This is a genomic window from Streptomyces sp. NPDC059373, from assembly GCF_042751495.1.
Lineage (GTDB): Bacteria > Actinomycetota > Actinomycetes > Streptomycetales > Streptomycetaceae > Actinacidiphila.
Window position 1 is genome coordinate 32,167 of record NZ_JBHYXC010000012.1, and the last position, 54,418, is coordinate 86,584.

Sequence of the window (54,418 nt, forward strand, 5' to 3'; positions counted from 1 at the left end):
GCGCCAACATCCTTGAGCAGGCGGAAGACAGCAAGATCATAAGGCCCTCCGCCCGTTATGTCGGCCCGCCCGCGCCGCAGCCGGTGCCGTAGCCGGTGCCGGCGGACTGAGGTGGTGTGCGGCGAAGTGCCGCTGGGCGTCGGGCGGTCCGGTTGGGGTGTCGTGGGGGTACGGGGGGTCGCCCCCCGGGGGAATGCAGTACTCCGACCTTCGCCTGTGCCCGCGTCGTGGGCTGGAGCGCCAACATCCTTGAGCAGGCGGAAGACAGCAAGATCATAAGGCCCTCCGCCCGTTATGTCGGCCCGCCCGCGCCGCAGCCGGTGCCGTAGCCGGGGATCTGACCGGGCGTTCACGCAGTCTTCTCCGGGTGTTGCCGGGCGCTGCGCCGTGCGCTTGGGGCGGCCGACCGTAGCGTTCCGTTCCGGTTCGCAGTGACGATCACGGAACACGGAACACGGAGAAGGCCATGTGCAGTCCGCATCACCAGCCCGAAGGGCCCCAACTCGGCGCGAGCCGCCGTTCCCTGCTCATGGGTGCCGGGTTGGTGGGGGCCGGCGCCGCGATGGCGGGACTGGCCGTCGCGCCTCGGGCGGCCGCCGCCGGGCGCGGCGACTGGCGGCCCGACACCGAGGACCAGAGGTTCACCTTTGTCGTCATGCCGGACACGCAGTACCTCTTCGACGGGGCGAGCATCCACCCGGCGCCGGTCGAGGCGTCCTTCCGGTACCTGCTGGACAACGGCCGCGACGAGAACATCGTCTTCATGTCGCACCTCGGCGACCTCACCCAGAACGGCCAGGCCGCCGAATTCGCGGCCATAGGCAAGGCGTTCCGGACCCTCGACCGCAGCGGTGTCCCGTACAGCGTGGTGGCCGGCAACCACGACCTCGACTCCTCGACCGACGACCAGCGCGGCGCCACCCCGTACCTGGAGACCTTCGGCCCGCAGCGCTTCCGTTCCACGCCCGGCTTCGGCGGCGCGTCGCCCGACGGCTACAACACCTTCCACCTCTTCCGCGCCGCCGGCCGCGAATGGCTCGTACTGGCGCTGGACTGGCGGCCCTCGGCCGCCGGCATCGCCTGGGCGCGCAAGGTCATCGCCGACCACCCGCGCACCCCGGTGATCCTGACGACTCACGAGATCGTCTACGCGGACCAGTACGGGGACGAGGCGCGGCTCTCCGACCACGGGCAGCAGCTGTGGGACGAACTGATCGCCGACCACGACCAGATCTTCCTCACCCTCAACGGCCACTACTGGCCGCCCGCCCGTACCACCCGCAAGAACCGCGCAGGCAACGACGTCCACCTGCACATCACCAACTACCAGAACCGCTACTACGGCGGCGCCGGGATGATCCGCCTCTACCGCTTCGACCTGGCCCGGGGCACGCTCGACGTCGAGACGATCTCGCCGTGGATCCTCGGCCGCACGGGCAGCCGCGACGGCCTCAACGAACTGGAGGCCCAGGAGATCGAACTCACCGGCCCCCAGGACCGGTTCTCCCTGGACATCGACTTCGGGCAGCGGTTCTCCGGCTTCGCCCCCGTCCCGGCCCGCCCGGCCCGCCCGGCGGCGAGGCTCCTGATCCCCGGCACCGTCGCGTACTGGCGCTTCGACGGCGCGGCCCACCAGGACGGCTCGGCGGCCGCCGACGACCTGCGCGTCCCCGACCTCACCGGCCGCGGCAACGACCTCACCCGGGTCACCGTCCCGGGAACCCCGGCCGGGGCGCTCACCTGGTCCGCTGAGCACCACCCCGACCAGCCCGGCCACGGCAGCATCGTCTTCGCGGGGGACAAGAGCCCGCTGCACGGCGCCTATCTGCGCACCGCCGCCGACGCCCCGCTGAACGCCGCCACCTTCCCCTCCGGCTACACCGTCGAGGCGTTCTTCAAGCTCCCCGCCGACTGGGACGGCGACCGCAACGGCTGGGCCGCGCTGCTGAGTCGCTGGGGCCTCAGCGGCGACGCGGGCAAGACCAACGGCGACGCGCAGGAGCCGGTGGCCACCCTCAGCCTCTCCGGCGGCCGCGAACTCCAGTGGGCGGTCTACCCCCTGAACCAGGACGGCCCGGTCACCAACTGGGGCCACGAACTGCCGCTCGACACCTGGTGGCACGTCGCCGTCGTCAACGACAGGCGCCACACCACCATGTACGTCGACAGCTGCCCCGTGGCGCGCAATCCGGCCACGCCCGCGCAGGGCCTCACCACCCTCGGCCTGCCCTGGCTGCTCGGCGGTTACGAGTACGGCGGAAAGATCGACCAGATCCTGCACGGCACCGTCGGGGACGTCCGGGTGACCGAACGGGCGCTGCGCACCTCCGAGTTCATGACGGGGCGGTAGGCCGCCGGTCCACCGGCGTCGTGGGCACCACAACGGACTCGGCCGTCCGGCGGGGCCCGGACCAGGGGGCGGGGACAGCGTCGATGTCATGGGCCAAGCGGTGCGCGAGGCCTTCGTAGTTGACCCGCCAGCCACGGAACTGCGGCCAGGCCTCCTCGGGCGTGCGCTCCATCGGATAGCCGTACTCCGCCATGCGGCCGACCCCCGTCAGGAACTCCTCGTACGTCAGCTCGATGGGACTGTCGGGGGTGGGGTCGTGGTCGTACGGGAAGCCCCGGACGTCGGCGAGGTCGCGCAGGCACATGAACCCGGCGCGCAGCCCCATGCGGACCTCGGCCTGCGGGCTGCTGGGGTTGAAGGCCAGCCGCAGCGCCGCGGCGTCGAGGACGGACAGCAGGGCGATGAGCCAGTTGCGGTCGGCCCTGGGGGAGCGGAAGTGGATGAGGATCGGGTACGAGGTGTGGCTCTCGCTGACCTCGGCGCTCCACCGCTCCCAGTTGTGGAACAGCTCCGTGAGCTTGTCCAGCAGCTGGACCTGGGCGTACCGGGCGAGGATCTCGGGCCCCCAGGGCGGGGTGCCGGTCCGGGCGAAGAGCAGGGTCACCTCGGTTTCGCGGCGCGCGTAGGCGCTGTAGATGGTCGGCAGATAGCCGACCTGGAGCCCGATGACGATCGGCCCGGTCGCCGCGGCGCAGAAGTCGATCGCGGTGAGGTCGACGTGGTGGCTGCTGGCGAAGCCGAGGGTGAACAGCGAAGACCCCGCCTCGCGGATGGCCTCGAGGGGCCCCAGCTCGCTGACCGAGCCCTGGAGCATGGCGTAGCCGACCAGAAAGGCCAGCAGCCAGCACACCAGCGTCACCAGGATCGACAGGGGGGCCACCGGTCCGAGCACCCGGTCCTTCGCCTCGGGATCGTCCAGTCGGTCGGCCACCGTCTGGAAGATCCGGCGGACCAGCGCCTGGATGGTGCGGGTGAAGCTGGACCGGGTCGGGCGGGGGATCACCAGGGTGCGCAGGACCGAGGAGAAGGTCCCGGCGACCACCAGGGCGCCGAGCACGCCGAAGAGAACCCGCACGTCAGAGCACCCGCCGGCGTACCAGGGCTGCCAGCACCAGCACCCCCGGCACCAGCGGCAGCCATACGGTGACGAGGCGATAGGCCAGCACCGCGGAGGTGGCCACGACCGCCGTCGTCCCCGCCGTCACCAGGGCCAGCCCCAGCGCGACGTCCAGCGAGCCCAGGCCGCCCGGCGTCGGCAGCAGCGCGGCCGCCGCGCTCCCCGCCAGATACGCCACCGCCACATGCGCGGCCGGCACCGGCGCGTGCAGCGCCCGTACGGCCGCGACCAGCACCGCCGCGTGCGCCACCGGAAAGACCACCGAGCCGGCCCACAGCGCCGCCACCCGGGCGGAGCGCCCATGTACCGCCCGCACGTCGGTCGCCAGGGTGCCGAGGAACGAACGCAGCATCGTACGCACCCGCCGGACCCCGGCCAGCCCCGCCACCACCGCGCACAGCAGCACGGCCACCCCGATGACCAGCGAGTTGTCCGGCCGGCCGTGCACGCCCACCCGGTGCACGGCGAGCGCGTGCGGGAAGGCGAGCAGCAGCCCCAGCAGCAGCGCCACCCGCACGATCCCGCCCGCCACCGCCCGCACCGTCAGCGCGGCGGCCGAGCGGCTCGGCGACAGCCCGCAGCGGACCAGGAAGCGCAGACTGACCGCGTTGCCGCCCACGCCGGCCGGAAGGATGTGATTGGCCGCCGAGGCCGCGAACGACGTCGCCAGCAACCGCCAGGGCGGCAACTGCTCCAGCACCGCCCCCTGCTGCGCGGCAGCCGAGCACACCCAGGTCAGCAGCGCCGCACCGGCCGCCAGGAGCAGCCACTCCCGGTCCGCCGAGCCCAGCTGGTCGGTGCCGGAATCCACCATCGGCCACCGCCAGAACGCCAGCGCGGCGACCAGCAGGAGGGGGGCCACGCAGCATATTTGACGGACAGGGAGCCGACGCCACATACGTTTCTCGCCCTTCCGGTCCACGCGGTCGCCCGCGCCGCCGCGAGTCGCTCCCCACCGCAAGTCCCGGCTCCAGCACTACGCACGACCATACGGGCCGGGGGCCACGGACGCTCAATCAGCGACCGGCGGTCGGGTTAACCGTCAGCGCCGATCTCCGCGGCGAGCGCCGGACGACGCCCCCGTCGGGCGGGCTCCACCCGGCGTACGACCGTGCACACCACCCCGCGTACGGGTCAGAGCTCCAGCAGGCTGCCCTGACCGTCCACGCCGTCGGCGCTGTCGTCGTCGAACCACACCGAACCGGTGGCCAGATAGCGGAAGCGGTGCACCCCCGAAGGAAGGATCACCGAGATCGTACGGGTGCCGTTGCGGCGCGGCACGAGGGCGTGGCGGCCGGGCTCCCAGCCGTTGAAATCGCCGACGACGCTCACCGTGCCGGGCGGCTGGTCGGCCGGGAGGGCGAAGGTGACGCGGGTTTTCCTGCCGAAGAGCTTGGTGCGCCTGAGCATGGGCAACTCCCTGCGAGCGTCGGCGAATAGAGCGCGGACTCCCACATTCCTCCGGTGTCGCGGCGGATGTCACATACCGACTGGTCGGTGTTGACGGTAGCGTGGTCCCGTACCCAGCAAGACGATGGAAGGAGTCGCGGTGCGCGCGATCCAGATCACCGAGTTCGGCGGGCCGGAAGTGCTGCGGCAGGCGGAGCTGCCCGACCCCGTGCCCGGGCCCGGCCAGGTGCTGGTGGAGGTCTCGTCGGCGGGCGTGAACTACGCCGACACCCACATGGTCGAGAACTCCTACCTGTCCAAGGCGGCCCTTCCCCTGGTGCCCGGCGGCGAGGTCGTCGGCCGCACCCCCGACGGCCGCCGCGTGGTCGCCCTCACCGACAACGGGGGCTACGCCGAGAAGGCCGTCGTCCAGGAGTACCTGGCTCACGAGGTCCCGGACGGCGTCACCGACGGTCAGGCCCTCGCCCTGGTCGTGCAGGGCCTGACCGCCTGGCACCTGCTGCGCACCTCGGCCCGCATCGCCGAGGGCGAGTCCGTGGTCGTCCACGCGGCCGCGGGCGGCACCGGCTCACTCGCCGTACAGCTCGCCAAGGCCTTCGGCGCCGGCCGGATCATCGCCACCGCCTCCTCCAAGGAGAAGCGCGACCTCGCCCTGGAACTGGGCGCCGACGTGGCAATCGATCCGAGCACCGACGACGCCGAGAGCCTGAAGGAGCGTCTGACCGAGGCGAACGACGGCAAGAAGGTCGACATCGTCCTCGAGATGACAGGTGGCCCGGTCTTCGACGCCTCCCTCGCCGCACTCGCGCCCTTCGGCCGCCTGGTCACGTACGGGCTCGCCTCCCGCGTACCGCCGACCCCCATCCAGGCCGCCCAGCTCATGGCCCGCTCCCGGGCCGTCGTCGGCTTCTGGCTGATGCACTGCCTCGGCCGCCCCGGCATGTACCGCGAGCCGATGGCCGAGCTGCTCGCCATGGCCGCCGACGGCCGGCTCCGGCCGCAGCTCGGCGGGGTCTACCCGCTCTCGGAGGCGGCCAAGGCCCACGAGGACCTGCGGGCCCGCCGCACTTACGGCAAGTTGATCCTCGACGTGTCACGCTGATCGCCGCAGGCGGCTCGTCGCACACGTTGTAGTAGGAGCACAATCGACATCGACAGCGGAGCACGACGAGCCGCACCCACCGCACCACCGCTACCCCGCGGCCCGCAGGAAATCGGGAGGGGCCATGGCCAAGGACAGGTCTCACTTCGCACCTGACCGGGGACTGACGACCAGAATGACGGTCACGATGTTCCTGATCGGACTTCTGTACGTGGTCTTCGTAGGGGCGCTACTCGCCCTGCTGCGCGGATCCTGGCCGTTCATCCTGATCATCGCCGGCGGACTGTTCATCGCCCAGTTCTGGTTCAGCGACCGCATCGCGGCCTTCAGCATGGGAGCCCGCGAGGTCACCCCGGAGGAGGCCCCTGAGCTGCACGGCGTCGTCGACCGGATCTGCGCGCTCGCCGACATGCCCAAGCCCAAGGTCGCCGTCGCCGACAGCGACGTGCCCAACGCCTTCGCCACCGGGCGCAACCAGAAGGCGGCCATCGTCTGCGCCACCACCGGGCTGCTGCGCCGCCTGGAGCCGGACGAGCTGGAGGGCGTCATCGCCCACGAGCTCTCCCATGTGGCGCACAAGGACGTCGCGGTGATGACCATCGCCTCGTTCCTCGGTGTCCTGGCCGGACTCATCACCCGGATCGGCCTGTGGAGCGGCCTCGGCCGCAGCAGCCGCGACCCGGGCACGCAGATGGCGGTCATCCTGATCCCGTTGGTCAGCGCGGTCGTCTACGCGATCAGCTTCCTGCTCACCCGGATGCTGTCCCGCTACCGTGAGCTCTCCGCCGACCGCTCGGCCGCGCTGCTCACCGGCCGCCCCTCCTCGCTGGCCTCGGCGCTCACCAAGGTCACCGGGCAGATGGCGACGATCCCGACCAGGGACCTGCGCAAGGCCGAGCCGTTCAACGCCTTCTACTTCGCCCCCGCCTTCTCCTCCGGCGAGTCCCTGTCCAAGCTGCTGTCCACTCACCCCTCGCTCGAGCAGCGCCTGGAGCAGCTCGGACGGATCTCGGTCGAGCTGGGCCGCCGCTGATGGGTTTCCTGGATGTGCTGCTCGGCCGCACCAAGCCCGTCAAGCCGGACCTCGACCAGCTCTTCGGGCTGCCGTCGGCCGCGATCACCCTCGAAGCCGCGGCCGGGTTCAAGCCGACCGGCCTGGGCTCGGTGTGCTTCGCGGCCGTCGAGGGCGGCGCCTTCGCGGAAGTCCAGCAGGACGTACGGAAGCTGCTGGACATGGACACCGGCGAGGGCAGTGCGCCGGTGGAGTCCAGCCAGGACTCGTACGGCTACACGTGGCTGCTCGTACGCCACGCCCCCGACGACATGGCGTCCCTGGTCACCGACCTGCACGCGGTGAACTCGGCGCTGGAGAGCCATGGCTTCGGGCCGCAGCTGCTCTGCTCGCTGGCCGGGTTCCGGGACGCGGAGGGCCGCTCACTCGCGCTGGTCTACCTCTACAAGCGAGGTGCCTTCTTCCCCTTCGCGCCCCGGGAGGGGGAGAAGCGGGACAGTGCCCTGGAGCTGCAGATCAGGGCCCTGATCGGCAATGACCTGCGGGTCGAGGAGGATCTGTCCCGCTGGTTCCCCGTCTGGGGCGCCCCGGGGCTGTGATCAGCGGCGGGAGAACACCCCGATGGCGTTGGGCACCGCGCGCTCGGCGCCGCCCGAGGGATGGTTGCGTACCGTCACACGGGACGCGCCCGGATCCCGGGAGACCAGGGTCGAGGAGCCGCCGCCGTCGAGATTGACGGCGCTGCTCGCCCCGATGTCGCTCATGAGGGAGGCGAGTTCACGGATGGTCAGCCCGGCCCCGGTCTCGGCGTTGCCGTCCAGGGCCAGCAGATACAGCACCCGGCCGGCATTGCCGAAGCCCGCCGCGGTACGGGTGGCGGCCGTGCCGTTGTCCAGGCCGGTCAGCGGACTTCCGCCGCGCAGCACCGGAAAGCCGCCGACCGCGAAGCGGTAACCGCTGTGCCGGGCGGCGACGAGGCGGCGGCTGACCGACACCTTGTCCCCGACCGCCAGGTTTCGCAGGGCGTCCGCGCCGGCCTCCCGCCCGACCAGGACGACCGATCCGGCGGCGATCGCCCCGCGCCCCGGCGAGCCGGCCACCCGGGTCACCCGGTCGTGGCGCACCGTCACCTCGTACGTGTCGTCGCTGCACGGCGCCGCCCGTACGGTGTCGGTGCCGCAGGTTGCCCGGACGCGCGAGGCGGTGCCCCAGGCGGGGGTGTACGCGCCGACGCCGTCCACGGGGATGGCGTACTGGTTGAAGCCGCGCAGCTTCAGGTCGCCGAGGGTCGAGTGAACGGTGCCGCTGAGGGTGAGCCGGTCGAGCCGTGCGGTGCGGTCGGTGCCCACGCCGAGCACGTCCTCGGTGGAGGTGCCGGGGGGCAGCGGCGGGCCGAAGCGCTGGCCGTCCGGCACGGCGGCCTTCAGCTGCTTCCCGGAGGAGATCTCCGGGCCGACGGCGGCGCCGGTCGCGTCGACGCCGGGGTGCTGGGTCTCGCTTATGTTGAAGAAGTCCGCGTTCACCCCGCCGACCGCACCGCGCGCGTCGGCGAGCTGCGACACCGGAGCCCGGGCGGCGACCGCCCCCGGGGTGAGCAGGTCCACGCTCACCTTCGGGTCGCGAAGATCGACCGTCAGCAGGTGTCCGTGCGCCTGCCCGTGCGACGCGTCGTAGGAGAACTCCCGGTACTGCACCCCCTGCGCGAGCCGCTTGGCCGCTCCGTCGTACCGGACGGCGGGCGCCTTCGCGGCGCCCGCCGTGCCGGTCCCGGCGATCAGAGTGCCCAGCGTCGCCAGCGCCGTGAGCGCCACACGCACCCGGGCCGCCTGTCGTGTCACAGTCCCCCCAGAAGTCGGACAGAGTTGACGGAGCATCAATAGTCAACGGCGCCCCACGCGACGACGGGCACGCCACGCCGCTTTCTGCCCACCCGAGTCGTACGGTGGACGTATGACTGATTACGATCCGGACAATGTGAAGCAGAGCCCTTCCGGCTGGGTGGCCGAACAGGCCCGCCGGTACGAGGAGTCGGGCGGCACCGAGGCCACCGACATGAAGGGCTCGCCCTGCCTGCTGCTGGACTACCGGGGACGCCGCAGCGGCGACTGGCACCGCACCGTGCTCATCTACGGCCAGGACGGGGACGGCTACCTCATCGTGGCCTCACAGGGCGGAGCGGACGAGCACCCGCAGTGGTACCGGAACCTCGAAATCAACCCCCAGGTGTGGCTGCGGGTCGGCACGGAGCGCTTCGAGGCCCTGGCCGAGACCCTTCCGCCCGAGGACAAGGCGCGCGTCTGGCCGCACCTGATCGATGTCTACGGTCCGTACGCGGAGTACCAGAAGAAGACCTCCCGGGATATCCCGGTGGTGCGACTGACCAGGAAGTAAGGCATGTCGGGGCTCTCGCCAAGAGGCCGGCGAAGGTGCGACGCTGACGCAACGGGCTCGGGAGCGGTAGCGGTACGGACGGGGTCGGGAGGTCGGAGATGCTCGCGGTGCGCGGCAACACGGTCGACGGGGTCCTGCGGCGCAGCGCGCGGCGGGTGCCACGGCGTACGGCGGTGCGCTACCGGGACCGCACCTGGACGTACGCCCAGCTGGACGAGGCCGTGTCGGGAGCAGCAGCCGTGCTGCTGGCCGAGGGGATGCGGCCCGGAGACCGGGTGGCGGCCTACGGGCACAACTCCGACGCCTATCTGATCGGCTTCCTCGGCTGCGCGCGGGCGGGGCTGGTCCACGTACCGGTCAACCACAACCTCGAGGGTGACGACCTGCGTTATCTCGTCGAGCAGTCGGGCAGCTCGCTGGTTCTCGCCGACCCCAAGCTCGCCGACCGGCTGCCGCTCGGCGTACGGGTCCTGCCGCTGCGCGACAGCGCGGACTCGCTGCTCGACCGGCTGTGCACCGCGGTGCCGCCACGGTCCTGGCCGGCGGTGGTGGACGAGGACCTGGCGCAGCTGCTCTACACCTCAGGGACCACCGCCCTGCCGAAGGGCGCGATGATGACGCACGGCGCGCTGGTGGCCGAGTACGCGAGCGCCATCACCGCCCTGGACCTGGGGGAACGGGACCGGCCGCTGCACTCGCTGCCGCTCTACCACTCGGCACAGATGCACGTCTTCCTGCTGCCCTACCTCGCGGTCGGCGCCGAGAACACGATCATTCCCGCACCTGAGCCTGGGGCCGTCTTCGACCTGGTGGAGGCGGGCCGTGCGGACAGCCTCTTCGCGCCGCCGACGGTGTGGATCGGCCTGGCCAACCACCCGGACTTCGCGAACCGCGACCTGTCGGGGCTCCGCAAGGCGTACTACGGCGCCTCGATCATGCCTGTGCCCGTCCTGGAGCGACTGCGCGAGCGGCTGCCGGAGCTGGCCTTCTACAACTGTTTCGGTCAGAGCGAGATCGGTCCGCTGGCGACCGTTCTGCGACCGGACGAACACGAGGGCCGGATGGACTCCTGCGGCCGGCCGGTGCTCTTCGTCGAGGCCAAGGTGGTCGACGAGGCCGGCAAGGACGTGCCCGACGGCACGCCCGGGGAGGTCGTCTACCGCTCGCCGCAGCTGTGCGAGGGCTACTGGGACAAGCCCGAGGAGACCGCCGAGGCCTTCCGCGACGGCTGGTTCCGCTCGGGCGACCTGGCGGTGCGCGACTGCGAGGGGTACTTCACCGTCGTCGACCGGGTGAAGGACGTCATCAACTCCGGTGGCGTACTGGTCGCTTCGCGCGAGGTCGAGGACGCGCTGTACGGCCATCCGGGGGTCGCGGAGGTCGCCGTGGTCGGCCTGCCGGACGAACGCTGGATCGAGGTGGTCACGGCGATCGTCGTGCCGCGCGGCGCGATCACCGCGGAGGAGCTGGTGGCCTACGGCCGCGAGCAGCTGGCGCACTTCAAGGCACCCAAGCGGGTGCTGCTGGTGGAGGGCCTGCCGCGCAACGCCAGCGGCAAGATCCTCAAGCGGGAGCTGCGCGACCGGTACGCGGCAAAAGGCGCGTAAAGCGACGGGTCCGCCCACCGAAGGGCCTCCTGGCGACGTACGCTCGCGATTATGGCGGAACCGGCGGTGGCGGTGAGCGGGCTGCGGAAGACCTACGCCGAGGTCGAGGCGGTCCGGGGAATCGACTTCGAGGTGGCGGCAGGGGAGACCTTCGGGTTCCTCGGGCCCAACGGCGCGGGCAAGTCCACGACGATCGGCATGCTGTGCACACTGGTGACCCCGACCGGCGGCTCGGCGACGGTGGCCGGACACGATGTCGTACGCGACCGGGGGACCGTACGCCGCAACATCGGACTGGTCTTCCAGGACACCACCCTCGACGGCTATCTCAGCGCCGAGCAGAATCTGCGTTTCCACGCCGAGCTGTACGGCGTCCCGCGCGCGGCGCTGGGCCCGCGCATGGACCGGGTGCTGGAGATGGTCAACCTCGCCGACCGGCGCAAGGGCAAGGTGATGACGTTCTCCGGCGGCATGAAGCGCCGGCTGGAGATCGCCCGGGGGCTTCTGCACTCGCCGCGCGTGCTGTTCCTGGACGAGCCGACGGTGGGTCTCGACCCGCAGACCCGCAGCTCGATCTGGGAGTACATCGACGAGCTGAAGCGCACCGAGGACATCACCATCTTCATGACGACCCACTACATGGACGAGGCCGAGTACTGCGACCGGATCGCGATCATCGACCACGGGACCATCGTGGCGATCGACACTCCCGAAGCGCTCAAGGCCAGCGTGGGGGAGGACCGGGTGCGGGTGTCGACGGCCGACGACACGGCCGCGGCGACCCAGCTGCTAGAGCGCTTCGGGATCGAGGGGCGGATCAGCGAGGGCCAGCTGACCTTCCACGTCGCGTCGGGGGAGGAGTTCGTACCGAAGCTGTTCGGCGGCCTCGACGTGCCGATCCGGTCGGTCAGCGTCTCGCGGCCGTCGCTGGACGACGTATTCATGACGTACACCGGCAAGACCATCCGCGACGCCGAGTCCTCCAACGGGGCGAACGACTTCATGCGGGCCATGATGGCCCGAGGGAGGCGATGATCATGGTAGCGGCAAGCACGGCCGTGGCGGCGGTCGCCGTTCCGCGCGGCGGCTTCAACAGCGGCGTTCGCGCCGTGAAGATCGTGTGGCTCCGCGAGCTGCTGCGCTTTTCGAGCGACCGGCTGCGTATCGTCACCGCGCTGATCCAGCCGCTGCTCTTCGTCTTCGTGCTCGGTACCGGGCTGGGTTCGCTCACCAAGGGTGTGCCGGGGGTCGACTTCAAGACCTTCGTCTACCCGGGCGCGCTCGCCATGTCGGTGCTGTTCACGGCGGTCTTCTCGGCCGGGTCCATCGTCTGGGACCGGGAGTTCGGCTTTCTGCGGGAGATGCTGGTGGCCCCGGTGAGCCGGACCGCCCTGGTGATCGGCAAGTGCCTGGGCGGGGCGACGACGGCGACCGCGCAGGGCGTGGTGGTGCTGGCGATGGCCGGGCTGGTCGGGGTGCCGTACAGCGCGACGCTGATGCTGAAGCTGCTCGGCATGATGGCGCTGCTGGCCTTCACCCTCACGGCCTTCGGCGTGATGATGGCCGCCCGGATCCCCACCTTCCAGGGCTTCATGGGCCTGACCCAGATGCTGCTGATGCCGCTGTTCTTCACCTCCGGTGCCATGTTCCCGCTGTCCGGCCTGCCCGCCTGGCTGACCTGGGTGACGAGGCTCAACCCGCTGACGTACGCCGTCGACCCGATCCGCCGGGCGGTCTTCGACCACCTGGACATCAGCGCCGCGGCGCGCGCCGCCTACGCGCCGGGCGTCAGCTGGGGGAGCTATCACGTGCCGGTCTGGCTGGAGCTGCTGATCGTGGCGGCGGCCGGGCTGCTCATGCTGACCGTGGCGAGCCTGGAGTTCAGGCAGGCCGAGTGACGACGTAGCGGCGCGGCAGCTCGAAGCCGCGCTCGGCGAGGATCGTGCGCAGCCGGTCGGGGTAGTCGGTGATGAGGCCGTCCACTCCGTCGTCGATGAGCTTGTTGACGGTCGGCGCGTCGTCGACGGTCCAGGGGATCACCTTCAGGCCCAGCCGGTGCGCCTCGTCGACCATCTGCCGGGTCACATACGGTACGTAGCCGGGGTCGGTGACCTTGCCGTTCTGCGGGGAGCCGTGGACCGGCGAGTAGGCGCTCGCGCCGAAGGACTTGGCGGCCCTGAGCGGGTCGCCGCCGAAGTCGTCGATGTCGATGCCGCCCAGCCAGGGGGACGCGCCCGGCTGCCCGACCTGGAGGAAGTCGTGGTTGTCGAGGGCGACCAGCGGCAGTCTCGGCTCGACCTCCCGCATCCGCATCAGCGAGCCCCAGTCGAAGCTCTCGATGGTGACCTGGCTGATCATGTGCGCCCGCCGGATCTCGTGGGCGGTCACCTGGACGAACTGCTCGCGCGGCGCGGTCTCGGTGGGCGCGCCGGCCTCGACCTTGGTCTCGACATTGAGCCTGACGTCGTGTGCGCGGTAGCGCTTGACGAGGTCGAACACCTCACTGAGCAGCGGCATCCGCGCGCCGGGCGCGGGCACCTGCTCGGGGAACTCCGCCAGGGTCAGCGAGCCGCAGTCGAGGGTGCGGACCTGGGCGAGGGTGAGGGTGTTCACGTACTTGCCGACGTAGGGGTACTGCGGGTCGCCGGGGAAGGCGGGGCCGGTGTCGAGGCACTTGCGGCCGTCGACCTTGCGGTCGTGGGTGACGACGGCCTGGCCGTCCTTGGTGATCTGCACGTCGAGTTCGAGGCTGCTGACCCCGGTCTCCAGGCCGTTGGCGAAGGAGGCGAGGGTGCTCTCGGGCCGCAGGCCGAGGCCGCCCCGGTGGGCTTGCAGGTCGAACGTCCGGTGCTTCACGGGCTGACGGCTCGCTTCCGCGGGAGTGGCCGCCGCGAAGGGGAGCGCTGAGCAGACGAGCGCCGCCGCGGCGGCTGCGATACGTGATCTGATCATACGTCAGAGCATCGGCTCCCGAGATGAGCGCCGGGCGAAGACCCGGTGTCAGCCCGCTGACATCCCTGGTCCTTGGTCCCTGGTTACGCCTCCAGCCGTCGCAGCCGTTCCGCGTCGTCCGTGCGCGGGCAGGTGAGGCAGGCCTCGTCGGGGCGGATGACGTAGAACAGGCAGCAGCCCGCCCTGGTCCGGGTCGCGTACGAGCGGCCGGAGGCGCCCCGCAGGTCGCGGAAGCCCGCGGCGGAGGGGAAGGGCGGGGTGTCGCCGGGCAGCAGGGCGGCCGCTTCGCGTACGGCGACCTGCTCCTGGCCGAGGACGCGGCCGAGGTACCAGACGGCGGAGACCAGATCGTCGCCCGCCATGCCCCACAGCGCCCGGGGTCCGCGCCTGATCACGGGCCGGAAGGCAGCCAGCAGTGGCGTCACGAACTCCGTGAAGGCCGCCCGCAGCGCGGCGTGCGGCGCGTCCTGGCCGGTCGGCGAGGCGAACGCGCCGGGCGCGATGGCGAAGGTGCCGGTCCGGGGCTCGATCCACAGCTGCTGCGGGCGGATCAGGGGGATCCGCCGCTGCAGGTACCAGGGGCCGCCGAGCAGGAGCCCGGTGGACCACAGGTAGTGGTGCAGGACGCGCGACGCGGCGACGTCGGGGCGTGCGGTGTGTCCGTAGGCCTCCAGGATGCGGGTCGACTCTCCGTCGAGGACGGCGCGCAGGGCCTCCGGGCGGGCGGTCAACTGCGCCGTGTCCCACCAGGTGCCGCCGTACGTGTCCGTGGGGTGGCCGCCGTCCGTCACCTCCAGGGGCAGCGCCTCGCACATTCCGGCCAGCAGCCGGAAGGCGTAGGCCGCCGGTGCGGGCGTGGCGGCCCGGGCCGGGGGAGGCAGGGTGAGCATGGCACTCCGTTCAACACGCAGGGGTCGACACGCAGGGTCAACACGCAGGCGGAAAAGCCGATTAAGGTAAGGCTAACCTTAATGCTCTGGTCGCGGGACGCAACTTGACACACTGAGGTATGGCAACCCTAAGTTGATCTCGTGTTCATGCCCCGACGGCGGCTCTACGCCCTCGCCCAGAATCCGACCGACTCGGTCACCGAAGGCTTCCTCCCGGCCGCGGACCGCCTAGGCCTCGAGGTCACCGTCCTCACCGAACCCGGCCACGCCGCCGCCCACCGGCGCGCGTACGCCGGTCTGCCCGGCGTGGAAGTCATCGCGTGCGAGGTCCGGGACTTCCGCGAGGTGATCGGCCGGATCTCCCGGCACCACGCCCCGGACGCGGTCTTCTCCAACAGCGACCACCTCCAGACGCAGACCGCGCTGGCCGCTGAGTACTTCGGGCTGCCTGCCAAGGACTGGAAGGCGGCCCTGCGCACCAAGAACAAGGCGCAGATGCGCCGCCACCTCGCCGCCACCGGCGCGGACACCGTCCGCTCGGCCGAACTCGGCCCGGACCAGGACCCCGCCACCCTGCTCGGCCAGGACCTGGCATGGCCGGTGGTCGTCAAACCGCGGGAAGGCGTGGCCAGCGAGGACGTCCTCCTCGCGACCGGGCCGGAGGAACTGCTGCGGTACTGCGCGGGGATACGCGCTCGCAGGCCCGAAGCGGCCCTGGTCGCCGAGGAGTTCCTGGCCGGCGAGCTCTACACCCTGGAAACCCTCGGCGACGGCAGCACCCTGCACATCCTCGGCGGCTTCCACACCCGGCTGTCCGCCCCGCCGCACTTCATCGAGGAGCGGCTCGACTTCGTCCCCGCCCACGACCCGGCCGTCGTGGACGCGCTGCTCACCCAGCTCAAGGCCCTGGGCGTGGGATTCGGCGCCTGCCACACCGAATTCGTCCTCCAGGCCGACGGCCGCCCCCGCCTCGTCGAGGTGAACTACCGGGCCATCGGCGACCAGTGCGACCTGCTGCTCGCCGGACTCCTCGGCATCCCGTACTTCGAGACCGTCCTGCGCACCCACCTCGGTGAACCGCTGCCCGTCGACCTCGGCGCCCGCACCGACGGAAGGGCCCGGCTCGACTACCCCTGCGCCGACCGCCCCGGCACCCTGACCGCCGCACCTGTCGCCCAGGAACTCACCCTGGACGGCGTTCGACTGACGTACCGTCCGCTGCGGAGCATCGGTGAGCGGCACGAGGTGTACCGGACCAACCGCGACTTCCTCGGCGTGGTCCGGGCCACCGGCACCGACCAGGAATCCGTCAACCGGGCCGTGGCGGACTTCATCGCGGCACAGCACTGGGAGATCACACCGTGACGACCACGGCCGGGTACCGGGCGGCGGAATCGGCCGAGGACGGGCTGCTGTTGCGGGTGCTGAGCGCGCTGCTGCGCGAGGACACGGTCGGCCTGCGCACCCGCAGCACGCCGCTTCGGCGCGCCGACGGGCTGTGGCTACGGCTGCCCGTGACGCCCCCGCCGACGGGCGGCGCACTGCTGCTGCCGGTCGCCGACGACGGCTTCCAATGTGAGTACGCGGCCCGGCTCCCGTTCCTGGAGAGCGAACCGGACGGCGCCTTACTCACCGGCCTCGACCACGTCATCGGCGCCCTCGGTGACCTGGCCGACCCTCGGGACCGGGGCGGATTCGTGGCCTTCGCCGCCGAATGCCGGCAGACGCTGGCCACGATGCGGCTGCAGGCCGGCTCTGCCGGGCCCGTACGGGAACGGCTGGCCGCCACCCACGGCGCCGACCCGGCGGAGTGGACCGGCTGGGCCGCCTCGCTCGCCTTCGACACCCTCGCGGCCTACCGCGACCACCCGGTCTACCCGACGGCACGGGGCCGGGTCGCCCTGGGGGAGGACCAACTGCGCGGGTACGCGCCCGAGTTCCACCCGTCCTTCGCGCTTCGCTGGGCGGCGGTGCCCCGGGCCGACGTGACCCCGCCGGCCCCCGGGGTCTCCGACGGGTGGCCGGCCCTCGGCGACCTCGGTCTGCCGCACCTGGACGACAGCCACCTCACCATGCCCGTCCACCCCCTGACCTTCCGGTACCTGCCCGAGCAGGCCGTCCGGGCCGAGGCGTCCCGGCTCACCGTCGTGCCCACCCTGTCCATGCGCACCGTCGCCCTCTCCGACGATCCGTCCGTGCACCTCAAGCTGCCGCTGCCCACCGCCACCCTCGGCCTGCGCAACCGGCGCACCGTCAAGGCCGGCACCTTCGAGGACGGCGCCACCACGGAACGGCTCCTGCGGACCGTCCTGGACCGCGAACCACGCTTCCGGGGCAGGATCCTCCTCGCCGACGAGCAGCAGCACCTCCACGCCGGGCACGAACTCCTCGCCGTGCTGCGCCGCCGCTACCCGCCGGGCCTCGACGGCGCCGTGATCGTCCCGCTGGCGGCGCTGCTCGCCGACGGACCCGGCGGGCGACAGGTCGTCGACCGGCTGGCCGACCGCTTCCACGGCGGCGATGTGCCGGCCCTGTTCGACGCCTTCCTCACGCTGCTCATCGACTGGCAGACCACCCTCTTCACGTACGGCATCGCCCTGGAATCGCACCAGCAGAACGTCTCCCTGGTCCTCGACCACGTCTGCGGCCGGCTCCGTGCCCGGCTGCTCCTCAAGGACAACGACGGACCCCGCATCAACCCGCACCGCCTGAAGGACGCCATCGGGGCCGTCCCCGGCTTCACCGACCCTCGCACCTTCACCGACGGGGACAAGCCGCTTGCCGACCTCTTCACCACGATCACCGTCCACCTGTGCGCGGCGGCGTTCGCCTTCGGCCTGCCGGAGCACCGCGACCGGATCCTCGACCTCGTACGCGACCGGCTCGACGCCATGGCCGGCCCCAGGCTGCGCGCCCATGTCCTGGACGCCGCCCGCCTCCCGGTCAAGGCGATGGTCACCGCCGGCACGCTGCTCAGCAAGGAGCGGTCCGGGGCGGCCGACATCAACAAGCACTACACCACCGGCCCGAACTACCTGCGACGCCCGGACGGAGGACGGCCATGAACACCACCGTGCCCACCGGGCTGCCCACCGCCGACCACGCGGTCGCCCACACCCTCCTCAACTGCCTGCTGCGCGAGGTGTGCGGGCCCGAGCACCGCACCGCCGTCACCGACGGCCACCTGCTGCTGCGACTGCCCGCCCACGGGACAGTGCTGCGGGTCGCCCTGCGCCGTATGTCGCTCACCGGCGCCCACCGCTTCGCCGGACCCGTACGGCGGCAACAGGGCGGCGGCTGGACCGAACTGGGCTGGCGGCAGCTCGCCGAGCAGGTGCACGCCGAGCTGACCGCGCGTACCGGCGTGAACAATGACGAGTTCCTGGCCCAGCTCGCCTCCAGCCACGAGGGGGTCGCCGCCGCCCTCGGCGCGCAGCGGCCCGCGCCGGACTCCCGCTATCTCGAATCCGAACAGGCCCTGGTCTTCGGGCACCGCTTCCATCCCACCCCCAAGGCCCGCACCGGCGGCCCGGACGCCTGGTCCGCGTACGCGCCCGAGGCCCGCGCCGCCTTCCCGCTGCGCCATCTCGCCGTACGGTCCCGGCTGGTGGCCGAGGAGAGCGCGGAGCCATGGGCGGGCGCCGCGCTCGACCGGCTTCGCCCGGTGCCCGGCGGATACCGGCTGCTGCCCGCCCACCCCTGGCAGTACGAGCTGCTGAGCGGGCATCCGCTGCTGCGGGCCGCCCTCGCCGCCGGTGACATCCTCGACCTGGGGACCGCCGGAGCGCCCTTCACGCCCACCGCGTCGGTGCGCACACTGCACGGCGAGGGGATGTTCCTGAAGTTCAGCCTCAACGTCCGCATCACCAACTGCCTGCGCAAGAACGCCTCGTACGAACTGACCGGCGCCGTCGCCCTCACCCGGGCCCTGGCCCCCGTGCTCGACCGGCTGGCCGCCCGCTTCCCCGGCCACGGCGTGCTGCGCGAGCCCGCCTACCGCAGCCTCACCCTCGGGCTGCCCGGCGACCCGGCGCTGCTCGAAGGCCTCGGCGTGATCGTCAGGGAAGCGCCCGAACACCGCCTGCCGCCCGGGGTGACCCCGCTACTGGCCGCCGCCGTGGCCGACGAGTACCCCACCAGCTCGGGGCACATCACGCGGCTGCTGGAAGGCGCCGGGCCCGACGCCGCCCTGGAGTGGTGGTCGGCATACCTGCGGCTGCTGGTGCCGCCGGTGCTGGCGGCGTACTTCGAGCACGGCGTCGTCCTCGAACCCCACCTGCAGAACGTGCTGATCGGCGTGGACGGCGACGGCCGGCCGGCGCACGTGCTCTTCCGCGACATGGAGGGCACCAAGCTGCTGCCCGGGCACCATGCCGGCCTGCTCGCCGCGCTGCCTGCCGAGGTGGCCGGCCCCATGATCTACGACGAGCGACGCGGCTGGGACCGCGTCGTGTACTGCCTGTTCGTCAACCACCTCGCCGAGCTGGCGGCGGCCCTCGCCGACCTGCATCCGGACCTGGAGCCCGCCCTGTGGGCCCGGGTCCACGCCACGCTGCGCACGTACGGAGCCGAACACGGCTGCCCGCCCAGACTGCGCGCCCTGCTCGACGGGGCCCCACTGCCCGCCAAGGCCAACCTCCTCACCCGCTGGCGGCGCCAGGCCGACCGCAGCAGCGGATACGTCGGCGTCCCGTCGCCCCTCGCGCCCCGGAGCGACGAATGATCACCGACCCGGTCCGCTCCCGCCTCGCCGAGCTGGCCGCCGACGAGCTGCCCGCCTACCTCTACGACCTGACGGCCCTGCGCGAGCACGCCGCCGCCGTGCGGGCCGCGCTGCCCGCCGGCGTCGAGCTGTACTACGCGGCCAAGGCCAACCCCGAAGCCCCGGTCCTGGCCGCGCTGAGCGGTGTCGTGACCGGCTACGAGGTCTCGTCGGGCGGCGAACTGGCCCATGTGCGCAGGGCGGTGCCCGAAGCGCCGCTGGCCTTCGGCGCCCCGGGAAAGGCGCCCGCCGAGATCGAGACGGCGCTGCGGCTGGGCGTCGGGCGCTTCCACGCCGAGAGCGCGCACGAGCTGCGGCTGCTCGGCGCCCTGGCCGCGCGCCACGCGCCGGGCCGGACGGTGGACGTGCTCCTGCGGGTGAACCTGCCCGTGGCCCCGGAGACGTTGGACGGCGTGGCGCTGGCGATGGGCGGCCGGCCCACCCCGTTCGGGATCGACCCGGCGGACGTCGACGGATGCCTGCGGCTGCTGGGAGAGCCGGAATGCGCGGGGCTGCGGCTGCGCGGGATCCACGCCCACCTCGCCAGCGGCCTCGACGCGGCCGCCCAGGTGGCGCTGGCCGGGCGGATCACGGACTGGGCGGCGCGGCTGTCGGCCCGCCACCGGATCGCGCTGCCCGAGGTCAACGTAGGCGGCGGGATGGCGGTGGACTACGCCGACCCGGCGGCGCGCTTCGACTGGACGGCCTTCGGCGCCGGGCTGTCCGGGATCCTCGACCGGCACCCCGGCGTGACCCTGCGCATCGAGCCGGGCCGCGCCCTGACCGCGTACTGCGGCTGGTACGCGACCGGGGTGCTGGACGTGAAGCGCAGCCACGGCGAGGACTTCGCCGTCCTGCGCGGCGGCACCCATCACCTGCGCACCCCGGCGACCCGGCAGCACGACCAGCCCTTCACGGTGCTCCCCGCCGACGACTGGCCGCATCCCTGGCCGCGCCCCGCCGTACGGGACGGCCGGGTCACGCTGGCCGGGCAGCTGTGCACGCCCAAGGACATGCTGGCCCGGCGGGCGCCGGTGGGGGAACTGCGGGCGGGGGACCGGGTGGTGTTCGCGCTGGCCGGGGCCTACGCGTGGAACATCTCCCACCACGACTTCCTGATGCACCCCCGCCCGGGGTTTCACTTCCTCTGAGCCGGCGGCCTACTTCTTGTAGCCGACGCCCCCGTAGATGTGCACCCTCGCCAGCTCGTCCTCGGTCGGCTGCGCCCCGTCGGGACGCCACAGCGGCACTTGGACGACTCCGGGCTCGACCAGGTCGAAGTCCCTGAAGAGCGCCTCGACCTCCGACCGCGTGCGAACGGTCAGGGGGACGGTGGCGTTCTTGTAGACATCGCGGGCGTCGCCGTGCTCCTCGCGCCGGAGGTCGGCCGTGCCGTGGGTGACGATGAGCGCGCTGCCCGCCGGGAAGGCTTCGCCGAGGGTGGCGATGATGCCGATCGGGTCCTCCTCCTGCGTGATGAAGTGCAGTACGGAGATCAGCATCAGGGCCACCGGCTGGTCGAAGTCGATCAGCCCGCGGATCACCTCGTGGTCGAGGATCGCCTGCGGCTCGCGCAAGTCGGCGAGTACGAAGCCGGTGTTGCCGGTGTTGGTGAGCTTGGCGCCCGCGTGGACCGAGACGATGGGATCGTTGTCGACGTAGGCGACCCTGGCATCGGGGTCGATCTCGCGGGCCACCTCATGGGTGTTGGGGGACGTGGGGATCCCTGTACCGATGTCGATGATCTGGCGGATTCCGCCCGAGACGACGGTGCGCACCGCGCGCTGCATGAAGTCGCGGTTCGCGCGGGCGCTGGTGGGCGCGTCGGGGACCAGCTTGATGACCTGCTCGGCGGCCTCGCGGTCGACCTCGTAGTTGTCCTTGCCGCCCAGGTAGTAGTCGTACATCCGAGCCGGGTGCGGGCGGCTGGTGTCGATCTCCTCGGCGGAGAAGGGGCGGTCGGTCATGTGCGGGTCCTCCGGTGGGGGGTGCTGGTGCGTTGGTGCGGGTACGGCCGTTGCCACGACGTCACGGTCACAGCTCCTTGCTGCGGGCGTCGAGGAAATCCTGGGTGCGGGTCGCCTGCGGGGCCTGGGCGCTCATCCGGTCCAGGGCCTCGCGGAAGGCGGAGACGTCGTTGCGCTCGTCGAGATAGATGGCGCCTACCAGGCTCTCCACGTAGGCCACATCGGGCAGTTCGGGCTGCGCGAAGCGGAAGATGTGGAACGGCCCGTACATCGCCGGGTGCGGTCCCAGTGAGAACGGCAGGACCTGCAGCCGGATCTGCGGCATGTCGCAGGCCTCGATCAGCCGGGCGATCTGGGCGCGCATGACACCGGCTCCGCCGATCGGGCGGCGCAGGACCGTTTCGTCCATCACCACCCACAGCAGCGGCGGTTCCTTGCGGGTGAGCAGTGCCTGCCGCTCGCGGCGCAGCGCCACCGAGCGGTCGATCTCCTCCTGGGAGGCCTGCGGGCGGCCTGCGCGCAGCACGGCTTGCGCGTAGTCGTCGGTCTGCAGCAACCCGGGTACGTAATGCGGCTCGTACGCGCGGATCAGCTCGGCGGAGCCCTCCAGGCTCACGAAGGCGCTGAACCAGTCGGGGAGGACGTCGCGGAAGCGGTGCCACCAGCCCGGCCGGTTGGCGTCCTTGACGAGGTCGAGGAACCTCTCGACCTCGTAGGGGTCGGTGATGCCGTAGACCTGCAGCAGCTTCTCGACGTACGGAAGCCGCAGGCCGACCTCGGCCTTCTCCATGCGGCGGATGGTGGCGTGGGTGACATCCAGCGCGTGGGCGGCCTCCTCGTAGCTCAGGCCCGCCCTCTCCCGGAGATCCTGGAGGCGTTTGCCGAGTACCACTCGCAGGACGGTCGGTGCGGCACCCGCCGGACGCGCATCGTTCACGACTCTCCTCCAACACCCCTGGCCCAGGGGCAGTCTGTCATGACGTCAGCAGGGATCGCAGCCTGTTGCTTGCGACTCTGCAATTTGCAGATCGCACCTTGCCATGCGTTCGGCGCGACGCGCATAGTAGCGGAGTGGCATCCTCCCATGACGCGTTCAGGCTGACCGCGCAGGGCGCCGCGGTCGCCGAGGCGCGACGGCGCGTCCGGGCGCGGCTGCGTGAGTGGGGGATCGAGGGGGAGCTGTCCGATGACGCGGGGCTGATCGTGTCAGAGCTGTTCACCAACGCCCTGCGGTACGGCGACAGCGAGAAGATAGCCTGCGCCGTCCGGCTCTGCGAAGGCCTCGTGCGGATCGAAGTCGCCGAACAGGGGCGTGGCCTGACGGTGCCTCAGCCCAGACTGGCGGGTATGGACGAGGAGTGCGGACGCGGACTGCTGCTGGTCAGCGCGCTGTCCAAGGCGTGGGGCGTGACCCTCGGCGAGGACGGCCGCGGACGGGTCGTCTGGGCCGAGTTGGGACCCGCGGGCGATCATCAATAGTATCCGCCAATGATCATTAGAAGACGGCCGGCGGCGGGCCTGTGTGTCCTGTTCGCCGTGCTGGTGACCGGCCTGTTCCCGGCCGGAGCCGTAGCGGACGAGCCGCAGCAGGAATCCCCCAAGGTCGAACTGGTCCTGGACGTCAGCGGGTCGATGAGCACCCGCGACATCGACGGACAGTCCCGGATGACCGCCGCGAAGCAGGCCTTCAACGAAGTCCTCGACAGCGTTCCCGCGGACGTACGGCTCGGCATACGCACCCTCGGCGCCAACTACCCGGGCACGAGCAAGGTGGAGGGCTGCAAGGACACCGAACAGCTCTACCCCGTGGGGCAGCTGGACCGCACCGAGGCCAAGACCGCCGTCGCCACTCTCGCCCCGACCGGCTGGACCCCCATCGGGCCCGCGCTGCGCGCCGCCGGCAAGGACCTCACCGGCGGCAACGCCACCCGCAGGATCGTCCTCATCACCGACGGCGAGGACACCTGCGCCCCGCTGGACCCCTGCGTCGTCGCCCGTGAACTGGCGGCCGAGGGCACCAACCTGGTGATCGACACCCTGGGCCTGGCCTCGACCGACACGATGCGCAAGCAGCTCACCTGCATCGCCGAGGCCACCGGCGGCACCTACACCACCGTCTCCCACAAGGAGGAGCTCGCCGACCGGACCAAGCAACTGGTCGACCGCGCGGCGGACAACACCGTCACCCCCACCGCCACCGAGGGCACCTCCACCTGCTCCACGGCGCCGCTGCTCGGCGCCGGTGTCTACACCGACCGCGAGACCTTCGCCGAACACCGCTGGTACCGGGTCAACGTCGCTGACGGGCAGGAACTGCGCGCCTCCGTCAGCGTCGGCGCCGACCGCGCCGTCAACAACGACTACGGAGTGCTGCTGCGGGCGGTGACCGGCGACCGGGAACTCGTACGCGGCAGCGACGCGGGCAGCGGACGCACCGACGACATCTCGACCGGACTGCGCTACGCCTGGCCGGCGAGCGACGCCGACACCCCCGCGTCCCGGACCGTCTGCCTCGAGCTCAGCAACTCCTTCTCGGCCCCCGCCTCGGTCAAGACCACCCCCGGCCTGCCGGTCGAGCTGACCGTCGGCCTCGTCTCGTCCCCCGACAACGCCTCGGACGTCGCCTCCTTCGGTCTCGGCCGTGGCTGGATCCTGCTCGCCGTCCTGACCCTCACCGGCCTGCTGGCCGGACTGCTCTGGGGCTGGCTGGCCCGCTGGCGCGTCGCCCTCCGGAGGACCAACTGATGCGTACGACACGTCTGACGGCCGCTGCTCTGGCGGCGGCCGCCGCTGTTCTCGGCGCTGCCCCCCTGGCCGCCGCCGACACCGCGAGCCCGAGCCCCAGCCCCAGCGGCAGTGCCGCCGCGCCGACCGAGGCCGGGACCAGCTTCCGCACCGCCACCGCCCTGCAACAGGGGCAGACGGCGACCGCCAGCGCCTCCACCGGCGACTACCTGTACTGGATGTTCCCGGCCACCGCGGCCAGAACGCCACCGTCGAGGCCACCGTCACCCTGCCCGCCTCCTCGGCCCGGCACGGCTCCGCCACCTGGCGGCTCGACGTCTACGACGGGCTCCGCCGCCACCAGGCCTGCGCCGCCGGGCACCCCTCGCGGACGGCGGCGGCCGACGCTGCCGACGTGTCGCTGCGCTGCACGCTGCGCACCGTACGGCCCTGGTCCGAGGCCTGGGCCAACGACCCGCTGCCCGGGGCGTACTACGTACGGCTCACCGTGGCCGATCTGCCCGACCAGGACCTCGGCCTCGCCGTGAAGACCGAGATCCTGGCCACCGTCAAGGACGCCGGCGGCGCCAAGGCGGCCGACGGCGAACTGGCCGCCCCGCTCACTCCGGTCGAGCAGGCCGGCGCCACACTCGACCCGAGCGCGGAGCCCAGCGCCTCGCCGTCGGAGACGGTGTCCGAGGCCCCCGCGTCGCTGGCGGCGCCCGACGGCGGCTGGTCCCCGGGGTGGTGGTCGGACCGCTGGATCTGGACCGCCGCCGGAGGGGTGCTCGGCGCGCTGGCGGGCGTGGGCGGCTACACCCTCACGCGAGGAGATCGATCGCGTCGACGGACACTCCAGGGCTGAGGTACCCGGCCCCGGACGACCCGCTCGCGACGTAGATCCTGAGGACGTTGTACTGACTGGTGTCGGTCAGCCAGGCGCTGGCCGGCACCGAGTACGTGAAGGTCACGTCGTTGCCCCGGTAGGAACCCACCGTGAGCGTCCGCGTGCCGGGCTCGGTCGGGGGTGCGGGGACCGACGACGACCAGTCGTTGACCGTCACCTGCGGGCGGCCGTTGCTGTAGTTGGTGGTGATGCCGATCCGCAGGGTGTGCGCCGCCGCTGCCTGGGCGGCGGTGAGCTTGAAGTAGACCGTCAGCCCGTTGTTGACGTCCTTCCAGATGTAGGCGGGGAAGCTGCTCGCGGCCGAGGACCCGACGACGAAGTTGCCGGTCCAGGCACTCGCGCGGGTGTCGGACGGGTGCGCGTAGGTCATCAGGTCGGCGTTCTTGAAACCGGCCGGGGTGCCGTTCCAGTCGCCGATGCGCCAGATCGGGGAGGCGGTGCTCGGGTCGTTGGTGACGGTGATCGTGTTGAGGGTCGTGGTGGCCCCGGCCGTCACCGTGACGCTGCGGGTGTGGACGCCCAGCTCACCCTTGTACACGGTCAGGGTGTAGGTGCCGGGCAGCACCTTCGGGATGGAGAAGTGGCCGCTGCCCGCGTCGGCCGTCCCCCAGTACTGCGCCGCCGAGTTGGCCAGGCCCACGGTGTACGGGTAGCTGGTGTCGCGGCCCGCGATGCCGACCCCCGCGACTCTGCCGCGGCCGCTCGCGCCCGTCCAGCCGGGCAGGCCGAGGCCGTCGGCCCACGAGGTGTCGATGTTCCTGGCGTACAGCGAGGAGGCCGGGGCGCCGCCGTCGGTGAAGGCGATGGCGTACGGGCCCTGGAGGCCGAAGCGCTCGGCCTCGGTCTGGTTCTCGCCGTAGTGGAGGATCTCGTACAGGCCCGCCCCGCCGTCGTTGTAATGCCGCAGCAGGGAGCGGTAGAAGGGGCCGCCGGAGGCCTTCTCGTGGTTGCTGCGGACCATCCACAGTCCGACGGAGCCGGTGCTCCAGCCGATGTGGTCGTAGTCCATGACGCGGAGCCCGGAGTAGTGCTTGGCGCGGGTGGTGCCGTCGGGCTTGCGGTAGATGTCGGCCGCCTCGATGACCGTGTCGGTGGTCGCGTCCCAGGCGTCGGGGTCGGTGTTGGGGAACATGCCTGGCTTGACGCGGACGATGTAGCGGGTGGCGGTGAAGGAGGCGTCGGCCTTGTTGGTCCACAGGTAGACGTTGTTCTCGCCGCTGCGGGCCGCGTAGTAGTGGATCAGCGTCCCGTGGACCACCTTGACCAGGACGGTCGTGCCCGACTGCGAGATGGTCACCGTCGAGGCGCCGAGCCCCGACTCGACGTGCGAGTTCTGGCCGTTGTAGCCCTGGTACTCGGTGCCCTTGTAGACCAGCGAGGTCAGGTCGCCGTTGACGTGACTGACCTTGAACACCAGGTCGGCGCCGGTGTTGATGACGTAGTTCGTGCCGTCGTCGGTGTACCCGAAGGTCGCGGCGGACGCCCGCGCGACCAGGACGCCCTCGATGGCGGCGCCGGCGCCGATCGCGCCGGTCGCCGCCAGGAACGTACGTCTGCCCAGGCGGCGCTTGTGCGTTGTGTGCTCGGCCATGATGCGGCTCTCCTTGGTGATCGGCCCCCTCCACACCCAGGTGGCCGGTCACCCCGGAAAGGTTGCCGCTCTACGACGAGGAAATGCCCAGCCGCGCGATCCGGCCCTGCTCGCCCGAGGCCCAGCAGCCGCCGTCCGGGGCGCAGCTGACCGTGTCGTACGAGCCCGTGTCGAAGGTCCGCCACGTCCGGCCGCCGTCCGTGGACAGGTCACTGCCGGTCGGCCCGACCGCGACGGCCGAGGACGGGCCGTACGGAAGCCAGCTGACGCCCGAGCGGTACGCGGGCGGGGGCTGCGCCGACGCGGTCCAGGTCGCCCCGCCGTCCCGGCTGACCGCCGCCGCGTCGGGGGAGGCCTGGTCCGCCCGGTAGTCGCCGCCGACCGCGATGCCGTGCCGCCGGTCGCGGAACGCCAGCGCGAAGACACCCTTGGCGGAGTCACCGGCCGGGACGGTGGTGCCGGACGCGGTCCAGGTCAGGCCCCGGTCGCCGGAGTGCAGGACCCGCGCGGTCGCGCCGCCGCCGGTCGCCAGCCACACGTCGTGCCCGCCGGAGCTGACCAGGCACTGGCCGCTCGCGGCGAAGGACGCCTCACCGTCCAGCGCGGCCGGCATCCCGTCGGACGGCAGCACCGCCCAACTGCGGCCGCCGTCGCGGGTGGACAGGAGTCGGTACTTGCCGTCGACCGGGTCGCTCACCGCGAGCCCGTGTTCGTCGTCGAAGAAGGTGACGCAGTCGTAGAAGGCCTTGGGGTCGGTGTTGCGGAAGGTCTCCGTCCAGGTCACGCCGCCGTCGTCGGTCCGCAGCACCCGCGAGGCCTCGCCCTCGCCGATCGCCAGGACCACGGCCCGCCGGGCCCCGAACGCCTCGATGTCACGGAACAGCAGATCCCCCGCGCCCGGCGGCGACACGTCCTGCCAGGTGCGGCCACCGTCCACCGTACGCAGGACCGTACCCTCCGAGCCCGCCGCCCAGGCGGTGCTGCGGCTCACGGCCGCCAGCCCCCGGAAACGGGCGGCGCTGCCGGTCTCCTTCGGCTCCCACGCCGGAGCCGGTGCCGGACGGGCGTGCGCCGGAAAGGCCGTCACAGCGGCAAGTGCCGCCCCACACAGCCCGATTGACATCACACGTCGCATCATCCCCATGGCTGCCATAGCGCAGGAACCTAGCCGACCGACCGGCGATTGTCAGTGGAAGTCCGGGGTCCAGAGCCGCACCTTGTAGAACTCCGCGCCGGGCCGGGTGCGGGAGAAGGTCTTCTTCCCGTCGGCGTCGAAGAAGTCGACCGTCGGCCCGCCCCAGTCGCGCGGCCCCGCGTAGTCCGCCGTGGCGCGCGCCCGGATCCCCGTGGGCTGACTGATGTACGCCTTCACATGGTTGGTGCCGTCGACCTCCTCGTACGTGTTGGTCGTGGCGTCCAGCCGGTAGACCCCGTACGTGTCCGTGAACCACAGCGCGTCCGGCTCCCCGAACACCGGCTGCAGATCGTGCCCCGTGCCCTTGAAGGTCACCCGGCTGTGCACGGCGAGCTTGGTGCCCGCCCCCTTGCCGGAGAGCGAGTAGCGGATGAGCTGCTTGTCGCCGATGGCCCACAGGGCCTTGCGCGCCGGGTCGTAGAGCACGCCGTGCGCCAGGGCCAGGCTGATGGTCCTGAACGGCTTGGTGTGGGTGGAGTCCGCGTAGAAGCGCAGCCGGCCCGGCTTCGTGCTGGCGGTGACGATCACGCCGCCCGGGAGCCGCTCGATCGCGTGCGGATTGTCCGCCGGGGTGCTGACCTGCCAGATGATCTGGCGGGTGGACTTGCGCAGCATCGCGGTCCTCCCGCCGGACGCGGCGACCAGCACCACCGTGCCGTACGCCTTGGTGCTGCGCAGCCGCACGTCGGACAGGTTGTACCAGGGCGACCCCGACCCGCCCGGCGCGTTCCAGCGCCACACGACCGACGACGCCTTCGCCCAGTCGGCTTCCTGGTCGAAGACGATGATGTCGTTCGTGGTCTGCTCGGTCGTCGCTATCGGATACGTCGTCGGCATCGTGCCCCCCCGTGGCGTCGAACTGCCCGTGAATAAATCGGAGGATAGCCGTGCAGGGCCCTGCCAGGATGGCCTTGTGGAGAGAACAGCACAGGGCGACGCGAGCTGGCACGCCGTGCCGACGCCGGTCGGTGATCCCGTCTCGGCGGGACTGCTCCGGCAGTACTTCGAGGACATCGTCAGCCGTTACCACGGACGCCCGATGACCGTCGCCGAGATCGACGACATCCTCGCCGAGTTCACCAGCGCCGATCTCGCCGCGCCCACCGGGCTGTTCCTCGTCGGGTACTACGCCGGAGCCCCCACCGGATGCGTGGGCGTCAAGGTGCTCGGCCCCGGCACGACCGAGCTGAAGCGCGTCTTCGTCCACACCTCCGCCCGTGGCACCGGCGGCGGCCCGGCCCTGGTCGGCGCGGCCGAGCGGGCGGCGCGTGAGGTGTTCGGCGCGAGCGTGATGCGGCTCGACACGCGGAGGGACCTGGTGGAGGCCCGGGCGCTGTATGCCAGGCTGGGCTACCGGGAGATCCCGGCGTATCACGACGACCCGTTCGCGGATCACTTCTTCGAGAAGAAGCTGGACTGAGCGACGCGGCCTGTCTCCCGGACCGGAATCACTCGGCGATAATGCCCGGGTAGTCCAGCGAGAAAGCAGGTCAGTACATCGTGACGACATCGGTGTCGGTGGAACGCAGGATCGCCGAGGAGCTCGGAGTACGGGAAGGCCAGGTGCAGGCGGCCGTCGACCTGCTCGACGGCGGGGCGACGGTGCCCTTCATCGCCCGGTACCGCAAGGAGGCCACCGGCACGCTGGACGACGCGCAGCTGCGCACCCTGGAGGAGCGGCTGCGCTACCTGCGCGAACTCGACGAGCGGCGGACCGCGATCCTGGAGTCGATCGACTCCCAGGGCAAGCTCGACGACGCCCTGAAGGCGCAGATCCTCGCCGCCGACTCCAAGGCCCGGCTCGAGGACATCTACCTGCCCTTCAAGCCCAAGCGCCGCACCAAGGCGCAGATCGCCCGCGAGGCCGGACTCGAACCGCTCGCCGAACGGCTGCTCGCCAACCCGTCGCTCGACCCGCAGGCCGAGGCCGCCGGCTACGTCGACGCGGACAAGGGCGTCGAGGACGCCGCCGCCGCGCTGGACGGCGCCCGGGCCATCCTCACCGAGCGCTTCTCCGAGGACGCCGACCTCGTCGGCGAGCTGCGTACGCGCATGTGGGAGCGGGGCCGCCTGGCCGCCAGGGTCCGCGAGGGCAAGGAGGAGGACGGCGCCAAGTTCGCCGACTACTTCGACTTCGCCGAGCCCTTCACCAAGCTGCCGTCGCACCGTGTGCTGGCGATGCTGCGCGGCGAGAAGGAGGAGGTCCTCGACCTCACCCTGGAGCCCGAGGGCCCCGACGAGTCCGCAGCGGACGGCCCGTCGACCTTCGAGCGGAAGATCGCCCACCACTTCGGCATCACCAACCGCGACCGCCCGGCCGACAAATGGCTCGCCGACACCGTCCGCTGGGCCTGGCGCACCCGCTTCCTGGTCCGCCTCGGCATCGACCTGCGGGTCCAGCTCCGCCAGGCCGCCGAGGACGAGGCCGTGCGCGTCTTCGCCGCCAACCTCCGCGACCTGCTGCTCGCCGCCCCGGCCGGCACCCGCGCCACGATGGGGCTCGACCCCGGCTTCCGTACGGGCGTGAAGGTCGCCGTCGTCGACGACACGGGCAAGGTCGTCGCCACCGAGACCATCTACCCGCACGTGCCGCGCAACAAGTGGGACGAGTCCATCGCGACCCTCGCCCGGCTCGCCGCCGCCCACAAGGTCGACCTCATCGCCATCGGCAACGGCACCGCCTCCCGCGAGACCGACAAGCTTGCCGCCGACCTCATCAAGCGCCACCCGGACCTCAAGCTCACCAAGGCCGTCGTGTCGGAGGCCGGCGCCTCCGTCTACTCCGCGTCGGCGTACGCCTCCGCCGAGCTCCCCGAGCTGGATGTCTCGCTGCGCGGTGCCGTCTCCATCGCGCGCCGGCTCCAGGACCCGCTGGCCGAGCTGGTCAAGATCGACCCGAAGTCGATCGGTGTCGGCCAGTACCAGCACGACCTGTCGGAGCTGAAGCTGTCGCGTTCACTGGACGCCGTGGTCGAGGACTGCGTCAACGGTGTCGGTGTCGACGTCAACACCGCTTCCGCCCCGCTGCTGCGCCGCGTCTCCGGCATCACGGAGGGCCTGGCCGGCAACATCGTCGCCCACCGCGACGCCAACGGCCCCTTCCGCTCCCGCAAGGCCCTCAAGGACGTGGCCCGGCTCGGCCCCAAGGCGTACGAGCAGTGCGCCGGCTTCCTCCGCATCCCCGGCGGCGACGACCCGCTGGACGCCTCGAGCGTCCACCCCGAGGCGTACCCGGTGGTGCGCCGCATCAGCTCCGCCGCCCGCACCGACATCAAGTCCCTGCTCGGCAACGGCACGGTGCTGCGCACGCTGAAGCCGCAGGAGTTCGCCGACGACAACTTCGGCCTGCCGACCGTCACCGACATCCTCGCCGAGCTGGAGAAGCCGGGGCGGGACCCGCGGCCCGCCTTCCAGACCGCCACCTTCAAGGAGGGCGTCGAGGAGCTCAAGGACCTGCGGTCCGGCATGGTGCTGGAGGGCGTCGTGACGAATGTCGCCGCCTTCGGGGCGTTCGTGGACGTCGGCGTCCACCAGGACGGGCTGGTCCACGTCTCCGCCATGTCCAGGACCTTCGTCAGCGACCCGCACGACGTCGTCAAGTCCGGTGACATCGTCCGCGTCAAGGTGCTCGACGTCGACATCCCGCGCAAGCGGATCTCGCTGACGCTCCGCCTTGACGACGACGCGGCCGCTGCCGCCCCCCGCGAGCCCCGCGCCGAGGGCCGCCGCGACCGCCGCGGCGCCCCTCCCCGCCAGTCCCGCGGCGGCTCCTCCCCGCAACCCCCCGCCTCCGGCGCCATGGCCGACGCCCTCCGCCGCGCAGGCCTCGGCGGGAAGGGCCGCTAGCCCGGGGGTGGCGTCGGGCAGAACCAGCCCGTCCGGGCGGAGCCCGGTTTCGGGAAGGGGCGGGGTGGGGGAATCAACTCCCGGCGGGGTGGGGGAATCCCCCCCCCGCCTCAGCCGCCACGGGCCGCACGGAAGTTGACCGGTAACCCACTGTTGGCATGGCGTTGACAACCATTAGCCTCCGCCCGTGCTTTCACACGCGCGGGGGACCCGCACCACATGGATATCCGCCGTGGCGGCGCTGCTGGCCGCCATGCTCGCCGTACTGGCGCTGCCGGGCAACGCCCAGGCGGCGACCGGCGCCCACCCAACAACCGTACGGAACGGTCTGAGCCGGCCGGACTACTCCTACGCCGACGCGATCCGGGAAGCGGTGTGGGTCGACGACGGGCTCGACAGCGACGGCGACGGGAAGACCGACCGGATCGCCGCCGACATCGTCCGGCCCCGCGAGGCCGCCCAGGCCGGGATCAAGGTGCCGGTGATCATGGACGCCAGCCCGTACTACTCCTGCTGCGGGCGCGGCAACGAGAGCCAGCTCAAGACCTACGACGCGAACGGGAACATCGTTCAGGCGCCGCTCTTCTACGACAACTACTTCGTGCCGCGCGGCTACGCGGTCGTCCTGGTGGACCTCGCCGGCACCAACCGGTCCGACGGCTGTGACGACATCGGCGGCCCCTCGGAGGTCGGATCCGCCAAGGCGGTGATCGACTGGCTGAACGGCCGCGCCACCGCGTACCGCACCCGCACCGGGACGGCCAAGGTCACCGCCGACTGGACCAACGGCTCCACCGGCATGATCGGCAAGAGCTGGGACGGCACCATAGCCAACGCCGTGGCATCGACCGGGGTCAGCGGCCTGAAGACCATCGTGCCGATCAGCGCCATCAGTTCCTGGTACGACTACTACTTCCAGCAGGGCGCCGCCCTCTACGACTCGGGCCCCGACTGGCTGTCGGACTACGTCGAGAGCGCGACCGCGAAGAAGAACTGCACCGCCGTACAGGACGCCATCGTCAAGGGCGCGCCACGCACCGGCGACTGGACGAGCTTCTGGTCCGCGCGCGACTACACCACGTCCGCGTCCAAGGTCCGCGCCAGCGTCTTCGCCGTCCAGGGCATGCAGGACCTCAACGTCCGCACCAAGCACCTCGGCCAGTGGTGGGACGCGCTCGCCGCGAACGGCGTCCAGCGCAAGGTGTGGCTGTCGCAGACCGGCCATGTCGACCCGTTCGACTACCGCCGTACGGAGTGGGTCGACACCCTGCACCGCTGGTTCGACCACTACCTGCTCGGCGTACGCAACGGCATCGACCACCAGCCCGGCGCCGACATCGAGCGCAGCCCCGGCCAGTGGACCCAGGACGCCCGCTGGGAGCCGTACGGCACGTCGCAGACCCGGCTGAGCCTGCGCTCCGGCAGCACCGCCGGGCTCGGGACGCTGGGGCTGAAGCCGGCCACGCCGGGCAGCACGGAGTCCTTCACCGACCAACCGGCGCTGGGGGAGGAGGACTGGGCGGCGGCGGCCGACACGGCAACCGCGGCCAAGTCCGCCTTCACCACCGGCACCCTCGGCGAGGACCTGCGCCTGTCCGGCAGCGGCACGGTCACCCTCACCGCGTCCTCGTCGACCGCCAGCGCGCATCTGTCGGCGGTCGTCGTGGACCTCGGCCCGCAGACCATCCGCAACTACCTCGGCGCCAAGGAAGGCATCGTCAACCTGTCCACCCGCTCCTGCTACGGCGACAGCACGGCCGGCGACAGCGCCTGCTTCCTGGACACCGCCGCCGACTCCGAGACCGTGGACTACCAGGTGGTCAGCCGCGGCTGGGCCGACCTCGGCCACTCCGCATCCCTCAGCAACGGCAAGGCTCTGGTGCCGGGCAAGAAGTACACGATGACCGTCAAGCTGGCCGCCACCGACCACGTCTTCCCCGCCGGCCACCGGCTGGCCCTCATCGTCGCCGGCACCGACGCCGGCCTGATCGATCCGCCCGACACCACCCCGACCGTCACCGTCGACCTCGCCCGCTCCTCCGCGAAGCTGCCGCTCGTCGGCGGATTCGGTGCGGTCGTAGGGTCCGCCGGCACCGCCAAGTCCCGCACCCTCGAAGGGCTGACGGCCGCCACCGCACCGGCGACCGCCACCCTGCTCCCGTAAGTCCCGTAAGACCCGTAAGGCGCCTAGCTCCGGCCCCAGACCTCCTCGGCGGTCTCGGCGATCAGCCGGAGCTTGGCGACCTGCTCCTCGTAGGTGAGGACATTGCCCTCCGAGGTCGAGGAGAAGCCGCACTGCGGGGACAGGCACAGCTGGTCGATGTCGACGTAGGCCGCGGCCTCCTCGATGCGGCGCTTGAGCGTGTCCTTGTCCTCCAGCGCGCCGCGCTTGGTGGTGACCAGGCCGAGTACGACGTGCTTTCCCGGCGGGACGAAGCGCAGCGGCTCGAAGCCGCCGGAGCGGGCGTCGTCGTACTCCAGGAAGAAGCCGTCGACGTCGAGCTGGGTGAAGAGCGCCTCGGCGACGAAGTCGTAACCGCCTTCCGCGGCCCACGAGGAGCGGAAGTTGCCGCGGCACATGTGGGTGGTGACGGTCATCCCGTCGGGGCGGCCGGCGAGCGCCTGGTTGATCTGGCGGATGTAGCGCTCGTGCTGGTGGTCGGGGTCCCCGCCCTGCTCGGCGACGAGCTTGCGCTGCCGCGGATCGTTGAGATAGGCGAGGCTGGTGTCGTCGAACTGCAGGTAGGTGCAGCCGAGTTCGCCCAGGCGGCGGACCTCCTCGGCGTAGGCGGCGCTCAGGTCGTGCCAGAAGGGCTCGAGGTCGGGGTACACCTCGGGGTCGATCGCGGCGCGGCCGCCCCGGTAGTGGACCATGCTCGGTGAGGGGATGGTCAGCTTGGGGACGGCGGAGGTGACCGCGTCCTGGAGGAAGCGGAAGGCGTCGGCGAAGATCGTCTCGCGCAGCGAGATCCGGTCGTGGACGCGCAGCGCGGCGGAGGAGAAGTCCAGTTCGCCGCGCTCGTTGTAGAAGTGGACGGCGAGCTTCTCGTCGGTCGGCCGGATCCCGCCCAGCCGGTAGATGAAGTCCATGTGCCACGAGGCCCGGCGGAACTCCCCGTCCGTCGCGGACCGCAGTCCCACGTCCTCCTGCATCCGTACGACCTCGCGCACCGCCTCGTCCTCGACGGCGCGCAACGCGTCGTCGGACAGGGTGCCCTTCGCGTGCTCCTCACGGGCGCGCAGCAGCCTCGGCGGCCTGAGCAGGCTGCCCACATGGTCGGCGCGGAACGGGGGTCGGGTTCGCATCGTCATAGCGCCTCCTTCACGCCGGACGCTAGGCGCGGGGGAGAGGGCAGTCAACGGTTCACTCACATGGGTGAATCGTTTTGACAAAGGGCCTGCCGTTGTCGAGCTCCACCCTACGTTTGCCGCATGACTGACCGAATAAGCCGCCGGGGATTCCTGCTGACAGCCGCCTCGTTGAGCGCGGTGGCCGCCGCCGCACCCCGGGCCATGGCCCAGGAGGCGGCTTCGTCGGACCTGCCCGGCTTCCCCGACGGTGTCGAGCTCTACCGCTCGGCGTACCGCAACTGGGTGGGTGAAATCACCGCCGACGGCCTGTGGGCCTGCGCGCCGAGCGATCCCGACCAGGTGGTCGCCGTCGTCAACTGGGCCCATGAGCAGGGCTGGACGGTACGCGCCCGGGGCTACGCCCACGGCTGGTCACCGCTGACCATCCCCGCCGGGACCGAGTCCGGCGCCCCGCTGCTGCTCGTCGACACCGCCACCCACCTCACCGGCATCGCCCTGGAATCCACCGACCCGGCCGCCGTCCGGGTGGGCGCCGGGGCCTCCCTCGAAGCCCTGCTCGGCCACCTGGAGGCGCAGGGCCTCGGCGTCACCGCCACCCCCGCCCCCGGCGACCTCACCGTCGGCGGCGCTCTGGCCATCGACGCCCACGGCACCGCCGTCCCGGCCCAGGGCGAGAGCCGGCTGCCGGGCCACACGTACGGATCGCTGAGCAATCTCGTCCTGTCGCTCACCGCCGTCGTCTGGGACTCCGCCGGCGGCGCCTACGTCCTGCGTACCTTTGAGCGCGACGACCCGGACTGCGCGGCGCTGCTCACCCACCTCGGCCGCGCCCTGGTCACCGAGGTGGTGCTGCGGGTCGGCGAGAACACCAGCCTGCGCTGCCTCAGCCGCACCGACATCCCGGCCGCCGAGCTCTTCGCGGCCCCCGGCAGCGGCGGGCGTACCCTCGCGAGCTTCCTGGACACGGCGGGGCGGGCCGAGGCGATCTGGTTCGCCTTCACCGAGTTCCCCTGGCTGAAGGTGTGGAGCGTCGCGCCGAACCGCCCGCTGACCTCGCGCCGGGTCACCTCGCCCTACAACTACCCCTTCTCCGACAACGTCCCGGCCGTCGTGGCCGACCTCGCCGGGACGCTGGTGTCCGACGCCGCCTGGTATCTGGCCCCCGTGCTCGGCAACGCCCAGCTCGATGCGGCCGTCCTCGGCCTGACCACCACACTCTCCGCCGACATCTGGGGCCTGTCGAAGAACACCCTGCTCTACATCAAACCCACCACCTTGCGGATGACCGCCAACGGCTACGCGGTGCTGACCTCGCGGGCCGAAGTCCAGCGCGTCGTCGCCGAGTTCACCGACTTCTACCGGGAGCGGCTCACCGCGTACGCCGCGCAGGGGCGCTTTCCCGTCAACGGCACCGTCGAGATCCGGGTCACCGGTCTCGACGACCCCGCCGACGCCGACTCGGCCGGCGCCCGCGCCCCGCTGCTGTCCGCGCTGCGGCCCCGCGCCGACCACCCCGAGTGGGACACGGCGGTGTGGCTGGACGTACTGACCCTGCCCGGCACTCCGTACGCGGAGGCCTTCTGCAGGGAGCTGGAGCGGTTCCTGCTTGCGACATACGACGGCGGCCACGGGCTCACCCGCGTCGAGTGGTCCAAGGGCTGGGCCTATACGGACGAGGCGGCCTGGGCCGACGAGGAGGTGCTGGGCAGCGCCGTGCCCGCGTCCTTCGACGACGGGACCGGACCGGGCTGGGACGGGGCGGCCGCGATCCTGGACCGCCTGGACCCGCACCGGGTGTTCGGCAATGCCCTGCTCGACCGGCTGTTCGGGTGACCGGGCACTGGGGGTACTGTCTGCGGGGTCAGTGAATAGGTGTAAGAGGAAGCAAAGCACTCAGTGGACACCGCGGCGGATGAAGACACCGGCATACCTGGAACACAAGGCGCTTCGAAGCAGGGCGGGTGGCGCCGCTGGGTGATGGACACCCGGCCCCTGCGACATCCCGCGTACCGCCGTCTGTGGTCCTCGACCACCGTCACCGCCGTCGGCAGTCAGCTCACCGCGGTCGCGGTGCCCAAGCAGGTCTACGACATCACCGGCTCCTCCGCCTGGGTCGGCTACGCCAGCATCGCCGGCCTCGTCCCGCTCGTCGTCTTCGCCCTGTGGGGCGGCGCGGTCGCCGACAGCGTCGACCGGCGCAAGCTGATGCTCCTCACCAACGTGGGCCTCGCCGTCACCGCGCTGCTGCTGTGGGCGCAGGCCTTCGCGGGCGGCCGGTCCGTGGCCCTCCTCATGGTGCTGCTCGCCGCCCAGCAGGCCTTCTGGGGCATGAACGCCCCCGCCCGCAGCGCCTCCATCGCCCGCCTGGTCCCCGCCTCGGAGCTTCCGGCGGCCAACGCCCTGGGCTCCACCGTCATGCAGACCGGGCAGATCGTCGGCCCGCTGCTGGCGGGCGTGCTCATCCCGGTCATCGGGCTCGGCGAGCTCTATCTGATCGACGCGATCGCGCTGTGCGCCACCGTCTGGGCCGTGTGGCGGCTGCCGGCGCTGCCGCCGCTCAGCGAGGGCCTCGTGCGGCGGGCCGGCTGGCGCGAAGTCGTCGACGGCTTCCGCTACATCACGGGCCACCGCATCCTGTTGCTGTCCTTCCTCGCCGACATCGTCGCCATGGTCTTCGGCATGCCCCGTGCCCTCTTCCCGCAGCTCGCGGCCACCACGTACGGGGGCTGGGGCAGCGGCTTCGCGCTCGGCCTGCTGTACGCGGCCATCCCGATCGGGGCGGTGGCCGGGGGTCTGCTCTCCGGCACCTTCTCCCGGGCCCGGCGGCACGGGCTCATGGTCATCGTGGCGGTCGTCGCGTGGGGCGCCGCCATCACGGGCTTCGGCCTGAGCGCGAGCCTGTGGTGGGCGGCCGGCTTCCTCGCACTCGCGGGCGTCGCCGACATGGTGTCCATGGTCTTCCGCGGCGCGATTCTGCAGTCGGTCGCCACCGACGACATGCGGGGCCGCATGCAGGGCGTGTTCACCGTCGTCGTCGCCGGCGGCCCACGCCTCGCCGACCTCTTCCACGGCACGGCGGGCTCCGCCCTCGGTACGCGCCCCGCCGTCACGGCCGGCGGCCTGCTCGTCGTGGCGACGATGCTGGGCCTGGCGGTCGCGGTCCCCGCCTTCCGGCGGTACCGGGCCGTCTGACGGCGCGCCCGGCGCCGGAGTTTGCACCCTTGGGGTGAACATGGCACGCGTTCAGCGCAACGACCGGCGGGGTCACGGGCGAAGCCCGGTTATGTGTGAGGCGTGCCGCAAGCCGCAGCCCGCCGCCGCGCAGCGCCGGTCCTGGCCCCGTGGGGGACGGGGGCGGTGCTGGTCGCGGTCGTGGTGTGCCTGCTGCACGTGTTGTGCGGCGCCGGGGCGGCGGGGCCCGCGCAGTGGCGGGCGCCCGAGCGGCCGGTGGCCGTCGCCGCGGGGGATCCGGTGCCGGACTCGGGCTCGCACCACCATCCGGCCTCGCCGGCCCGGCGCGCCGGCGGCCACATGGGACCGCAGCACCGTGCCGTCCCGCCCGGCGGGCACGCCTCGGCCGCCTGGGCGCCGCTCCCGGAGGCTCCTGCCGGTTCACCCCGCGGTCCAGGCCGTGAGGCCTGGCCGCCGGCCGGCTCCGCACTCCCGCACACCGTTCTGCGCTGCTGAGGGCCGGCCGCCCTCAGCCGATCACGTACGTACGCAGAACGACACCGCAGGAGATACCGCAATGCCGCTGGACATCTACGCCGCCCTGGGCGCACTCGTGCGCGCCGAGGCCACCCGTGAGGCCGAGCCGACGCCCGCCGACCCGCAGCAGATGGAGCCGGAGATCCCGGTCGCCGAGGAGCCGGCCGGCGACGACGACCGGATCCGGGACCGCAGCTGAACGTGCCACCCGGCCGGTCCCGGCCCCTGTGGGGAACCGGGACCGGCCGGGTGGCGTTAACTGGAGTGAACGCGGCATGTGCCGCAGACGGAGGCGTGAAGATGTCCAATCGCGCGAAGTACGCAGTGGGTGGGGTGGCGGTCGGACTGATCCTGCTGTGGATCCTGCCGACCTGGATCGCCCTGCTGATCATCGTCGGCGTTCCGGTGGCCGCCTACGTGGCCCTGGACCCCTCGCAGCGGCGCCGTCTGCGCCGGGGGGGCCGCAAGCAGATCGGCCGCTGACAGCAGTCCGGCCACCGCTGACGGTCAGCGTCGCGTCAGGTTCACCGCCGCGTCGGGTTCACCGTCGCGTCAGGTGACGGAGCCCGCCGCCGCGCCGGTCGCGAGGTCCGCGCCCCAGCGGTCGAGCGAGGCCTGGAGGTCGAGCGGGCGCGGCCGCGTGTCCTGCTCGCCGGTGTGCCAGTCCTCGCGCGGGACGCGCCACATGACCTCGAACTCGATGCCGTCGGGGTCCTTGGCGTACAGCGACTTGGAGACCACGTGGTCGCTCGCGCCCACCAGCGCGCCGCGCTCGGTGAGCCGGCGGGCGGTGTCGGCCAGCTCGCCGAGCGTGCCCACCTCCCAGGCGAGGTGGTAGAGGCCGACCCGGCCCTCCTCGGGGCCCGGGGCACCCTCGCCGAGCGCGAAGAGGCCGAGGTCATGGTCGTTGAGGGTGTCCCGGGAGCTCAGGAAGGCCGCGCGGCCGGGGATCTCGACGCTGACCTCGAAGCCGAAGACATCGGTGTAGAAGTCCACGGAGCGGGTTACGTCGCGGATGTAGAGGACCGCATGGTTGAGGCGGCGGACAGGCATGATTCGGCTCCTTGGAAAGTGTCTGTGACCAGCGTAGAGGTGCTTGCTTGAATATTCAAGAAGTCGTCCCGATATGATGATCACCGGGTTTTTTTCCGGCGAGGGGAGCGTCATCATGGGCGGAAAGGTCACCGCGGTCAGCCGCGACGAGGGGCACCGCTTCACCAAACCCGTACGCGACGGCATCAGGCTGCTCACCGGGCTCGGCGTGGAGGGCGACGCCCACCTCGGAGTGACCGTCCAGCACCGCTCACGGGTCGCGCAGGATCCGACCCAGCCGAACCTGCGGCAGGTCCACCTCATCCACGGTGAGCTGCACGACGCGCTGCGCGCGGCGGGCTACGAGGTCCGGCCCGGGGAGCTCGGCGAGAATGTCACCACCCGCGGCATCGACCTGCTCGCCCTGCCCACCGGTACCCGGCTGCGGCTCGGCGCCCAGGCCGTCGTCGAGGTGACGGGACTGCGCAACCCCTGCCTGCAGATCGACAGGTTCCGGCAGGGTGTCCTCAAGGAGGTCGTCGGTCGCGACGAGGCGGGGAACGTGGTCCGCAGGGCCGGCGTCATGGGCATCGTCCTCGCCGACGGCGAGATCCGCCCCGGCGACCCGATCACCGTCGAGCTCCCCCAGGAGCCGCACCAGCCCCTGCAACCCGTCTGAGCCGCCCGCCCTCCGTGCACCGTCCGTGACCTCCAAACGGGCGGTGCTCACTCAGCGCAGTATCCTGGGCCCATGCTTCTGCTCGTACGCCGCCGCCACGTGGACTTCGTCCGCGTCACGAGCATGTCCTGTCTCCGCAGCGCCTGACCCTGACACTCCAGCGCTCCACCCGGCACCCTGCGGAAGACCCGAAGACCTCATGACGCACCAACTCCCCGTGATCGACCTGTCGGCGGCCGACCGTGGCCCCCAGGCCCGCGCCCGGCTCCGTGCCGAGCTGCACTCGGCCGCCCACGACGTCGGCTTCTTCCAGCTGACGGGCCATGGCGTAACCCCCGAAGAGACCGACGCCCTGTGGAGCGTCATACGGGCCTTCTTCGCCCTCCCCGAGGCCGACCGGCTTGCCATCGGCAACCTGGAGTCCCCGCACTTCCGCGGCTACACCCGCATCGGCGACGAGCACACCGGCGGCAGCCCCGACTGGCGCGACCAGCTCGACATCGGCGCCGAGCGGCCCCCGCACATCCCGGGCCCCGGCGAGCCGCCGTACTGGTGGCTGGAAGGCCCCAACCAGTGGCCCGCCGCCCTGCCGGAGCTGCGCGAGCGCGCGCTGGCCTGGATCGACCGGCTCAGCGCTGTCGCCAACCGCCTGCTGCACGAGCTGCTCGCCTCCATCGGCGCCCCCGAGGACTTCTACGACTACGCCTTCGCCGACGAACCGCACCTGCACCTGAAGATGGTCCGCTACCCCGGCAGCGCCCCCAGCGGCGACGGTCAGGGCGTCGGCGCCCACAAGGACTACGGCTTCCTCACCCTTCTGCTCCAGGACGAGGTGGGCGGCCTGCAGGTCGAGCGCGCCGACGGGCGCTTCCACGAGGTGCCGCCGCTGCCCGGCGCCTTCGTCGTCAACCTCGGCGAGCTGCTCGAGGTCGCCACCGACGGCTATCTCAAGGCCACCAACCACCGCGTCGTCAGCCCGCCCGGCGGCCGGGAGCGCTTCTCGGTGCCGTTCTTCTACAACCCGCGCCTCGACGCGAGGATCGCGCCGCTGCCCTTCGAACACGCCCACCACGCGCCCGGCGCCACCCAGGATCCGGCCAACCCGCTCTTCGCCGAGTTCGGCTACAACGAGCTCAAGGGATATCTGCGCGCCCACCCCGGGACCGCACGCCGACACCATGCCGAGCTGCTGCAGTCCGAGGCCGCGCCCACCGCCTGAGCAGGCGGCGCCCGAGGCCCGAGGAGCACCGTTAAGGCCGCGCGCCGGTGGCCACGGGGGACTACCGTGCAGCTATGGGCAGCGAGCCGAACTCGCCCGAGGGCCCCGACACGCTGCGCGTGGCCGGATCCCCGGTCTGGCTGCGGGCACTGCCCGTCGTCATGCTCTTCGTGCTGATCGCGGCCCAGGCCTTCACCCCGGGAGATGTCGACCTCGGCGCCTACTACGCCGCCGTGCCCCCACTGGCCGCCCTCGGGTACGGGGCGCCGGGGACGGCGATCCTGTCGGCCACCGTCCTGGTCGTGATGCAGATGCCCGTGATCGGCGCCGGCAGTCTCGCGTTCAGCGACTCCGGGGCCGTCGGGCTCATCGCCGCCCTCAGCGTGGTCATCGCCGGGGTCCGCCGCCGCTACCACGGCCGCCTGGTGCGGGTCAGCACCGTCGCCGAGGCCGCCCAGCTCGCCGTACTGGCCCCGCTGCCCACCGCCGTCGGGCCGGTGAACTGCGCCGCGCTCTACCGCGCCGCCCAGCGCGGCACCCTGGTCGGCGGTGACCTCTACGACGTAAGGGCCGGGCCGTACGGGGTGCGGGCCCTGGTCGCCGATGTGCAGGGCCACGGCCTGGCCGCGGTAGGCACCGTGGCCGGGCTGCTCGGCGCCTTCCGGGAAGCCGTGCTCGACGTCCCCGACCTGGGCCAGGTCGCCACACGCCTGGAACGACGCCTGACCATCGACGGGGCCGCGGCCGAGGACGGGGACAGCGAGCTGTTCGCCACCGCCCTGCTGCTGGAGTTCCCGGTCGGGCGGGCCGAGGTCCGTGTCGCCTGCTGCGGCCACCCGCCCCCGCTGCTGGTACGCGACGGGCGGGCCCGCGAGATCAGCGCCGAGCCCGCCCCGCCGCTCGGCATGGGCCTGCCGGGCCTCCCGGGGCCTTCCGTGGTGACCGAGCCGCTGCTGCCCGGTGACATGCTGCTGGCCTACACCGACGGGGTGATCGAGGCCCGCGACGCCACCGGCGTCTTCTACCCCCTCGCCGACCGGCTCGTCGCCCGCCTCAAGGACGGCATGGCGGCCACCCCACGGGCCGTCGTGAACGGCATCTGGGAGGACCTGGCCGCGTACGCGGGTGCCGTCGGCGACGACGTCGCCATGCTGGCGCTCGCGCCGCGCTGAGCCAGGCCCTGTCCGGGCGATCACGGGCGGTCCAGGCGTTGTCCGGTGCGTCGCAAGGTGCCCCCAGCGCCTTGCGAGGTGCCGTGCCAGGCGGCGAACGGGCCGCTCGTGACAGCTCGGATAGCGTCTAGCGGCCCTGCAGGCGGGCCGCCTCGGCGCGGATCGCCGGAAGCTTGCCGTACAGGTCGTCGCCCGGGCAGTCGGTGAAGAAGCTGTCGCGGTGACCGGAGATGGCGTGGAACTCCGCGACGGTGCCCTTGCGGAAGCGGCTTTCACTGTTGGTCGACCGGAGTTTCTGGGTGCCGCGGGGGTCCACGCCGGTGAGGCCCAGCTTCCACGCCGAGAGCTGGGCGATGGCCTCGGCCATGGCGCGGGTCACGGTGCCGGTGGCGTCGTAGGTGCCGACCGCGGCGATGCCCATGGTGTCGGTGTTGAACCCGACCGCCTGCGCGCCGGTGACGGGTCGGGAGACGCCGCCTGCCCGGCCCTCGTAGATGGTGCCGCACTTGTCGACGAAGAAGTTGTAGGCGACGTCGTCCCAGTGGTGGTCCTTGACGTGGCCGGTGTAGATGCCACGGATGATCTCGGGCACCTGCCGGCAGTCGTAGCCGTTGCCGTTGTCGGTGTGGTGGAGGAAGACCACCCGCACGGCGTGGCCGTAGCGCGGGGCCTCCTTGCGCAGCGACTCGTCCGCGCCCCACTGTGCCCGCGTGACGATCACCGGGCGGCGCGCGCTGTACGGCGAGAACCGGTGGGCGAAGGAGTGCCGCGGGAGGTCCGGCAGCGGCACCGGGCGCAGTTGGGGGCTGGGGCTGGGCAGCGCTCCGGCGGCCCGGTACGGGAGGGTGTGCACCCCCCAGGCGGCCATGGCTGCGAGGCCCACGATGCCGGCACCCGCGGTGCACAGTGATGCCGCATGAATGGAGCGCATGAACGCATCGTCGGGTCATATGACCGCCGGTCATGGCGACACGCCGGGCGGGGCCGCGGCCTCACCCGGTCGTACGCCCTCCCGATCAGTAGTAGTCGCGCATCAACTCGGTGGCCCACGCGGGCTGGGTGACCTCGCCGAGCGGGCCGAACTCGGCCATCCAGGGCTTGATGTCCAGGACCGGCGTGCCGTCCACCGCGTCGAGGCCGCTGACGTGGATGTCCAGGCCGTCCACCTTCAGCAGCCGGCAGCGGGAGACGCCCAGCAGATTCGGGCGGTTCTTGCCGCGCTGGGCGAAGATGCCGGCCAGTGGCCAGTCCGTGTTGCCACGCGGATGGCGCGCGCCGGTCTCGATCTTCTCGGCCGGTACGCGGTCGAAGTGGAAGACCACCTCGATGTGCGAGAAGCCGTCGAGCCCGTACAGGGCCTCCGGCCCGAACCGCGCGCCGTCCAGCCGGATGACCGCCTCGACGCCACCCCAGTCGTCGTCCTCCACGGGCACGCGACCGCCCACCACCTGACCCACCGGGCGAACCTGGATCTCGGACATCGCGCTGGCTCCTTCTGGTTGTCAGATCACTATGTGAGATATGGGTATCACGTTGTGGACCGGCGTGGGTAGCGTACCCCTCATGACAAGGGAATGGGATGCCAGGACGTACGACGCACTGCCCCTGCCCCACCTGGGATGGGGCCGCCGAACCCTCGCCCGGCTGACCCTGGCCGGCGACGAGCGCGTGCTCGACCTCGGCTGCGGCACCGGACGGGACACCGCCGCCCTCCTCGACCGCCTGCCGCGCGGCCGGGTCGTCGCGGTCGACGGATCCCTGCGGATGCTCGGCCAACTGCGGGCCCGGCTCGACGGACGGCTGGACCGGGTCGACGTCCTGCACGCCGACCTCACCCGGCCGCTGCCGCTGTTCGACGAGGTCGACGCCGTCTCCAGCGTCGCCACCTTCCACTGGATCCCCGACCACGCCGCCCTCTTCGCCCACATCGCGGCCGTCCTGCGCCCCGGGGGTCGCTTCGTCGCCGAATGCGGCGGCCTCGGCAACATCGCGACCGTCTCGGCCGCCGTCGACGACGTCCTGGGCCCCCAGCCCGCCGTCTGGAACTTCGCCGGCGTCGCCGAGACCGAACAGCGGCTCCGCGACGCCGGATTCACCGACATCGAGGTCCGCCTGCTGCCCGACCCGGCGCGGCTGGAGCCCGGTGAGCAACTGCGCAGCTACCTCGCGGTCGTCGTCCTCGGCGGCCAGCTCGAACGGCTGCCGGAAGGCGAGCGCGAGGCGTTCGTCGACGCCGTGGCCGACCGCCTCCCGGAGCCGGTGGTCGACTACGTACGCCTGACGATCTCCGCGACCCGGGCCGGCTGACCCGGGCCGGCTGACCCGGGCCGGCCTCGGACCACGCCGAGGTGGCCCTGCTCACCGATCTGCGGCGGCGGGACCGGGGTCGAGCCGTCGCGCCACCCGCAGCTCCGTCAGGTAGCGCTTGGTGACCCGGCCCCCATGGCGGGTGTCGGCCAGCCGGCCGATGCACCCCAGCAGCCCTTCCCGTGCCTCGGCGGGGAGGGCCCGGTGGCCGGAGTAGGTGAGCAGCACGTCGAGGTACTGCCTGGTGGTGTACGTCAGTTCGCGCTCGTAGCGGCGGAAGACGGCGGGGCCGAAGAGACCGGAGCGGTCGATCTCCTCGCTGTCGAGGGGGAGATCGGCCGCCGGCCGCAGCCGCAGCCCGGGCGGAGTGGCGGGGTCGAAGCGCTCGTAGCAGTCCTGGACCTCGGCGAAGAAGGCCTCGCTGCCGCCCGCCACATGATGGGTGGCCACCGTCGCCAGTACGCCGCCGGGGCGCAGCGCGTCCGCGGCCTTGGTGACCCGTACCGCAGGGTCCAGCCAGTGGAAGGCGGTCGCGCAGAACACGGCGTCGAAGGGCTCCGGTGGCAGCGGCCAGTCCTCGAAGGTGCTCGTCACCACTTCCACCTCCGGGAAGGGCGCGAGCTTGCGCCGGGCCACCGCCGCCATCGACGGGCCGAGCTCAACCGCCGTGATCCGGCAGCCCCGTCGCGCCAGCGGCACCGTGGCCTGCCCGGTCCCGCAGGCGATCTCGAGGATCCGGGGGCGGGGTCCGAGGCCCGCCAGTTCGGCGAGGTCGTCGAACATCTTGGGCGGATAGCCCGGCCGGGCCCGGTCGTAGAGCTCCGCGTCCTGGTCGAACAGCTCGCGCATGGCCTCAGGTTACTCGCCGGCCTGGTCGGGCACGGGCGGCGCCTGCGGGGCGTGCGGCAGCACGTTGCGTACGTAGTCGTCGACCGCGACGTCCAGGCCGACGTCGCGCTGCGCCTGCTCGGACATGAACCACCGGTGCTCCAGCAGCTCGTGGTAGATCTGTGCCGTGTCCAGCGTGCCGCGCAGCTCGCGGGGCACGGCCCGCACCGTCGGCCGGAAGACGTCGCGGACCCAGCGGTGGGCCAGGACCTCGGGGCGGGCGCCGAGGGGATCGCCGGGGGCGTAGTCGTCCTGGGTGGCCATCCAGGTCTCGAGGTCGTTGAGGAGGCTGCGGGCCTGGTTCTCCTCCGCGTCGAGTCCGGTGAGGCGCAGCAGCTGGCGCTGGTGGTGGCCGGCGTCGACGACCTTGGGCAGGAAGGTGACCTGGTCGCCGTCCGGTGACTTCTGGATCTGCATCTCGGCGACGTCGAAGCCGAGTTCGTTGAGGCGGCGGATCCGCAGGTCGATGTGGTGCCGCTTGTCGACCGGGTAGACGGACTCGCGGGTGAGCTCGTGCCACAGCTCGCCGTAGCGGTCGGCGATCGCCTGGCCGAAGGGGATCGGGTCCACCGACGGGTGCAGGGAGCCGCCGGCCTCCAGGTCGAGCAGCTCGCCCGCGATGTTGACCCGGGCGACCTCGATGTCGTAGTCGCGCTGTCCCCGGCTGAGCTGCGGCTGGATCTGGCCGGTCTCGGCGTCCACGAGATAGGCGGCGTACGCACCCGCGTCGCGCCGGAACAGCGTGTTGGACAGGGAGCAGTCGCCCCATGCGAAGCCGGTGAGGTGCAGCCGCACCAACAGCACGGCCAGCGCGTCGAGGAGGCGGTTGACGGTGGTGGGCCGCATCGTCGTCTCGAACATCGAGCGGTACGGCAACGAGCCCACCAGGTGCCGGGTGATCAGTACCGGCTCCAGCGGCTCGCCGGCCGCGTCGGTGCGGCCGGTGACCACGGCGAGGGCGTCCACGGCGGGTATGCCCATCCGGTCCAGGTCGCGCAGCAGTCCGTACTCGCGTACGGCGGCCCACTCGCCGACCTCCTTGACCGCGACCACCTCCTCGCCGGCCCGGGCGAAGCGGACGACGTGCCGGGAGATGCCGCGCGGCAGCGCCACCAGGTACTCGTCCGGCCACTCCTCCAGCGGGATGCCCCAGGGCAGGTCGAGGAGTGCCGCCGGGTGTTCGGGCGCGGTCGCGGTGATCTGCAGCTCCATGACGCACAAGTGTGCGGCATGCGCGCCGCCGCATACGCTGCGGGTATGACGGAACGGCTGGTGGTCATCGGTGGCGACGCGACGGGCATGTCGGCGGCTTCCCAGGCGCGCAGACGCCGGGACGCGGGAGACCTGGAGATCATCGCGTTCGAACGCGGGCGCCACACCTCGTACTCCGCGTGCGGCATCCCGTACTGGGTCGCCGGCGACGTCGACGACCCCAACGCGCTCGTCGCCCGCACCGCGCAGGAGCACCGCGCCCGCGACATCGACCTGAGGCTCGGCACCGAGGCCGTCGAGATCGACCTCGACGGCCGCCGGGTCCTCAGCCGCGAGCAGGACGGCGCCGAGGCCTGGACCGGCTTCGACCATCTCGTCATCGCCACCGGCGCGGTTCCCGTCCGGCCGCCGATCCCCGGCATCGACGCGGACGGTGTCCACGGGGTGCAGACCCTCGACGACGGCGAAGCGCTCGTGGCCGGCATCGACCGCGACGTCGTGCACGACGCGGTCGTGGTCGGCGGCGGCTACATCGGCGTCGAGATGGCCGAGGCCATGCTCCGCCACGGACTGCGCGTCACCCTCCTCGAACGCGACGAACAGCCCATGGCCACCCTCGACCCCGACATGGGTCACCTGGTCCGCGAGGCCATGGAGGGCATGGGCATCCGCGTCGAGACCGGCTCCGCCGTGCGGGAGGTGCTGACCGCAGCCGACGGGCGGGTCCGGGCCGTCGCGACGGACAAGGACGAGTACCCGGCCCAGATCGTCGTGCTCGGCCTCGGCGTACGGCCCGAGACCACCCTCGCCCGCGAGGCCGGACTGCCGCTGGGCGCGTACGGCGGCCTGCTCACCGACCTGTCCATGCGGGTGCGCGGCACGGAGGGGATCTGGGCGGGCGGCGACTGCGTCGAGGTCCTCAACCTCGTGTCCGGCGCGCTGCAGCACATCGCCCTGGGGACGCACGCCAACAAGCACGGCCGGATCATCGGCACCAACATCGGCGGCGGCTACGGCACCTTCCCCGGCGTCGTCGGCACCGCCGTCAGCAAGGTCTGCGACGTCGAGATCGCCCGCAGCGGCCTCAAGGAGTCCCAGGCCCGCGCGGCCGGACTGCGTTACGTCACCGCCGTGATCGAGTCCACCAGCCGTGCCGGCTACTTCCCAGGCGCCGCCCCCATGACCGTCAAGATCATCGCCGAGCAGAGCACGGGCCGGCTCCTCGGACTGCAGATCGTCGGGCGCGAAGGCGCCGCCAAACGCGTCGACATCGGCGCCGTCGCCCTCACCGCCGGCATGACCGTCGGGCAGATGACCGCTCTCGACCTCGGCTACGCGCCGCCCTTCTCACCCGTCTGGGACCCGGTCCTCGTCGCCGCCTCCAAGGCCGCCGACAAGGTCCGTACGACCTGCGGCTGACCTGCGCGGCCGGCCGGTCCGGTCCGGCCGGTCCGCCTAGTCCGGCCGTACGGCCAGCTTGTCCAGCGCCTCCAGCAGCCCCGGCAGGGACGCCCCCCGGCCCACCGGCAGCACCTCGCCGGGCTCCTCGTCGAGCAGGACGAAGGCGATGTCGTCGGTGCGGGCCACCATGCTCCAGTCGGGGCCGTCCACGCGCAGCGTGCGTACGCCTTCTCCGGCCGGCGCCGACCGGATGCGGCCTGCGGGCGGCGGCGTACGTACGTACTCCTCGGCGGCGTCCAGGGCGCGGCGTACGCCCTTGTGCAGGCCGCCGGAACCCTTCGCCGGGGCGGAGTCGGCATCCGCGTCGGCCTCGGCTTCCGTCTCGGTGTCCGTCTCGGCCTCCGTCTTGGCGTCGCCGGTGCCGGGCGGGGTGTCGCCGCCCAGTTGCTCGCGCCAGATCCGCCACTGGAGGGCTATCTCGTCCGCGCCGAGGCGGCGTTGGGCGGGGCCCCAGGTCTCGGTGTCGGGCGGTGACAGCGCGGGCATGCCGCCCACCTCCACCGAGGGGTCGTGGGGGTCGGGTACGCCCGGTGCGGCGACGGCCACGGGGAGGGGCCAGCCGGGGAGGGCGGCGACGACGTAACGGTCGTCGGGCGAGAGGTCGTACTCCAGGCCGCAGTCCCAGGCCGCGAGCGCGCACGCGACGAGGGCGGTGTCGGTGATCGCCACCGTCCAGCGGGCGCCCGCGCCGTCCTGGCCGAAGACCAGTCCGTAACCCTCGTCCGCCGGCTCCAGGCCCAGCTCCGCGCAGGCCGCCGGGTAGTCGTCGGCGAGAACTCCAGGGAACTGCGCGGGCGTCAGCATCGCCGCCGTGAGCACGTACAGCGCGTCGTCGTCGGTCGCGGCCACGAGCCCTCCCCTTCCTCTGGCTGTCGGTGGTCCGCGCACCTTAACCAGGCGGTAACCCCCGCGTCGAGTGGCGGCGTACGGGTTCGCCCGCCGGGGAGGGGGAACAGGTCCGGGGAGAGGGGTGGTGGCCATGCCCGAACTGCTCCGCAGGTTCGCGGACTGGACGAAGCACGCGGCGGCCGCGCTGGCCGCGCCGACGTCCCCGGAGCCGGTGACGACGTCCCGCGAGCGCAATCTGTTCGACGCAGCCGCGGCCTACGTCACCGCATGCATCGCCGACGACCAGGACCGCATCGACGACGCGGCCCGCCGGGTCGCGCCGGACGCCCTGATGTTCGGCGTCACCGAACTCGCCCAGCGCGCCGTCCTCGTCCTGGCCCGCCAGCGCGGCGTCGAGCCGCAGCAGATGGCCCGGGCGCTGCTCGGACTGCCTGCCTCCTAGGCGTCAGGCAACGGCGCGAAGAGGTCGACCGCGTTGCCGTCGGGGTCGCGGAGCGTGGCGTACCGCATGCCCCAGAAGGCGTCCCAGGGCTTGAGGTGGCCGTCGTACCCGGCGTCGACGAGCCCGGCGTAGACGGAGTCGACCTCGCCCGGGTCGTCGCAGGCGAAGGCCAGCGCGGCGCGGTGGCCACCGGACGGCGGGCCCCATGCCGGGTCGAAGGAGCGGATCGTGTCGACGGTGTCCCAGGCGAGCTTGAGGCCGCCGGGCAACTCGGCCTCGACGTGGAGCTGCCCGTCGGCGTCGGCCGGAAGATCGAGGCCGAGCCTGCGGTAGAAGGCGAGCGAGGCGGCCATGTCGGCCACGACGAGTTCGATGACGGCGATTCGGGGAGCCATAAGCCCCCACATTAGGGCCTGTTCGGCCGGTCTCCGTGGGAGAAGGAGCGAAGTCCGGCGCCGGTGATGGTAAGGCGCCGGGATGACCTCGACGGAGGTCCCCGGCTCTGGCGAAGCCGAGAGCCGGGGGAGGTGCTAAGACGGCATTTCGGCGGCGCCGGGAGCCCCCCGGCCCTGTCAGGGCACGCGAGGCCTCGGAGACCGGCCGGACAGAAGGCCCAAGGCGGCACCGCCCTCCAGGGCGGCCAGCGTGGCGTGCAGCCACGTCAGTTCGGCGCGGGTGGTGGCCCGGGCGATGGCCAGCATTCCCTGGCGGAAGGGGTCGTCGAACTCCTCGGCGGGCAGGGGCCGGTCGCCCTCGTAGAAGAAGCTCGAGGGCTGCTCCAGGAAGGTCAGCCGGCGCCGGAGCACGGCGGCCTGCTGCGCCGGGTCCTCCAGGTGGCGCAGAAAGGCCAGCAGGGCGAACCAGCGGTTCTCGTCGGTGATGTCGAGGTCCGAGGGCTCGGCGAGGCGGCGGCGCAGTTCGGCGCGGCCGTCCGGGGTGAGCGTGAGGGCGTGGCGCGGGGCGGCGACGGCGCCGGGACGGGTCTCGCGGCGGAGCCAACCGGCCTTTTCCAGGCGCTTGATGGCCGGGTAGAGGGTGCTCTCGGCGACGGGTTTGACGTGGCCGGTGAGCGCGGCGATGCGCTTGCGCAGGTCGTAGCCGTGCAGTTCGGCGTCGTAGAGGAATCCGAGGATCGCGAGCTCCAGCATGCGTCGCATTCTGCCGTACTGGCGTTGTACATCCCTTCCGCTATACATCGACGGCGATGTATAGTCCCGGGCATCGCATCGAGAGGAGAGCGTTCATGCGGCACGCCCCCATCACCCCCGACGGATCGTGTATCCGTTGGACCGAGGCGCCCGGAGAAGGTCCCGCCCGGGTGTACGTCCACGGGCTCGGCGCGTCCTCGGCTGTCTACTTCGCCCACATCGCGGCCCACCCCGCGCTGGCCGGACGGCGGTCGCTCTTCGTCGACCTGCCGGGCTTCGGCATCAGCGACGCGCCCGCCGGCTTCGGCTATTCGCTCGAGGAACACGCCGACGCCCTGGCCGTGGCGCTGGACGCCGCCGGGGTGAGCGGCGCCGAACTCGTCGCGCACAGCATGGGCGGGGCGGTGGCGATCGTGCTGGCCGCCCGTAGGCCGGACCTGGTCGGGCGGCTGGTCCTGGCCGAGGCGAATCTCGACCCGGATCCGCCGGTCACGGCGGGGAGCAGTGGCATCGCGGCGTACACCGAGCGGGACTTCATGCACGGCGGAGGGCGGGTCGAGGTGCTGGGCCGTATCGGGCCGGAGTGGGCGGCGACCATGCGGCACGCCGATCCGACGGGCCTGTACCGCAGCGCCGTCCGGCTGGTGCGGGGAACCAGGCCCACGATGCGGGAGCTGCTGCTCGGCCTGGACATCCCCCGTACGTATCTCAACGGGGAGCTGAGCGGCGAGCTGCCGGGCCATGACGAGCTGCTGGCGGCCGGGGTGGCCGTGGTGACCGTGCCCGGCGCCGGTCACTGCATGATGTTCGACAACCCTCAGGCCTTTGTCGAAGCCATCGCCAGGAACCGGGAGTCGGTGTCGGTGTAGGCGGTCAGCGTCCAGCCCGAAGCGGCCAGCAGCGGCCGCAGGTTGGGCTCGGCGCGCAGGTCGTCCGGGGTGAGCGTGCGGCCCTGACGGGCGGCCAGCGCGGCACGGCCGATGGGGTGGAAGAGGGCGAGCCGCCCGCCGGGCCGGGTGACCCGGGCCAGCTCGCGCAGGGTGGCGCCGGGGTCGGGCAGATGGCCGATGAGCCCGGCGGCGAAGACCGCGTCCAGGGCGGTGTCCCGCAGCGGCAGCCGTGCCGCGTCGGCCAGCAGCAGCGCCCCGTCCCGGTCCCGGCCCTTCGTCAGGGCGGCCGCCAGCATCTCGGGGGTGAGATCGGCCCCGATCACGACCCCGCTCGGCCCGACCGCCGTGCGCAGGAAGGTCAGCGCGCGCCCGGTGCCGCAGCCCGCGTCGAGCACGGTCTGGCCGGGCCGCAGGCCGAGTTCGGTGACGGCGGCCTGGTACGCCGGGCTGTCGTCCGGGTAGCGGGTTTCCCAGTCGGCGGCCCGGGCGGCGAAGAACTCCCGGACCTGTGCGGGGTCGGTGTGCACGTCGGCTGCCTCCGGGTTCCGGGGTGTACGGGGGTGCTGTGGCGGGCGGGCATCATGGTCGCATGATCCCCCTGCGTTCCGTCGCTCTGTTCATTCTCGCCGCGCTGCTGGAGATCGGCGGTGCCTGGCTGGTCTGGCAGAGCGTCCGCGAGCACCGGGGCTGGGCGTGGGCGGGGGCGGGGGTGATCGCGCTCGGGCTGTACGGATTCGTCGCGACGCTGCAGCCGGACGCCGACTTCGGACGGATTCTGGCCGCCTATGGCGGAGTGTTCGTCGCCGGTTCGCTCGTGTGGGGGATGGTGCTGGACGGCTTCCGTCCCGATCGCTTCGACATCGCGGGGGCGGTGGTGTGCCTGGTGGGAGTGGGCGTCATCATGTATGCGCCACGTAGCGGCTGAATGACGCAGCGTGTGCGCAGCTTCGTACGCATACCGGTCGTCAGGGACCGAATGAGGACAGCCCGCAGTCAATTTCCGCAGGGTCCGGTCATGCCCCCGGACTGCTCCGCCGCCCGGACTAGCGTCCCCTGGCCATGGGACACATGGACCACGCCAGCTTCGGCTGGCTGACCCCGACGCTCTCGTACGCCATGGCATGCGTGGGCGCGGCCCTCGGCCTGCGCTGCACCGTACGGGCCCTTGCCGCCACCGGACGGTCGCGCCGCAACTGGCTGATCACCGCCGCCAGCGCGCTGGGCACCGGCATCTGGACGATGCACTTCGTCGCGATGCTCGGCTTCAGCGTCTCCGGCACCGAGATCCGCTACAACGTGCCGCTGACCGTGCTCAGCCTGCTGGTCGCCATGTTCATGGTGGGCATCGGCGTCTTCGCCGTCGGCTACGGCAGGAAGCGCGCCCGCTCGCTGGCCGTCGGCGGCCTCACCACCGGGCTCGGCGTGGCCAGCATGCACTACCTGGGCATGGCCGCCGTACGGCTGCACGGCCGGGTCGGCTACGACCCCTGGCTGGTCGCGCTGTCCGTGGCGATCGCCGTGGCCGCCGCGACCGCCGCGCTCTGGGCGGCGTTGACGATCCACCGGCCGATCGTCGTCGCCGGCGCGTCGCTGGTGATGGGGGCGGCGGTGAGCAGCATGCACTACACCGGGATGTTCGCCGTACGGGTGGTGGTCCAGCCGTCGGCCGCCGGGCTGCCCGGCGCGGGAGCCACCGCCTTCCTCTTCCCGCTGGTGGTCTTCCTCGGCTCGTACCTCTTCCTCACCTCCGCCTTCGTCGCGCTCTCCCCGACAGCGAGGGAACGCGCGGCCTCCGCGACCGCCCAACGGCTCAGGGAGGGCGCCATATGACCGCCCGGCGCGACATGACCGCCCCGCGCGGCCGCCGCGCGCACGCCGGACTGCCCGCCGACGAGACGGCGCAGCGCCCCGCGCTGGCCGCCTCGGTCTCCGACCGGGGGCCGGTGCCGCACTCCCGCACCGGCCTGCGCCTCGGACTGCGGCCCAAGTCCGTACGCGCGAAGATCGTCTCCGTCCTCATGGTCCCGGTGGTCTCGCTGATGGCCCTGTGGGCCTTCGCCGCCGTCACCACCGCCCAGGAGGTCTCCGGCCAACTGCGCGCCCAGCGGGTCGACCGCACCATCCGCCAGCCGGTCACCGCCACCGTCACCGCCCTCCAGGCCGAACGCCACGCCGCCGCCGACTACCTCGCCGACCCCACCGCCGCCCGCGCCGACGAACTCCGGCAGCGCGTCGGCGACACCGACCGCGCCGTCGCCCCGTTGCGCCTCGACCGC

At 72.1% G+C, this 54,418-nt stretch carries 54 protein-coding genes and 2 pseudogenes (1 of these 56 cut by a window edge); 35 read left to right on the forward strand and 21 right to left on the reverse strand.

Annotated features, from left to right (window positions below; translation table 11 throughout):
* The 3 genes and pseudogenes from ACFXJ5_RS18460 to ACFXJ5_RS18470 all read left to right on the forward strand — a co-directional run.
* Positions 1–92: pseudogene (locus ACFXJ5_RS18460) on the forward strand (citrate/2-methylcitrate synthase); the annotation flags it as partial.
* 24 nt (positions 93–116) lie between these two features.
* On the forward strand, positions 117–329 hold the full coding sequence (locus ACFXJ5_RS18465) for a citrate/2-methylcitrate synthase (RefSeq protein ID WP_384631614.1): 213 nt from the start codon (positions 117–119) through the stop codon (positions 327–329).
* 137 nt (positions 330–466) lie between these two features.
* A complete protein-coding gene (locus tag ACFXJ5_RS18470; protein WP_384631616.1) occupies positions 467–2,350 on the forward strand; it encodes a LamG-like jellyroll fold domain-containing protein in 1,884 nt (627 codons plus the stop codon).
* On the opposite strand, the gene ACFXJ5_RS18475 is transcribed toward ACFXJ5_RS18470, so the two are convergent.
* From ACFXJ5_RS18475 to ACFXJ5_RS18485, 3 genes are all read right to left on the reverse strand, one after another.
* Positions 2,334–3,425 carry a hypothetical protein gene (locus ACFXJ5_RS18475; RefSeq protein ID WP_384631618.1) on the reverse strand — a complete coding sequence of 364 codons (1,092 nt, stop codon included), beginning with the start codon at positions 3,423–3,425 and terminating at the stop codon, positions 2,334–2,336. The genes ACFXJ5_RS18470 and ACFXJ5_RS18475 overlap by 17 nt on opposite strands.
* A 1-nt stretch (position 3,426) precedes the next feature.
* Positions 3,427–4,329, reverse strand: a complete 903-nt coding sequence (locus ACFXJ5_RS18480; RefSeq protein ID WP_384631620.1) for a YbhN family protein — start codon at positions 4,327–4,329, stop codon at positions 3,427–3,429.
* A gap of 272 nt (positions 4,330–4,601) precedes the next feature.
* Entirely contained in the window at positions 4,602–4,877 is a 276-nt protein-coding gene (locus ACFXJ5_RS18485; RefSeq protein WP_384631621.1) for an isoamylase early set domain-containing protein, read from the reverse strand.
* Between the two features lie 139 nt (positions 4,878–5,016).
* On the opposite strand from ACFXJ5_RS18485, the gene ACFXJ5_RS18490 reads away from it, so the two are divergent.
* The 3 genes from ACFXJ5_RS18490 to pspAB all read left to right on the forward strand — a co-directional run bounded on the left by ACFXJ5_RS18490 (position 5,017) and on the right by pspAB (position 7,590).
* Positions 5,017–5,979, forward strand: coding sequence for a zinc-binding alcohol dehydrogenase family protein (locus ACFXJ5_RS18490; RefSeq protein ID WP_384631623.1), 963 nt, complete (start codon positions 5,017–5,019; stop codon positions 5,977–5,979).
* 124 nt (positions 5,980–6,103) lie between these two features.
* Complete coding sequence (htpX, locus tag ACFXJ5_RS18495; RefSeq protein ID WP_384631625.1) at positions 6,104–7,012, forward strand: zinc metalloprotease HtpX; 909 nt, start codon at positions 6,104–6,106, stop codon at positions 7,010–7,012.
* Positions 7,012–7,590 carry a PspA-associated protein PspAB gene (pspAB, locus tag ACFXJ5_RS18500; protein ID WP_384631626.1) on the forward strand — a complete coding sequence of 193 codons (579 nt, stop codon included), beginning with the start codon at positions 7,012–7,014 and terminating at the stop codon, positions 7,588–7,590. The genes htpX and pspAB overlap by 1 nt, the downstream gene beginning before the upstream one ends.
* Here the strand turns inward: pspAB and ACFXJ5_RS18505 are convergent, their stop codons facing one another.
* Positions 7,591–8,808 (reverse strand): phosphodiester glycosidase family protein, encoded by a 1,218-nt coding sequence (locus tag ACFXJ5_RS18505; protein ID WP_384631628.1) that lies wholly within the window; start codon positions 8,806–8,808, stop codon positions 7,591–7,593.
* Between the two features lie 133 nt (positions 8,809–8,941).
* Between ACFXJ5_RS18505 and ACFXJ5_RS18510 the strand changes: the two genes are divergently transcribed.
* From ACFXJ5_RS18510 to ACFXJ5_RS18525, 4 genes are all read left to right on the forward strand, one after another.
* On the forward strand, positions 8,942–9,382 hold the full coding sequence (locus ACFXJ5_RS18510) for a nitroreductase family deazaflavin-dependent oxidoreductase (protein WP_384631629.1): 441 nt from the start codon (positions 8,942–8,944) through the stop codon (positions 9,380–9,382).
* A gap of 98 nt (positions 9,383–9,480) precedes the next feature.
* Positions 9,481–10,989 carry a fatty acyl-CoA synthetase gene (locus ACFXJ5_RS18515; protein ID WP_384631631.1) on the forward strand — a complete coding sequence of 503 codons (1,509 nt, stop codon included), beginning with the start codon at positions 9,481–9,483 and terminating at the stop codon, positions 10,987–10,989.
* 51 nt (positions 10,990–11,040) lie between these two features.
* The gene (locus ACFXJ5_RS18520; protein WP_384631633.1) at positions 11,041–12,024 is read left to right on the forward strand and encodes an ATP-binding cassette domain-containing protein; all 984 of its coding nucleotides are present in this window, start codon (positions 11,041–11,043) and stop codon (positions 12,022–12,024) included.
* Positions 12,025–12,026: 2 nt separating this feature from the next.
* The gene (locus ACFXJ5_RS18525; RefSeq protein ID WP_384631635.1) at positions 12,027–12,887 is read left to right on the forward strand and encodes an ABC transporter permease; all 861 of its coding nucleotides are present in this window, start codon (positions 12,027–12,029) and stop codon (positions 12,885–12,887) included.
* Here the strand turns inward: ACFXJ5_RS18525 and ACFXJ5_RS18530 are convergent.
* On the reverse strand, positions 12,871–13,941 hold the full coding sequence (locus tag ACFXJ5_RS18530) for a glycerophosphodiester phosphodiesterase family protein (protein ID WP_384631637.1): 1,071 nt from the start codon (positions 13,939–13,941) through the stop codon (positions 12,871–12,873). The two genes, ACFXJ5_RS18525 and ACFXJ5_RS18530, sit on opposite strands and share 17 nt — an antisense overlap.
* An 83-nt stretch (positions 13,942–14,024) precedes the next feature.
* Positions 14,025–14,831, reverse strand: a complete 807-nt coding sequence (locus ACFXJ5_RS18535) for a (2Fe-2S)-binding protein (protein ID WP_384631639.1) — start codon at positions 14,829–14,831, stop codon at positions 14,025–14,027.
* A gap of 147 nt (positions 14,832–14,978) precedes the next feature.
* On the opposite strand from ACFXJ5_RS18535, the gene ACFXJ5_RS18540 reads away from it, so the two are divergent.
* The 4 genes from ACFXJ5_RS18540 to ACFXJ5_RS18555 are packed head-to-tail and all read left to right on the forward strand — an operon-like array spanning position 14,979 to position 20,744.
* Positions 14,979–16,196, forward strand: a complete 1,218-nt coding sequence (locus tag ACFXJ5_RS18540) for an acetyl-CoA carboxylase biotin carboxylase subunit family protein (protein WP_384631879.1) — start codon at positions 14,979–14,981, stop codon at positions 16,194–16,196.
* Complete coding sequence (locus ACFXJ5_RS18545) at positions 16,193–17,896, forward strand: IucA/IucC family protein (protein WP_384631641.1); 1,704 nt, start codon at positions 16,193–16,195, stop codon at positions 17,894–17,896. Before ACFXJ5_RS18540 ends, ACFXJ5_RS18545 begins: the two co-directional genes overlap by 4 nt.
* On the forward strand, positions 17,893–19,554 hold the full coding sequence (locus ACFXJ5_RS18550) for an IucA/IucC family protein (RefSeq protein ID WP_384631643.1): 1,662 nt from the start codon (positions 17,893–17,895) through the stop codon (positions 19,552–19,554). The genes ACFXJ5_RS18545 and ACFXJ5_RS18550 overlap by 4 nt, the downstream gene beginning before the upstream one ends.
* Positions 19,551–20,744: a type III PLP-dependent enzyme gene (locus ACFXJ5_RS18555; protein ID WP_384631644.1), complete on the forward strand. Its 1,194-nt coding sequence runs from the start codon at positions 19,551–19,553 to the stop codon at positions 20,742–20,744. The genes ACFXJ5_RS18550 and ACFXJ5_RS18555 overlap by 4 nt, the downstream gene beginning before the upstream one ends.
* A 9-nt stretch (positions 20,745–20,753) precedes the next feature.
* Here ACFXJ5_RS18555 and ACFXJ5_RS18560 read toward each other — a convergent pair whose 3' ends face one another.
* Positions 20,754–21,560 carry an SAM-dependent methyltransferase gene (locus tag ACFXJ5_RS18560; RefSeq protein WP_384631645.1) on the reverse strand — a complete coding sequence of 269 codons (807 nt, stop codon included), beginning with the start codon at positions 21,558–21,560 and terminating at the stop codon, positions 20,754–20,756.
* Positions 21,561–21,627: 67 nt separating this feature from the next.
* A complete protein-coding gene (locus ACFXJ5_RS18565) occupies positions 21,628–22,497 on the reverse strand; it encodes a helix-turn-helix domain-containing protein (protein ID WP_384631647.1) in 870 nt (289 codons plus the stop codon).
* Positions 22,498–22,631: 134 nt separating this feature from the next.
* Between ACFXJ5_RS18565 and ACFXJ5_RS18570 the strand changes: the two genes are divergently transcribed.
* The 3 genes and pseudogenes from ACFXJ5_RS18570 to ACFXJ5_RS18580 all read left to right on the forward strand — a co-directional run bounded on the left by ACFXJ5_RS18570 (position 22,632) and on the right by ACFXJ5_RS18580 (position 25,149).
* Complete coding sequence (locus tag ACFXJ5_RS18570) at positions 22,632–23,039, forward strand: ATP-binding protein (RefSeq protein WP_384631648.1); 408 nt, start codon at positions 22,632–22,634, stop codon at positions 23,037–23,039.
* A gap of 9 nt (positions 23,040–23,048) precedes the next feature.
* Positions 23,049–24,305 (forward strand): VWA domain-containing protein, encoded by a 1,257-nt coding sequence (locus ACFXJ5_RS18575; protein ID WP_384631650.1) that lies wholly within the window; start codon positions 23,049–23,051, stop codon positions 24,303–24,305.
* Positions 24,305–25,149: pseudogene (locus tag ACFXJ5_RS18580) on the forward strand (hypothetical protein). The gene ACFXJ5_RS18575 and the pseudogene ACFXJ5_RS18580 overlap by 1 nt, the downstream one beginning before the upstream one ends.
* On the opposite strand, the gene ACFXJ5_RS18585 reads toward ACFXJ5_RS18580, so the two are convergent.
* From ACFXJ5_RS18585 to ACFXJ5_RS18595, 3 genes are all read right to left on the reverse strand, one after another.
* The gene (locus ACFXJ5_RS18585) at positions 25,106–26,782 is read right to left on the reverse strand and encodes a rhamnogalacturonan lyase B N-terminal domain-containing protein (protein WP_384631652.1); all 1,677 of its coding nucleotides are present in this window, start codon (positions 26,780–26,782) and stop codon (positions 25,106–25,108) included. The pseudogene ACFXJ5_RS18580 and the gene ACFXJ5_RS18585 sit on opposite strands and share 44 nt — an antisense overlap.
* Positions 26,783–26,852: 70 nt before the next feature.
* On the reverse strand, positions 26,853–27,905 hold the full coding sequence (locus tag ACFXJ5_RS18590; protein ID WP_384631882.1) for a WD40/YVTN/BNR-like repeat-containing protein: 1,053 nt from the start codon (positions 27,903–27,905) through the stop codon (positions 26,853–26,855).
* A 63-nt stretch (positions 27,906–27,968) separates the two neighbouring features.
* A complete protein-coding gene (locus tag ACFXJ5_RS18595; RefSeq protein ID WP_384631653.1) occupies positions 27,969–28,814 on the reverse strand; it encodes a DUF6528 family protein in 846 nt (281 codons plus the stop codon).
* A gap of 76 nt (positions 28,815–28,890) precedes the next feature.
* Here ACFXJ5_RS18595 and ACFXJ5_RS18600 point away from each other — a divergent pair, with 76 nt between their 5' ends.
* The 3 genes from ACFXJ5_RS18600 to ACFXJ5_RS18610 all read left to right on the forward strand — a co-directional run bounded on the left by ACFXJ5_RS18600 (position 28,891) and on the right by ACFXJ5_RS18610 (position 33,987).
* Positions 28,891–29,397 carry a GNAT family N-acetyltransferase gene (locus ACFXJ5_RS18600; RefSeq protein WP_384631655.1) on the forward strand — a complete coding sequence of 169 codons (507 nt, stop codon included), beginning with the start codon at positions 28,891–28,893 and terminating at the stop codon, positions 29,395–29,397.
* An 80-nt stretch (positions 29,398–29,477) separates the two neighbouring features.
* A complete protein-coding gene (locus tag ACFXJ5_RS18605) occupies positions 29,478–31,823 on the forward strand; it encodes a Tex family protein (protein WP_384631656.1) in 2,346 nt (781 codons plus the stop codon).
* 253 nt (positions 31,824–32,076) lie between these two features.
* Complete coding sequence (locus tag ACFXJ5_RS18610) at positions 32,077–33,987, forward strand: Xaa-Pro dipeptidyl-peptidase (protein WP_384631885.1); 1,911 nt, start codon at positions 32,077–32,079, stop codon at positions 33,985–33,987.
* Between the two features lie 23 nt (positions 33,988–34,010).
* Here the strand turns inward: ACFXJ5_RS18610 and ACFXJ5_RS18615 are convergent, their stop codons facing one another.
* Positions 34,011–35,135 (reverse strand): 5-methyltetrahydropteroyltriglutamate--homocysteine S-methyltransferase, encoded by a 1,125-nt coding sequence (locus ACFXJ5_RS18615; protein WP_384631658.1) that lies wholly within the window; start codon positions 35,133–35,135, stop codon positions 34,011–34,013.
* A gap of 120 nt (positions 35,136–35,255) precedes the next feature.
* On the opposite strand from ACFXJ5_RS18615, the gene ACFXJ5_RS18620 reads away from it, so the two are divergent.
* The 5 genes from ACFXJ5_RS18620 to ACFXJ5_RS18640 all read left to right on the forward strand — a co-directional run bounded on the left by ACFXJ5_RS18620 (position 35,256) and on the right by ACFXJ5_RS18640 (position 39,326).
* Positions 35,256–36,968, forward strand: coding sequence for a cholesterol oxidase substrate-binding domain-containing protein (locus ACFXJ5_RS18620; RefSeq protein ID WP_384631660.1), 1,713 nt, complete (start codon positions 35,256–35,258; stop codon positions 36,966–36,968).
* A gap of 93 nt (positions 36,969–37,061) precedes the next feature.
* Positions 37,062–38,327 (forward strand): MFS transporter, encoded by a 1,266-nt coding sequence (locus tag ACFXJ5_RS18625; RefSeq protein ID WP_384631887.1) that lies wholly within the window; start codon positions 37,062–37,064, stop codon positions 38,325–38,327.
* A gap of 102 nt (positions 38,328–38,429) precedes the next feature.
* A complete protein-coding gene (locus tag ACFXJ5_RS18630; RefSeq protein ID WP_384631662.1) occupies positions 38,430–38,822 on the forward strand; it encodes a hypothetical protein in 393 nt (130 codons plus the stop codon).
* A 61-nt stretch (positions 38,823–38,883) separates the two neighbouring features.
* Entirely contained in the window at positions 38,884–39,042 is a 159-nt protein-coding gene (locus tag ACFXJ5_RS18635; RefSeq protein WP_384631664.1) for a hypothetical protein, read from the forward strand.
* A gap of 101 nt (positions 39,043–39,143) precedes the next feature.
* Positions 39,144–39,326 carry a hypothetical protein gene (locus ACFXJ5_RS18640; RefSeq protein WP_384631666.1) on the forward strand — a complete coding sequence of 61 codons (183 nt, stop codon included), beginning with the start codon at positions 39,144–39,146 and terminating at the stop codon, positions 39,324–39,326.
* Between the two features lie 69 nt (positions 39,327–39,395).
* Here the strand turns inward: ACFXJ5_RS18640 and ACFXJ5_RS18645 are convergent, their stop codons facing one another.
* Positions 39,396–39,896 (reverse strand): VOC family protein, encoded by a 501-nt coding sequence (locus tag ACFXJ5_RS18645; protein WP_384631668.1) that lies wholly within the window; start codon positions 39,894–39,896, stop codon positions 39,396–39,398.
* 115 nt (positions 39,897–40,011) lie between these two features.
* Here ACFXJ5_RS18645 and ACFXJ5_RS18650 point away from each other — a divergent pair, with 115 nt between their 5' ends.
* The 3 genes from ACFXJ5_RS18650 (at position 40,012) to ACFXJ5_RS18660 (ending at position 42,945) form a co-directional block, all read left to right on the forward strand.
* Positions 40,012–40,554 carry an MOSC domain-containing protein gene (locus ACFXJ5_RS18650; protein WP_384631670.1) on the forward strand — a complete coding sequence of 181 codons (543 nt, stop codon included), beginning with the start codon at positions 40,012–40,014 and terminating at the stop codon, positions 40,552–40,554.
* Positions 40,555–40,753: 199 nt separating this feature from the next.
* Positions 40,754–41,773 carry an isopenicillin N synthase family dioxygenase gene (locus tag ACFXJ5_RS18655; RefSeq protein ID WP_384631672.1) on the forward strand — a complete coding sequence of 340 codons (1,020 nt, stop codon included), beginning with the start codon at positions 40,754–40,756 and terminating at the stop codon, positions 41,771–41,773.
* A gap of 74 nt (positions 41,774–41,847) precedes the next feature.
* Positions 41,848–42,945 carry a PP2C family protein-serine/threonine phosphatase gene (locus ACFXJ5_RS18660; protein ID WP_384631674.1) on the forward strand — a complete coding sequence of 366 codons (1,098 nt, stop codon included), beginning with the start codon at positions 41,848–41,850 and terminating at the stop codon, positions 42,943–42,945.
* Between the two features lie 127 nt (positions 42,946–43,072).
* Here the strand turns inward: ACFXJ5_RS18660 and ACFXJ5_RS18665 are convergent, their stop codons facing one another.
* Together ACFXJ5_RS18665 and ACFXJ5_RS18670 are read right to left on the reverse strand one after the other, a co-directional pair.
* Positions 43,073–43,876, reverse strand: coding sequence for a peptidoglycan recognition protein (locus tag ACFXJ5_RS18665; protein ID WP_384631676.1), 804 nt, complete (start codon positions 43,874–43,876; stop codon positions 43,073–43,075).
* An 85-nt stretch (positions 43,877–43,961) separates the two neighbouring features.
* The gene (locus tag ACFXJ5_RS18670; protein WP_384631678.1) at positions 43,962–44,426 is read right to left on the reverse strand and encodes an SAM-dependent methyltransferase; all 465 of its coding nucleotides are present in this window, start codon (positions 44,424–44,426) and stop codon (positions 43,962–43,964) included.
* Positions 44,427–44,508: 82 nt separating this feature from the next.
* Here ACFXJ5_RS18670 and ACFXJ5_RS18675 point away from each other — a divergent pair, with 82 nt between their 5' ends.
* Entirely contained in the window at positions 44,509–45,252 is a 744-nt protein-coding gene (locus tag ACFXJ5_RS18675) for a class I SAM-dependent methyltransferase (protein WP_384631680.1), read from the forward strand.
* A gap of 51 nt (positions 45,253–45,303) precedes the next feature.
* On the opposite strand, the gene ACFXJ5_RS18680 is transcribed toward ACFXJ5_RS18675, so the two are convergent.
* The gene (locus ACFXJ5_RS18680) at positions 45,304–46,101 is read right to left on the reverse strand and encodes a class I SAM-dependent methyltransferase (protein WP_384631682.1); all 798 of its coding nucleotides are present in this window, start codon (positions 46,099–46,101) and stop codon (positions 45,304–45,306) included.
* A 9-nt stretch (positions 46,102–46,110) separates the two neighbouring features.
* Entirely contained in the window at positions 46,111–47,352 is a 1,242-nt protein-coding gene (locus ACFXJ5_RS18685; protein WP_384631684.1) for a DUF4032 domain-containing protein, read from the reverse strand.
* Positions 47,353–47,397: 45 nt separating this feature from the next.
* Here ACFXJ5_RS18685 and ACFXJ5_RS18690 point away from each other — a divergent pair, with 45 nt between their 5' ends.
* Entirely contained in the window at positions 47,398–48,771 is a 1,374-nt protein-coding gene (locus ACFXJ5_RS18690; RefSeq protein WP_384631686.1) for an FAD-dependent oxidoreductase, read from the forward strand.
* Between the two features lie 36 nt (positions 48,772–48,807).
* On the opposite strand, the gene ACFXJ5_RS18695 is transcribed toward ACFXJ5_RS18690, so the two are convergent.
* A complete protein-coding gene (locus ACFXJ5_RS18695) occupies positions 48,808–49,617 on the reverse strand; it encodes a hypothetical protein (RefSeq protein ID WP_384631890.1) in 810 nt (269 codons plus the stop codon).
* 175 nt (positions 49,618–49,792) lie between these two features.
* Between ACFXJ5_RS18695 and ACFXJ5_RS18700 the strand changes: the two genes are divergently transcribed.
* Entirely contained in the window at positions 49,793–50,104 is a 312-nt protein-coding gene (locus ACFXJ5_RS18700; RefSeq protein ID WP_384631688.1) for a hypothetical protein, read from the forward strand.
* Here ACFXJ5_RS18700 and ACFXJ5_RS18705 read toward each other — a convergent pair.
* Positions 50,101–50,499 carry a VOC family protein gene (locus ACFXJ5_RS18705; RefSeq protein WP_384631689.1) on the reverse strand — a complete coding sequence of 133 codons (399 nt, stop codon included), beginning with the start codon at positions 50,497–50,499 and terminating at the stop codon, positions 50,101–50,103. The two genes, ACFXJ5_RS18700 and ACFXJ5_RS18705, sit on opposite strands and share 4 nt — an antisense overlap.
* Positions 50,500–50,676: 177 nt before the next feature.
* Positions 50,677–51,252: a PadR family transcriptional regulator gene (locus tag ACFXJ5_RS18710; protein WP_384631691.1), complete on the reverse strand. Its 576-nt coding sequence runs from the start codon at positions 51,250–51,252 to the stop codon at positions 50,677–50,679.
* 95 nt (positions 51,253–51,347) lie between these two features.
* Between ACFXJ5_RS18710 and ACFXJ5_RS18715 the strand changes: the two genes are divergently transcribed.
* Complete coding sequence (locus ACFXJ5_RS18715) at positions 51,348–52,121, forward strand: alpha/beta fold hydrolase (protein ID WP_384631693.1); 774 nt, start codon at positions 51,348–51,350, stop codon at positions 52,119–52,121.
* Here the strand turns inward: ACFXJ5_RS18715 and ACFXJ5_RS18720 are convergent.
* The gene (locus ACFXJ5_RS18720) at positions 52,070–52,669 is read right to left on the reverse strand and encodes a class I SAM-dependent methyltransferase (protein ID WP_384631695.1); all 600 of its coding nucleotides are present in this window, start codon (positions 52,667–52,669) and stop codon (positions 52,070–52,072) included. The genes ACFXJ5_RS18715 and ACFXJ5_RS18720 overlap by 52 nt on opposite strands.
* A gap of 62 nt (positions 52,670–52,731) precedes the next feature.
* Here ACFXJ5_RS18720 and ACFXJ5_RS18725 point away from each other — a divergent pair, with 62 nt between their 5' ends.
* The 3 genes from ACFXJ5_RS18725 to ACFXJ5_RS18735 all read left to right on the forward strand — a co-directional run.
* Positions 52,732–53,067 carry a YnfA family protein gene (locus tag ACFXJ5_RS18725; RefSeq protein WP_384631696.1) on the forward strand — a complete coding sequence of 112 codons (336 nt, stop codon included), beginning with the start codon at positions 52,732–52,734 and terminating at the stop codon, positions 53,065–53,067.
* A gap of 134 nt (positions 53,068–53,201) precedes the next feature.
* Positions 53,202–53,972, forward strand: coding sequence for an MHYT domain-containing protein (locus ACFXJ5_RS18730; protein WP_384631698.1), 771 nt, complete (start codon positions 53,202–53,204; stop codon positions 53,970–53,972).
* Positions 53,969–54,418: the 5' portion of a nitrate- and nitrite sensing domain-containing protein gene (locus ACFXJ5_RS18735; protein WP_384631700.1), read on the forward strand. Its footprint extends 2,181 nt past the window's final position; the window shows 450 of its 2,631 coding nt (coding positions 1–450); it begins with the start codon at positions 53,969–53,971; its stop codon lies off the right edge, out of view. Before ACFXJ5_RS18730 ends, ACFXJ5_RS18735 begins: the two co-directional genes overlap by 4 nt.

Coding starts and splice junctions, on each gene's coding strand:
- ACFXJ5_RS18470 (WP_384631616.1), top strand. CDS start 467: ATGTGCAGTCCGCATCACCAGCCCGAAGGGCCCCAACTCGGCGCGAGC.
- ACFXJ5_RS18485 (WP_384631621.1), bottom strand. CDS start 4,877: ATGCTCAGGCGCACCAAGCTCTTCGGCAGGAAAACCCGCGTCACCTTC.
- htpX (WP_384631625.1), top strand. CDS start 6,104: ATGGCCAAGGACAGGTCTCACTTCGCACCTGACCGGGGACTGACGACC.
- pspAB (WP_384631626.1), top strand. CDS start 7,012: ATGGGTTTCCTGGATGTGCTGCTCGGCCGCACCAAGCCCGTCAAGCCG.
- ACFXJ5_RS18510 (WP_384631629.1), top strand. CDS start 8,942: ATGACTGATTACGATCCGGACAATGTGAAGCAGAGCCCTTCCGGCTGG.
- ACFXJ5_RS18515 (WP_384631631.1), top strand. CDS start 9,481: ATGCTCGCGGTGCGCGGCAACACGGTCGACGGGGTCCTGCGGCGCAGC.
- ACFXJ5_RS18520 (WP_384631633.1), top strand. CDS start 11,041: ATGGCGGAACCGGCGGTGGCGGTGAGCGGGCTGCGGAAGACCTACGCC.
- ACFXJ5_RS18525 (WP_384631635.1), top strand. CDS start 12,027: ATGGTAGCGGCAAGCACGGCCGTGGCGGCGGTCGCCGTTCCGCGCGGC.
- ACFXJ5_RS18530 (WP_384631637.1), bottom strand. CDS start 13,941: ATGATCAGATCACGTATCGCAGCCGCCGCGGCGGCGCTCGTCTGCTCA.
- ACFXJ5_RS18535 (WP_384631639.1), bottom strand. CDS start 14,831: ATGCTCACCCTGCCTCCCCCGGCCCGGGCCGCCACGCCCGCACCGGCG.
- ACFXJ5_RS18540 (WP_384631879.1), top strand. CDS start 14,979: ATGCCCCGACGGCGGCTCTACGCCCTCGCCCAGAATCCGACCGACTCG.
- ACFXJ5_RS18550 (WP_384631643.1), top strand. CDS start 17,893: ATGAACACCACCGTGCCCACCGGGCTGCCCACCGCCGACCACGCGGTC.
- ACFXJ5_RS18555 (WP_384631644.1), top strand. CDS start 19,551: ATGATCACCGACCCGGTCCGCTCCCGCCTCGCCGAGCTGGCCGCCGAC.
- ACFXJ5_RS18560 (WP_384631645.1), bottom strand. CDS start 21,560: ATGACCGACCGCCCCTTCTCCGCCGAGGAGATCGACACCAGCCGCCCG.
- ACFXJ5_RS18575 (WP_384631650.1), top strand. CDS start 23,049: ATGATCATTAGAAGACGGCCGGCGGCGGGCCTGTGTGTCCTGTTCGCC.
- ACFXJ5_RS18585 (WP_384631652.1), bottom strand. CDS start 26,782: ATGGCCGAGCACACAACGCACAAGCGCCGCCTGGGCAGACGTACGTTC.
- ACFXJ5_RS18590 (WP_384631882.1), bottom strand. CDS start 27,905: ATGTCAATCGGGCTGTGTGGGGCGGCACTTGCCGCTGTGACGGCCTTT.
- ACFXJ5_RS18595 (WP_384631653.1), bottom strand. CDS start 28,814: ATGCCGACGACGTATCCGATAGCGACGACCGAGCAGACCACGAACGAC.
- ACFXJ5_RS18610 (WP_384631885.1), top strand. CDS start 32,077: ATGCTCGCCGTACTGGCGCTGCCGGGCAACGCCCAGGCGGCGACCGGC.
- ACFXJ5_RS18615 (WP_384631658.1), bottom strand. CDS start 35,135: ATGACGATGCGAACCCGACCCCCGTTCCGCGCCGACCATGTGGGCAGC.
- ACFXJ5_RS18620 (WP_384631660.1), top strand. CDS start 35,256: ATGACTGACCGAATAAGCCGCCGGGGATTCCTGCTGACAGCCGCCTCG.
- ACFXJ5_RS18635 (WP_384631664.1), top strand. CDS start 38,884: ATGCCGCTGGACATCTACGCCGCCCTGGGCGCACTCGTGCGCGCCGAG.
- ACFXJ5_RS18640 (WP_384631666.1), top strand. CDS start 39,144: ATGTCCAATCGCGCGAAGTACGCAGTGGGTGGGGTGGCGGTCGGACTG.
- ACFXJ5_RS18645 (WP_384631668.1), bottom strand. CDS start 39,896: ATGCCTGTCCGCCGCCTCAACCATGCGGTCCTCTACATCCGCGACGTA.
- ACFXJ5_RS18650 (WP_384631670.1), top strand. CDS start 40,012: ATGGGCGGAAAGGTCACCGCGGTCAGCCGCGACGAGGGGCACCGCTTC.
- ACFXJ5_RS18655 (WP_384631672.1), top strand. CDS start 40,754: ATGACGCACCAACTCCCCGTGATCGACCTGTCGGCGGCCGACCGTGGC.
- ACFXJ5_RS18660 (WP_384631674.1), top strand. CDS start 41,848: ATGGGCAGCGAGCCGAACTCGCCCGAGGGCCCCGACACGCTGCGCGTG.
- ACFXJ5_RS18665 (WP_384631676.1), bottom strand. CDS start 43,876: ATGCGCTCCATTCATGCGGCATCACTGTGCACCGCGGGTGCCGGCATC.
- ACFXJ5_RS18670 (WP_384631678.1), bottom strand. CDS start 44,426: ATGTCCGAGATCCAGGTTCGCCCGGTGGGTCAGGTGGTGGGCGGTCGC.
- ACFXJ5_RS18675 (WP_384631680.1), top strand. CDS start 44,509: ATGACAAGGGAATGGGATGCCAGGACGTACGACGCACTGCCCCTGCCC.
- ACFXJ5_RS18680 (WP_384631682.1), bottom strand. CDS start 46,101: ATGCGCGAGCTGTTCGACCAGGACGCGGAGCTCTACGACCGGGCCCGG.
- ACFXJ5_RS18685 (WP_384631684.1), bottom strand. CDS start 47,352: ATGGAGCTGCAGATCACCGCGACCGCGCCCGAACACCCGGCGGCACTC.
- ACFXJ5_RS18690 (WP_384631686.1), top strand. CDS start 47,398: ATGACGGAACGGCTGGTGGTCATCGGTGGCGACGCGACGGGCATGTCG.
- ACFXJ5_RS18695 (WP_384631890.1), bottom strand. CDS start 49,617: ATGCTGACGCCCGCGCAGTTCCCTGGAGTTCTCGCCGACGACTACCCG.
- ACFXJ5_RS18700 (WP_384631688.1), top strand. CDS start 49,793: ATGCCCGAACTGCTCCGCAGGTTCGCGGACTGGACGAAGCACGCGGCG.
- ACFXJ5_RS18705 (WP_384631689.1), bottom strand. CDS start 50,499: ATGGCTCCCCGAATCGCCGTCATCGAACTCGTCGTGGCCGACATGGCC.
- ACFXJ5_RS18710 (WP_384631691.1), bottom strand. CDS start 51,252: ATGCTGGAGCTCGCGATCCTCGGATTCCTCTACGACGCCGAACTGCAC.
- ACFXJ5_RS18715 (WP_384631693.1), top strand. CDS start 51,348: ATGCGGCACGCCCCCATCACCCCCGACGGATCGTGTATCCGTTGGACC.
- ACFXJ5_RS18725 (WP_384631696.1), top strand. CDS start 52,732: ATGATCCCCCTGCGTTCCGTCGCTCTGTTCATTCTCGCCGCGCTGCTG.
- ACFXJ5_RS18730 (WP_384631698.1), top strand. CDS start 53,202: ATGGGACACATGGACCACGCCAGCTTCGGCTGGCTGACCCCGACGCTC.